At 62.2% G+C, this 55,759-nt stretch carries 60 protein-coding genes (2 of these 60 only partly in view); 19 read left to right on the top strand and 41 right to left on the bottom strand.

From position 1 onward, the window contains the following. The 8 genes from HH800_RS28245 to HH800_RS28210 form a co-directional block, all read right to left on the bottom strand. Positions 1-653 carry the 5' end (the start) of an excinuclease ABC subunit UvrA gene (locus HH800_RS28245; RefSeq protein ID WP_017980846.1) on the bottom strand. It extends 2,002 nt beyond the left edge of the window, so the window shows 653 of its 2,655 coding nt (coding positions 1-653); the start codon lies at positions 651-653; its stop codon lies beyond the left edge, outside the window. 22 nt (positions 654-675) lie between these two features. After that, a complete protein-coding gene (gene uvrB / locus HH800_RS28240) occupies positions 676-2,652 on the bottom strand; it encodes an excinuclease ABC subunit UvrB (RefSeq protein WP_017980845.1) in 1,977 nt (658 codons plus the stop codon). 62 nt (positions 2,653-2,714) lie between these two features. Next, complete coding sequence (locus tag HH800_RS28235; RefSeq protein ID WP_017980844.1) at positions 2,715-3,989, bottom strand: DUF3422 domain-containing protein; 1,275 nt, start codon at positions 3,987-3,989, stop codon at positions 2,715-2,717. Between the two features lie 44 nt (positions 3,990-4,033). Next, the gene (locus HH800_RS28230; protein ID WP_020486679.1) at positions 4,034-5,365 is read right to left on the bottom strand and encodes an NAD(P)/FAD-dependent oxidoreductase; all 1,332 of its coding nucleotides are present in this window, start codon (positions 5,363-5,365) and stop codon (positions 4,034-4,036) included. 20 nt (positions 5,366-5,385) lie between these two features. Beyond that, entirely contained in the window at positions 5,386-6,216 is an 831-nt protein-coding gene (fghA, locus tag HH800_RS28225; protein ID WP_017980842.1) for an S-formylglutathione hydrolase, read from the bottom strand. A gap of 147 nt (positions 6,217-6,363) precedes the next feature. Then, positions 6,364-6,762 carry a VOC family protein gene (locus HH800_RS28220; RefSeq protein ID WP_017980841.1) on the bottom strand — a complete coding sequence of 133 codons (399 nt, stop codon included), beginning with the start codon at positions 6,760-6,762 and terminating at the stop codon, positions 6,364-6,366. A 51-nt stretch (positions 6,763-6,813) separates the two neighbouring features. Beyond that, positions 6,814-7,923 carry an S-(hydroxymethyl)glutathione dehydrogenase/class III alcohol dehydrogenase gene (locus HH800_RS28215; RefSeq protein ID WP_017980840.1) on the bottom strand — a complete coding sequence of 370 codons (1,110 nt, stop codon included), beginning with the start codon at positions 7,921-7,923 and terminating at the stop codon, positions 6,814-6,816. Between the two features lie 344 nt (positions 7,924-8,267). Next, positions 8,268-9,479, bottom strand: coding sequence for a glutathione-independent formaldehyde dehydrogenase (locus HH800_RS28210; protein ID WP_020486678.1), 1,212 nt, complete (start codon positions 9,477-9,479; stop codon positions 8,268-8,270). A 402-nt stretch (positions 9,480-9,881) separates the two neighbouring features. Here HH800_RS28210 and HH800_RS28205 point away from each other — a divergent pair, with 402 nt between their 5' ends. Further along, positions 9,882-10,556 carry an SDR family NAD(P)-dependent oxidoreductase gene (locus tag HH800_RS28205; protein ID WP_024310570.1) on the top strand — a complete coding sequence of 225 codons (675 nt, stop codon included), beginning with the start codon at positions 9,882-9,884 and terminating at the stop codon, positions 10,554-10,556. A gap of 44 nt (positions 10,557-10,600) precedes the next feature. On the opposite strand, the gene HH800_RS28200 is transcribed toward HH800_RS28205, so the two are convergent. Both HH800_RS28200 and HH800_RS28195 read right to left on the bottom strand, forming a co-directional pair. Continuing rightward, entirely contained in the window at positions 10,601-11,521 is a 921-nt protein-coding gene (locus HH800_RS28200; protein ID WP_017980837.1) for a LysR family transcriptional regulator, read from the bottom strand. Positions 11,522-11,786: 265 nt separating this feature from the next. After that, positions 11,787-12,077, bottom strand: coding sequence for a metal/formaldehyde-sensitive transcriptional repressor (locus HH800_RS28195; protein ID WP_017980836.1), 291 nt, complete (start codon positions 12,075-12,077; stop codon positions 11,787-11,789). 318 nt (positions 12,078-12,395) lie between these two features. Between HH800_RS28195 and HH800_RS28190 the strand changes: the two genes are divergently transcribed. The 5 genes from HH800_RS28190 to HH800_RS28170 all read left to right on the top strand — a co-directional run bounded on the left by HH800_RS28190 (position 12,396) and on the right by HH800_RS28170 (position 16,292). Then, positions 12,396-13,814, top strand: coding sequence for a cytochrome ubiquinol oxidase subunit I (locus HH800_RS28190; protein WP_017980835.1), 1,419 nt, complete (start codon positions 12,396-12,398; stop codon positions 13,812-13,814). Further along, positions 13,811-14,821 (top strand): cytochrome d ubiquinol oxidase subunit II, encoded by a 1,011-nt coding sequence (gene cydB, locus HH800_RS28185; protein ID WP_017980834.1) that lies wholly within the window; start codon positions 13,811-13,813, stop codon positions 14,819-14,821. The genes HH800_RS28190 and cydB overlap by 4 nt, the downstream gene beginning before the upstream one ends. Next, positions 14,821-14,937 carry a DUF2474 domain-containing protein gene (locus tag HH800_RS28180; protein ID WP_017980833.1) on the top strand — a complete coding sequence of 39 codons (117 nt, stop codon included), beginning with the start codon at positions 14,821-14,823 and terminating at the stop codon, positions 14,935-14,937. Before cydB ends, HH800_RS28180 begins: the two co-directional genes overlap by 1 nt. Before the next feature lie 67 nt (positions 14,938-15,004). Then, a complete protein-coding gene (locus tag HH800_RS28175; protein WP_017980832.1) occupies positions 15,005-15,901 on the top strand; it encodes a bestrophin family protein in 897 nt (298 codons plus the stop codon). Between the two features lie 127 nt (positions 15,902-16,028). After that, entirely contained in the window at positions 16,029-16,292 is a 264-nt protein-coding gene (locus tag HH800_RS28170) for a DksA/TraR family C4-type zinc finger protein (RefSeq protein ID WP_024310576.1), read from the top strand. A gap of 593 nt (positions 16,293-16,885) precedes the next feature. Here HH800_RS28170 and HH800_RS28165 read toward each other — a convergent pair. The 3 genes from HH800_RS28165 to HH800_RS28155 are packed head-to-tail and all read right to left on the bottom strand — an operon-like array spanning position 16,886 to position 19,772. After that, on the bottom strand, positions 16,886-17,773 hold the full coding sequence (locus HH800_RS28165) for a hypothetical protein (protein WP_017980906.1): 888 nt from the start codon (positions 17,771-17,773) through the stop codon (positions 16,886-16,888). Further along, complete coding sequence (locus HH800_RS28160; RefSeq protein ID WP_029721116.1) at positions 17,770-19,194, bottom strand: relaxase/mobilization nuclease domain-containing protein; 1,425 nt, start codon at positions 19,192-19,194, stop codon at positions 17,770-17,772. Before HH800_RS28160 ends, HH800_RS28165 begins: the two co-directional genes overlap by 4 nt. Then, complete coding sequence (locus tag HH800_RS28155) at positions 19,191-19,772, bottom strand: hypothetical protein (RefSeq protein WP_017980904.1); 582 nt, start codon at positions 19,770-19,772, stop codon at positions 19,191-19,193. Before HH800_RS28155 ends, HH800_RS28160 begins: the two co-directional genes overlap by 4 nt. Positions 19,773-20,116: 344 nt before the next feature. Between HH800_RS28155 and HH800_RS28150 the strand changes: the two genes are divergently transcribed. Beyond that, the gene (locus HH800_RS28150) at positions 20,117-20,383 is read left to right on the top strand and encodes a hypothetical protein (RefSeq protein ID WP_017980903.1); all 267 of its coding nucleotides are present in this window, start codon (positions 20,117-20,119) and stop codon (positions 20,381-20,383) included. A 25-nt stretch (positions 20,384-20,408) separates the two neighbouring features. Then, entirely contained in the window at positions 20,409-20,597 is a 189-nt protein-coding gene (locus HH800_RS28145) for a hypothetical protein (protein WP_017980902.1), read from the top strand. A 62-nt stretch (positions 20,598-20,659) separates the two neighbouring features. Here HH800_RS28145 and HH800_RS28140 read toward each other — a convergent pair whose 3' ends face one another. The 4 genes from HH800_RS28140 to HH800_RS28125 form a co-directional block, all read right to left on the bottom strand. Continuing rightward, positions 20,660-21,013: a hypothetical protein gene (locus HH800_RS28140; protein ID WP_017980901.1), complete on the bottom strand. Its 354-nt coding sequence runs from the start codon at positions 21,011-21,013 to the stop codon at positions 20,660-20,662. Further along, positions 21,010-21,693, bottom strand: a complete 684-nt coding sequence (locus HH800_RS28135; protein ID WP_017980900.1) for a ParA family protein — start codon at positions 21,691-21,693, stop codon at positions 21,010-21,012. The genes HH800_RS28140 and HH800_RS28135 overlap by 4 nt, the downstream gene beginning before the upstream one ends. Before the next feature lie 241 nt (positions 21,694-21,934). Further along, positions 21,935-22,270 (bottom strand): single-stranded DNA-binding protein, encoded by a 336-nt coding sequence (locus HH800_RS28130; protein WP_017980899.1) that lies wholly within the window; start codon positions 22,268-22,270, stop codon positions 21,935-21,937. Positions 22,271-22,537: 267 nt separating this feature from the next. Then, on the bottom strand, positions 22,538-23,347 hold the full coding sequence (locus tag HH800_RS28125; protein ID WP_328805885.1) for a recombinase family protein: 810 nt from the start codon (positions 23,345-23,347) through the stop codon (positions 22,538-22,540). A gap of 167 nt (positions 23,348-23,514) precedes the next feature. Between HH800_RS28125 and HH800_RS28120 the strand changes: the two genes are divergently transcribed. From HH800_RS28120 to HH800_RS28095, 6 genes are all read left to right on the top strand, one after another. Beyond that, the gene (locus tag HH800_RS28120) at positions 23,515-23,904 is read left to right on the top strand and encodes a hypothetical protein (protein ID WP_017980896.1); all 390 of its coding nucleotides are present in this window, start codon (positions 23,515-23,517) and stop codon (positions 23,902-23,904) included. Positions 23,905-23,915: 11 nt separating this feature from the next. Further along, the gene (locus tag HH800_RS28115; RefSeq protein WP_017980895.1) at positions 23,916-24,179 is read left to right on the top strand and encodes a hypothetical protein; all 264 of its coding nucleotides are present in this window, start codon (positions 23,916-23,918) and stop codon (positions 24,177-24,179) included. Between the two features lie 235 nt (positions 24,180-24,414). Beyond that, positions 24,415-24,612, top strand: a complete 198-nt coding sequence (locus tag HH800_RS28110) for a hypothetical protein (protein ID WP_017980894.1) — start codon at positions 24,415-24,417, stop codon at positions 24,610-24,612. Beyond that, complete coding sequence (locus tag HH800_RS28105; protein ID WP_017980893.1) at positions 24,613-24,903, top strand: hypothetical protein; 291 nt, start codon at positions 24,613-24,615, stop codon at positions 24,901-24,903. Between the two features lie 104 nt (positions 24,904-25,007). Then, complete coding sequence (locus tag HH800_RS28100; protein WP_169863545.1) at positions 25,008-25,445, top strand: LexA family protein; 438 nt, start codon at positions 25,008-25,010, stop codon at positions 25,443-25,445. A 9-nt stretch (positions 25,446-25,454) separates the two neighbouring features. Then, positions 25,455-26,717 carry a Y-family DNA polymerase gene (locus tag HH800_RS28095; RefSeq protein ID WP_017980891.1) on the top strand — a complete coding sequence of 421 codons (1,263 nt, stop codon included), beginning with the start codon at positions 25,455-25,457 and terminating at the stop codon, positions 26,715-26,717. Between the two features lie 30 nt (positions 26,718-26,747). On the opposite strand, the gene HH800_RS28090 is transcribed toward HH800_RS28095, so the two are convergent. Next, the gene (locus HH800_RS28090) at positions 26,748-27,095 is read right to left on the bottom strand and encodes a DNA-binding protein (protein WP_235682164.1); all 348 of its coding nucleotides are present in this window, start codon (positions 27,093-27,095) and stop codon (positions 26,748-26,750) included. A 454-nt stretch (positions 27,096-27,549) separates the two neighbouring features. Between HH800_RS28090 and HH800_RS28085 the strand changes: the two genes are divergently transcribed. Continuing rightward, on the top strand, positions 27,550-27,891 hold the full coding sequence (locus HH800_RS28085; protein WP_017980888.1) for a hypothetical protein: 342 nt from the start codon (positions 27,550-27,552) through the stop codon (positions 27,889-27,891). Between the two features lie 13 nt (positions 27,892-27,904). Here the strand turns inward: HH800_RS28085 and HH800_RS28080 are convergent, their stop codons facing one another. The 16 genes from HH800_RS28080 to HH800_RS28010 all read right to left on the bottom strand — a co-directional run bounded on the left by HH800_RS28080 (position 27,905) and on the right by HH800_RS28010 (position 42,312). Next, positions 27,905-28,960, bottom strand: coding sequence for a Fic family protein (locus tag HH800_RS28080; protein ID WP_017980887.1), 1,056 nt, complete (start codon positions 28,958-28,960; stop codon positions 27,905-27,907). Next, on the bottom strand, positions 28,953-29,177 hold the full coding sequence (locus HH800_RS28075; protein ID WP_017980886.1) for an antitoxin VbhA family protein: 225 nt from the start codon (positions 29,175-29,177) through the stop codon (positions 28,953-28,955). Before HH800_RS28075 ends, HH800_RS28080 begins: the two co-directional genes overlap by 8 nt. Before the next feature lie 141 nt (positions 29,178-29,318). Then, on the bottom strand, positions 29,319-30,251 hold the full coding sequence (locus HH800_RS29280) for a hypothetical protein (RefSeq protein WP_017980885.1): 933 nt from the start codon (positions 30,249-30,251) through the stop codon (positions 29,319-29,321). 56 nt (positions 30,252-30,307) lie between these two features. Beyond that, positions 30,308-31,234, bottom strand: coding sequence for an ArdC family protein (locus HH800_RS28065; protein ID WP_017980884.1), 927 nt, complete (start codon positions 31,232-31,234; stop codon positions 30,308-30,310). A 494-nt stretch (positions 31,235-31,728) separates the two neighbouring features. Beyond that, entirely contained in the window at positions 31,729-31,989 is a 261-nt protein-coding gene (locus tag HH800_RS28060; RefSeq protein ID WP_017980882.1) for a hypothetical protein, read from the bottom strand. Positions 31,990-32,424: 435 nt separating this feature from the next. Beyond that, positions 32,425-33,456, bottom strand: coding sequence for an IS110 family transposase (locus HH800_RS28055; RefSeq protein ID WP_020818605.1), 1,032 nt, complete (start codon positions 33,454-33,456; stop codon positions 32,425-32,427). A gap of 98 nt (positions 33,457-33,554) precedes the next feature. Next, positions 33,555-33,809, bottom strand: a complete 255-nt coding sequence (locus HH800_RS28050) for a hypothetical protein (protein ID WP_017980881.1) — start codon at positions 33,807-33,809, stop codon at positions 33,555-33,557. 482 nt (positions 33,810-34,291) lie between these two features. Continuing rightward, positions 34,292-34,927 carry a DUF6884 domain-containing protein gene (locus HH800_RS28045; protein ID WP_017980880.1) on the bottom strand — a complete coding sequence of 212 codons (636 nt, stop codon included), beginning with the start codon at positions 34,925-34,927 and terminating at the stop codon, positions 34,292-34,294. Positions 34,928-34,982: 55 nt separating this feature from the next. Next, a complete protein-coding gene (locus HH800_RS28040) occupies positions 34,983-37,139 on the bottom strand; it encodes a ParB/RepB/Spo0J family partition protein (RefSeq protein ID WP_017980879.1) in 2,157 nt (718 codons plus the stop codon). Positions 37,140-37,475: 336 nt separating this feature from the next. Then, positions 37,476-37,685 (bottom strand): hypothetical protein, encoded by a 210-nt coding sequence (locus HH800_RS28035; protein ID WP_169863544.1) that lies wholly within the window; start codon positions 37,683-37,685, stop codon positions 37,476-37,478. 243 nt (positions 37,686-37,928) lie between these two features. After that, positions 37,929-39,371 (bottom strand): DUF4942 domain-containing protein, encoded by a 1,443-nt coding sequence (locus HH800_RS28030; protein ID WP_017980877.1) that lies wholly within the window; start codon positions 39,369-39,371, stop codon positions 37,929-37,931. Positions 39,372-39,421: 50 nt separating this feature from the next. Next, complete coding sequence (locus tag HH800_RS28025) at positions 39,422-39,697, bottom strand: hypothetical protein (protein WP_017980876.1); 276 nt, start codon at positions 39,695-39,697, stop codon at positions 39,422-39,424. Between the two features lie 59 nt (positions 39,698-39,756). Continuing rightward, entirely contained in the window at positions 39,757-40,131 is a 375-nt protein-coding gene (locus HH800_RS28020; protein ID WP_017980875.1) for a DUF3768 domain-containing protein, read from the bottom strand. A gap of 487 nt (positions 40,132-40,618) precedes the next feature. Beyond that, entirely contained in the window at positions 40,619-40,945 is a 327-nt protein-coding gene (locus HH800_RS29675; protein WP_223178489.1) for a Rap1a/Tai family immunity protein, read from the bottom strand. 75 nt (positions 40,946-41,020) lie between these two features. After that, complete coding sequence (locus HH800_RS28015; protein ID WP_235682163.1) at positions 41,021-41,425, bottom strand: PepSY domain-containing protein; 405 nt, start codon at positions 41,423-41,425, stop codon at positions 41,021-41,023. Then, positions 41,422-42,312, bottom strand: a complete 891-nt coding sequence (locus HH800_RS28010; RefSeq protein WP_042490969.1) for a DUF1259 domain-containing protein — start codon at positions 42,310-42,312, stop codon at positions 41,422-41,424. The genes HH800_RS28015 and HH800_RS28010 overlap by 4 nt, the downstream gene beginning before the upstream one ends. Before the next feature lie 168 nt (positions 42,313-42,480). Between HH800_RS28010 and HH800_RS28005 the strand changes: the two genes are divergently transcribed. The 4 genes from HH800_RS28005 to HH800_RS27990 all read left to right on the top strand — a co-directional run bounded on the left by HH800_RS28005 (position 42,481) and on the right by HH800_RS27990 (position 46,742). Beyond that, positions 42,481-43,431: a chromate resistance protein ChrB domain-containing protein gene (locus HH800_RS28005; protein ID WP_025160483.1), complete on the top strand. Its 951-nt coding sequence runs from the start codon at positions 42,481-42,483 to the stop codon at positions 43,429-43,431. A gap of 2 nt (positions 43,432-43,433) precedes the next feature. Beyond that, positions 43,434-44,831 carry a chromate efflux transporter gene (gene chrA / locus HH800_RS28000; RefSeq protein ID WP_017184237.1) on the top strand — a complete coding sequence of 466 codons (1,398 nt, stop codon included), beginning with the start codon at positions 43,434-43,436 and terminating at the stop codon, positions 44,829-44,831. 74 nt (positions 44,832-44,905) lie between these two features. Then, positions 44,906-45,574, top strand: coding sequence for a superoxide dismutase (locus HH800_RS27995; protein WP_017184236.1), 669 nt, complete (start codon positions 44,906-44,908; stop codon positions 45,572-45,574). A 178-nt stretch (positions 45,575-45,752) separates the two neighbouring features. Beyond that, entirely contained in the window at positions 45,753-46,742 is a 990-nt protein-coding gene (locus tag HH800_RS27990) for a Cj0069 family protein (RefSeq protein ID WP_062770847.1), read from the top strand. An 84-nt stretch (positions 46,743-46,826) separates the two neighbouring features. Here HH800_RS27990 and HH800_RS27985 read toward each other — a convergent pair whose 3' ends face one another. The 7 genes from HH800_RS27985 to HH800_RS27955 all read right to left on the bottom strand — a co-directional run. After that, on the bottom strand, positions 46,827-47,387 hold the full coding sequence (locus HH800_RS27985) for a recombinase family protein (RefSeq protein WP_017184234.1): 561 nt from the start codon (positions 47,385-47,387) through the stop codon (positions 46,827-46,829). Positions 47,388-47,700: 313 nt separating this feature from the next. Next, on the bottom strand, positions 47,701-48,465 hold the full coding sequence (locus HH800_RS27980) for an IS6-like element IS6100 family transposase (RefSeq protein ID WP_001389365.1): 765 nt from the start codon (positions 48,463-48,465) through the stop codon (positions 47,701-47,703). Positions 48,466-48,763: 298 nt separating this feature from the next. Next, a complete protein-coding gene (locus tag HH800_RS27975) occupies positions 48,764-50,476 on the bottom strand; it encodes an LVIVD repeat-containing protein (RefSeq protein WP_169863543.1) in 1,713 nt (570 codons plus the stop codon). 178 nt (positions 50,477-50,654) lie between these two features. Next, positions 50,655-51,461: an enoyl-CoA hydratase/isomerase family protein gene (locus HH800_RS27970; RefSeq protein ID WP_006949678.1), complete on the bottom strand. Its 807-nt coding sequence runs from the start codon at positions 51,459-51,461 to the stop codon at positions 50,655-50,657. Next, entirely contained in the window at positions 51,458-52,264 is an 807-nt protein-coding gene (locus HH800_RS27965) for an SDR family oxidoreductase (RefSeq protein ID WP_169863542.1), read from the bottom strand. The genes HH800_RS27970 and HH800_RS27965 overlap by 4 nt, the downstream gene beginning before the upstream one ends. Positions 52,265-52,312: 48 nt before the next feature. After that, a complete protein-coding gene (locus HH800_RS27960; RefSeq protein ID WP_010408992.1) occupies positions 52,313-53,776 on the bottom strand; it encodes a phosphotransferase in 1,464 nt (487 codons plus the stop codon). 362 nt (positions 53,777-54,138) lie between these two features. Continuing rightward, positions 54,139-55,759: the 3' portion of a TonB-dependent receptor gene (locus tag HH800_RS27955; RefSeq protein ID WP_169863541.1), read on the bottom strand. The gene runs 515 nt beyond the window's last position; the window shows 1,621 of its 2,136 coding nt (coding positions 516-2,136); its start codon lies off the right edge, out of view; its stop codon occupies positions 54,139-54,141.

Genomic DNA, 55,759 nt, shown 5'->3' with positions numbered 1-55,759 from the left:
GGAAGATCGCGCCATGGCGTGTCGACATCATAGCCGAGCGACACAAGGATATCGCGCAGGTTCTGGCCGTGCCACGCCGGCGGCCATGCCGCGATCGCCCGATCGCGAATGGTGAGACTGTCGTCGGGCACCATCGTCTCTTCGGTCGCGTCATAGACGCGCCCGATGCCGTGGCAGGTCGGGCAGGCCCCGGCCACGGTGTTGGGGGAGAAGTCCTCCGCATAGAGCATCGGCTGATTGCGCGGATATTCTCCGACGCGCGAATAGAGCATCCGCACCAGGCTGGAGAGCGTCGTCACGCTGCCAACCGAAGACCGCGCATTGGCCGAGCCGCGCTGCTGCTGCAACGCGACCGCGGGCGGCAACCCGTCGATGGCGTCAACCTCCGGCACGCCGGCCTGATCGATCAGGCGGCGGGCGTAGGGCGCGACCGATTCCAGATAGCGGCGCTGTGCCTCGGCATAGAGGGTGCCGAAGGCGAGGCTCGACTTGCCCGATCCCGATATGCCGGTGAACACCACGAAGGCATCGCGCGGAACGTCCACATCAACATTCTTGAGGTTGTTCTGCCGCGCGCCGCGCACTTGTACGAAGCCGGATCGCGGCGCGCGTTCCTTGCCGGGGGTGGTTTGAGGCTCCTGATCCTTGCTCATTCGGTCACTTTCACCCGGCGCGTCACAGATAAATGAACTGACGGTAGAGGCCGTCCAGCTCGCCCCGGATCGTCTCGGCCCGATCCTCTTGGCCGTGATCCACCGCCGCGAGCAGCGCCTGTTCCTTCTCCGTGATCCGGTCGCAAAGCTCGTACAGGTTCTCGCAGAAGGCTTCCGAATGGACCGACGGCTCTTGCCCGTAGGGCTGCGCCGACGCCAGGCCGCGAACCGACGAGAGCGGTGTGACGTCGTTCTCCTCGTTGAAGGCGATCTGGCGCTGTCGCCGGCTCTCGGTCTCATCGATCGCGGCCCGCATCGCCGGCGTCACCATATCGGCGTAGAGGACAGCGGTGCCGTTCACATTGCGCGCGACGCGGCCGATCATCTGGATCAGCGCCTGGGCCGAGCGCAGGAAGCCCGCGCGGTCTGCATCGAAGATCGCAATCAGCGACGCTTCTGGGATGTCGAGCCCTTCGCGCAGCAAACTGATCCCGATCAGCACGTCGAACTCGCCCACGCGCAGGCCCTCGATGATCGCGACCCTATCCTCGACCTTGATGTCAGAGTGCATGTAACGCGCGCGAATGCCTTCGCTTTCGAGGAAAGCGTGCAGCTCCTCGGTCGCAACCTTGGTCAGCGTCGTAACCAGCACGCGCTCATCGCGCTGCGTGCGCTGCGCGATCTCGCGTAGCAAATCGTCACGCGCGCCTTGGGACGGGCGGACTTCCACCTTCGGATCGAGCAGGCCGGTCGGCCGCACGATCTGTTCAACCACCCTGCCTTGCGAGGCCTTTACCTCATAAGCGCCGGGGGTGGCGGACACGAAGATCGTCTGCGGCTTGACCTGTTCGAACTCGTGGAAGCTCAGGGGGTGGCTGTCCTTCGAAGACGGCAGGCGGAAGCCATAATCGATCAGCGTATCCTTGCGGGCCTGGTCGCCCCGGAACATCGCCGAGATCTGTGGGATCATCACATGCGATTCGTCGACGAACAGCAGCCCGTCCTTGGGCAGATAGTCGAGCAGGGTTATGGGCGGGAGCGCAGGGTCACGACCGCTCAGATAGCAGGCGTAATTTTCCATGCCCGAGCAATATCCGACCTCGCGCAACATCTCGGCATCGTTGGTGATGCGATCATAGAGGCGCGCCGCTTCCGTCAGGCGGTTTTCGCTGGTCAGCCGTTCGACCTGCGTTTCCAACTCTTCGAGGATCGCCGTGGCGGCCTTGCGGGCCTGATCTGCGGTCGCCGCCAGAACAGTCTTGGGCGAGACAAGATAGTGATCGGCGCTTTCCATCGGCTTGCCGGTCGCCGCATCGAACCATTGGAGCGACGCGATCACGCCGTTTGCCAAACCGACGCGCAGCGCCTTATATTCCGAATCCGCCGGGTAAATCTCAACAGCGTCGCCATCAGCGCGATAAGTGCCGCGCTTCAGCTTATGCTCGGCCCGATCATATTGCAGGCGCGCCAGGCTGCGGAAAAGCTCTTCCTGTCCCAACCGCGCGCCCTCGGTCAGCGGAACCTGGAGCGCGCGATAATTGTCGGGATCGCCCATGCCGTAGATCGACGATACCGAGGCGACGACGATCGTATCGCGGCGCTCGATCAGCGATTTTGTCGTCGACAGGCGCAACCGTTCCAGATGCTCGTTGATCGAGGAATCCTTCGGAATGAACTCATCGCGGCCCGGCAGATACACTTCCGGTTGGAAATAGTCGTAATAGGAGACGAAATACTCCACGGCGTTTTCAGGGAAAAATCGCCGCATCTCGTCATAGAGCTGCGATGTCAGCGTCTTGTTGGGGGCAAGGATCAAGGTGGGGCGCTTCAGACGATGGATGATGTTCGCCATCGTGAAGGTCTTGCCCGAGCCCGTGATGCCCTTGAGGGTCTGGTGATGTGCCCCCTCTTCGACGCCGGCGATCAGGCGCGCGATCGCTTCGGGCTGATCGCCTGCCGGCGTGTATTGCGAGTGCAGTATGAAAACATCGGTCGACACTGGAAATCCTCCTGCCGGTTTCGCCCCCGGCGCGCGCTAGACGCACGGAGGCGATAAAGGGATCATATCTGCTTTTTTGCGGGCGGCGGTCCATGGTCGCTGTGCGCGTTCCTGATCTGTCGAACGGTCCACCAGACACCAAGGACGGCAAGGGGAACCAGAGCGGCGATCACCAGCTCGGGCGCCACCATGTCGTGAATCCCCGGTATGCCCTTGATGAGATAGGAGAGCAGGCCGATCACATAATAGGAGATCGCCGCGACAGACAGGCCTTCCACGGTCTGTTGAAGCTGCAATTGCAGCTTCGCCCGATTGTCCATCGAGGCCAGCAGATCGCTGTTCTGGCGTTCGAGTTGCACATCGATCCACGACCGCAGCAGCGTGGTCGCGCGCGCCAGCTTGTCGGAGAGATTGGCTTGCCGTTCCTCGATCACGCGACAGGTCCGCATGGCGGGCGCGATCCTGCGATGGAGGAAGTTGCGCCAGCGATAGCAGCCCGGGACGAAGGTTTCGCCGAGCGCTGCAAGCCGCTCCTCGACGATTTCATAATAGGCACGGCTCGCACCGAAGCGGTAGAGGCTGGACGCCGTGTCCGCCTCCAGCTCGGCCGAAAGGTCGGTCAGCCGGGAAAGTAGCCCCTCGCTGTCGCGGCGTGCAGATTTGCGCATCTCGTTGGTGATGGCGGCAAGGCGCTTCTCTATGCTGCGCAGATGCGGCCCCAGCGATTGGGTCAGTGGGATGCCGAGCAGGGCCAGCGTCCGATAGGTCTCGATTTCGAGGAGCCGCTGTGCCAGCGCGCCAAGCCGGATCGGCGTCAAACCGCGATCGAGGATGAGGATGCGGGTTAGCCCATCGGCGTCCTGACGGAAATCGGTGACGATATCGGCCATGCCATCCTCGACGAGCGAATGACACCGGCTGATCGGGTCGAAGCGATCGATATAGGTCGCGGTCTCTTCGGTCCACGTAACAACGTCCAGGCGGACGCCGCAAATGACCGGCCCGGGCGGCGTAAAGCCGTGCTTGAACGGATCTTCACCCGCCAGCTCCCCGGTGCCCGGATCGAGGGGCGCACTCCACAAGTAGGTCGAGAACTCGGTGTGCTTCTCACAGTGCAATTTACCCTGATCCCAGGTCAGGCCATGAAGAGGTGTGTCCTGATCCGGCAGCGGGGCGCCCATCCGGCTCGATATTTCCGCGAGGGTCGCCTTGTCCTTCGTCAGATTGCCCTCGTTCATGAAGGCGAGCTGCACCAGGGCACGCGGCGCATCTATCAGCAAATAAGGGCGCGCATGAACCTCGTCGATGGCAACCCGCCTATTCTCATAGGTGGGCATTCCATAGACAGTTGAACCGCTGTTCTCGGCGCTGCCCTCTTCACTCAATCGCCTTCCCTCCCCTTGTCATGGTCCTGCCCGGCATCGTGCTGAGCGAGATCGCTGTAAGTAATCAGACGCGAGCCACGATATCCTATGCCGTGGGTCCACATCCAGCTTAGTGCAACACTCATCCGATTTTGCGTCCCGATCAGGAAGTAGATGTGGATCAGTTTCCACATCCACCACGCCAGAACACCGCGCAATTTGAACCCGCCCATATCGACGACCGCAAGGCTGCGGCCGATCGTCGCCAGATTGCCTTGATGCCGGTAACGGAACGGTTCCGAAGCATTCTGCCCCTTAAAGCGCTGGCGGATCAGCCGGGCCACATATTGTCCGGCCTGCTTTGCAGCCGGCGCGAGACCGGGCACCGGCTTGCCGTCATACCCGTTCGAGGCTGCGGTATCGCCGATCACGAAAATGTCGGGGTGTCCTGGCACTGTCAGGTCCGGCCCGACGACCACGCGGCCCGCGCGATCGGCTTCAGCGTTCAGCCAGCGCGCGGCGGGCGAGGCCTGAACGCCTGCTGCCCACAAAATCGTTTCAGCGGGAATAGGCACACCGTCGACCACGACCCCATGCTCGGAACATTCCGTGACCGGCTTGCCGAGCTTGATTTCGACACCGAGCTTTTCAAGCGCCTGAGCGGTATAGGCCGACAGATCTTCCGGGAAGACCTGCAGGAGCCGCTGCCCGGCTTCGACCAGCACCACCCGCGTCGCGCGCGGATCGATCGACCGGAAATCGCGCACCAGTGTCAGACGGGCAAGCTCCGCGATCGTGCCGGCCAGTTCGACGCCGGTAGGCCCGCCGCCGATGATAACGAAGGTCTGCAAGGCCGCACGGCGCGCGGGATCGCTCTCGCGCTCGGCTTCTTCGAACGCGACGAGAAGGCGCCGGCGAATGGTGGTCGCATCTTCGAGCGATTTGAGGCCCGGAGCATAAGGCTCCCATTGGTCATGCCCGAAATAGGAATGCCGCGCGCCCGTCGCGATGACGAGTGTGTCATAGCCAAGCGTCGAGCCGTCTTCGAGAACGACGCGCCGGTTGCCCGTGTCCACGCCTTCGACCTCACCGAGCAGAGTCCGAACGTCCTTGCGCTTGGCGAAGAGCGAGCGGATCGGCCAGGCGATCTCCGATGGCGACAGCGACGCGCCCGCGACCTGATAGAGCAGCGGCTGAAAAAGATGGTGGTTGCGGCGATCGACAAGGGTGATGTCAACGCCGCTCCCCGCGAGCCGCTGGACGGTTTCGAGGCCGCCGAAGCCCGCGCCCACGACCACCACGCGATGGCGACCGGAGGCGGGGTCATTGCTGGACGCGATTTCGCGCATGGCCGAGGATGCCGCCGCGCTCATTGGAACAGCGCCTTGGCATGATGGCCGATATGCTCGCCGATGAAGCTAGCGATGAAATAATAGCTGTGATCGTAGCCGGGTCGCAGGTTGAGGATCAGCGGGTGCCCCGCAGCCTCGCAGGCCGCCTTCAGCAGATCCGGGCGCAGCTCGCGATCCAGAAACTCATCATCCATGCCCTGATCGACGAGCAACGGCAGGCGCTCGCTGGCGGACTTGATGAGTTCGATGGTGTCGTAATGCTTCCACCCGGCGCGATCGTCTCCGAGATAGGCCGTCAGAGCGCGCTCGCCCCAAGGCACCTGGCTCGGCGCGACGATCGGCGAAAAGGCCGATACGCTGCGATAGCGCCCCGGATTGCGCAGAGCGGCAACGAGTGCGCCGTGCCCGCCCATCGAATGACCGGCAATCGCCCGGCGATCATCGGCCGGAAATGTGGCTTCGATCAGCGCCGGCAATTCCTCGACGACATAATCGTACATGCGGTAGTGGGCAGCCCAAGGTTCCTCAGTCGCGTTGACGTAGAAGCCGGCGCCCTGTCCCAGATCATAGCTGGGATCGTCGGCCACGCCTTCGCCTCGCGGGCTCGTGTCCGGCGCGACGAGGATGATCCCGTGCTCGGCAGCGAAACGCTGCGCGACAGCCTTCGTAATGAAATTCTGTTCGGTGCAAGTCAGGCCGGACAGCCAATACAGCACCGGCACGCGACCGTCCTTCACCTGGGGAGGCAGATAGACGCCGACCTTCATCGGGCAACCCAGGCTGATCGAGTCATGCTGATAGACGTCCTGCCAACCGCCGAAGCTGGCGTGATGTTCGACACGTTCCATTTTTGTTTCCTTGCTTCGACGGTTGGTGGACGGTGTGGTGATAGGCGCCCTTTTCCTGGCTGTGGTGCGGGGGGAAGCGCCGGCGCCTGTTCCAGCGCCGGCGACAGCCAGTCATAGGGTTGCCGGTATCGCCCTCACCTTCCGGCTTTAGATGAAGGTGTACGAGCAGACCTTGTTGCCCGCCGGATCGCGCAGATAGGCCGCATAGGCACCCGGCAGGTGGCCCCGCGGGCCGGGCTGGCCCTCGTCGGTGCCACCAGCGGCGAGGCCGGCCGCGTGGAAAGCGTCCACTTCGGCGGGCGTCGCGGCGGCGAAGCCGACCGTCACGCCGTTGCTGGAGGGCGCTTCGCCATTGCCGGGACGGGCAATGATGAAAGCAGGCTTTTCGCGGCCGTAGAGCACCCAACCATTGCCGAAGGGGCCGAGGTTCTTGACGCCCAGGGCGCCCAGAGCGGCGTCGTAGAACGCTGCCGACTGCTCGACATCGGCCGCGCCGATGAAGACGTGCGAGAACACGCCGTTGCCGGAGATAACGGGATCAGCCATGATATTCTTCCTTGAGGTTAACTATTGAAATTGAAGGTTAGAGTTGAGGGATCAGTAGTGGATCACGGTGCGGATCGACTTGCCTTCGTGCATCAGATCGAAGGCTTCGTTGATCTCATCGAGACCCATGGTGTGGGTGACGAAGGGCGCCAGATCGATTTCACCCTTCATGGCGTCCTCGACCATGCCGGGAAGCTGGGTCCGTCCCTTGACACCGCCAAAGGCCGACCCCTTCCAGACCCGGCCCGTGACGAGCTGGAACGGACGGGTGGAGATTTCCTGGCCCGCGCCAGCGACGCCGATGACGATCGACTGGCCCCAGCCACGATGCGCGGATTCCAGCGCGGCCCGCATGACATGGACGTTACCGATGCACTCGAACGTGTGGTCGATGCCCCACCCGGTCATCTCGATCAGCACTTGCTGGATCGGCTTGTCATAGTCCTTGGGGTTGATGCAGTCGGTCGCGCCGAACTGACGCGCCAGCTCGAACTTCGTCGGGTTGGTGTCGATCGCGATGATGCGTCCTGCCTTGGCCTGACGCGCGCCCTGGATCGCGGCGAGACCGATGCCGCCCAGACCGAACACGGCAACCGAGTCACCCGGCTGCACCTTGGCGGTGTTGTGGACCGCGCCGATGCCGGTGGTGACGCCGCAGCCCAGAAGGCAGACATGCTCGGGGTTCGCTTCGGGGTTGATCTTGGCGAGCGAGACTTCGGCGACGACGGTGTATTCGCTGAACGTCGAGCAGCCCATATAGTGATAGAGGGGCTGGCCGTTGTAGGAGAAGCGCGTGGTGCCGTCGGGCATCAGGCCCTTGCCCTGCGTTTCGCGAACCGCGACGCACAGGTTGGTCTTGCCGGACAGGCAGAACTCGCACTTGCCGCACTCGGCGGTGTAGAGCGGAATGACGTGATCGCCCGGCTTGACGCTGGTGACGCCCTCGCCGACCTCGACGACGATGCCCGCGCCCTCATGGCCGAGAACGACCGGGAAAATGCCCTCCGGATCGTTGCCGGACAGCGTGAAAGCGTCGGTGTGGCATACCCCGGTATGCGTGACTTTGATGAGCACTTCACCTTTCTGGGGCGGTGCGACATCGATCTCGACGATTTCGAGCGGCTTGCCTGCCTCGAAGGCTACGGCGGCGCGAGATTTCATGTTTGGATCTCCCTCTTTTCTAGAACCGGACCGCCGGTTGCGAGTCCCCGTTTCGATATCTCGATTCGGAGCCAAGCATACTGGCTGGGAGTATGTATAAGATACTCCTAGCCAGTATGCAAGAGGGATAATGTCTGAGGGTGGTGAAAGCGCCCGACAGGGCGTTACGGCTTCGGAAAAGCGCAGCGCCATGGCTGATGCTGCGTTCCAGAAGGGGGCGGCTTGCCGATCCGGGGGGGTGTTAGATCGACAAGCCGGAAGGGGGTGTGCGTGCGGCAAGCAGTCCGCCCCCAACGGCTCAGAATGCCCCCCGACATGACCGGGGGGCATTCCGGGTTAGATGGTCAGGCCGCCACAGAGCCGTGCGGATCGATGACGTACTTGAACGCCGATCCGTCATCGAACTCCTTGTAGGCCGCCGGCGCGTCCTCCAGCTTGATGATCTTCGTGTTCATCATCGGAGTCAGATAGGGCATCCGATCGTTCAGGATGGCCCGCATGAGGGCGTGGTTGTAATTGGCCGTCGGCGACTGGCCTGCCGACATCCGCGGCGACTTGATCCAGCCACTGGCCCAATCGACTTCCATGCTGCCCTTCTTGTTGTCCCGATTCTTGGAGATCGGATTGGGGCAATATACGCCGACCGTGCTGGTCATCCCGCCGAAGCGGACATATTTCAGCAGGGCGTTGGTGACGGCGTTCTCGACGATCTGGTCGGACTCCGCCCCGAACCCGCGACAGTCGAGGCCCACATAGTCGATGACGCGATCGGCCTCGCGCTTGCCGGTGATCCGCTCCAGATGATCTTCGATCGGAATGCCGTCCGACAGGTTGATGGTCTCGACGCCGTGCGGCTTGAGCAGATCGAGCCGCTCCTGAATGAAGTCGGCGACGATGATGGCGCCGGCACCGAGGAGCTTCGCACAGGCGGCGCCCGCGCGGCCGACAGGCCCCGCGCCGAAGATCAGCACATTCTCGCCGACGATATAGGCCGGTTGCGCCGGCCAGTCGGGAGCGGCGAACCCGTGGAACGCGGTCGGCAACACGTCCGAAAGGAGCGTCAGATCACGGATCTTCGCCATGGCCGCGTCCTTGTCGGGGAAAGCCAGCAGATTGAAGTCTGCATAGGGCACGAACAGGTAATCCCCCTGCCCCCCGGTCCATCCACCCAGGTTAAAGCCATAGGCGCCGCAGTCGACTTCGGGGTTGGTGTGCTCGCACACGTCCGAGCGCATGTGCTTGCAGTTGTAGCAGCGTCCGCAGCCGACGTTAAAGGGAACGGACACGATATCGCCGACCTTGATATATTCGACGTCGGAGCCGACCTCGATCACCTCGCCGGTCATTTCGTGGCCCATCGTCATCCCCTTGGGGACTTCAAACGAACCTCGGTAGATGTGAAGGTCGCTGCCGCAGATGTTCGTGGTGACGATCTTGAGAATGGCGCCGTGGGGAGCTTTTTTGCCCTGTGGAGTAATCAGCTCCGGGAATTTGAAGGTGTTGACCTTCATTTCCATCGGTTTCTCGAAGGTTACGATCCGGTTGCCTGTAGCCATCAGATATCTCCTGCGTTTTTTCACGCCCCCCCAAGTATTGACGAGAGTAGGACTTGACACGGATCAACATGCCGCACCGAATTAATTCAGCGCAGCATAGTAGTGTCGTTGCCAGTCTCATCATTACCGTCTTGGCAGAATGGCGGCGCTTCTCCTTCGGAGCAAACTCGAAGATTCTATCCCAAGATCGGAAATTCCTATGACCAAGCTACAGGAGAATGACTGCCGCAATGCAACAAGATGATATATCATATTCCATTGCAGCAAGCATAATGTTTCTGGAAGACAAGGCGCAGTTGAAGTCTATCAGGGTGACGCCCTATGCGCCCGTTCTCTGGACTTGAGTTGTGTTGGCGCAATGGTGCCGGTCTCTCTATCATCCTCTGACAGAAAGGAGTTCTTATGAAACGCGCTATTGTAACAGGAGGATCGGGGCTAATCGGTCAGGCTATATGTTCCGCCTTATTGGATGAAGGTTGGGAGGTGGCATCCTTCGATTTGAAGGAAGGAGCGATCGGTCAACAGATCCATTGCGATCTTGCCAGCGAAGAGTCCGTAGCCGAGGCTTTTCGTGCCCTTGGCTGGGATCGACTGGACTTGCTCGTCAACAATGGTGGGCTTGTTTACGACACATTCATGCAGCTCGGTGACACCTCGCTCGACCAGTGGAACAGCACCATTGGCAGCCATCTGACCGGGGCCTTTCTGATGTCGCGAGCGGCATTGCCCCTGCTCACCGATGGCAGTTCGATTGTCATGATGGCTTCCACCCGCGCGTTGATGTCCCAAGGCATCGACTTTGCCTATGCCGCTGCGAAAGGTGGCATGGTGGCACTCGCGCAGGCGCTGGCGGTGCAACTTGGCGCCAAAATCCGGGTCAATACAATCGCACCTGGTTGGATCACCAATGACACGAATCTGCGCGCCGAGGACGAGGCGCAGCATCCGGTTGGCCGGGTCGGTCGCCCCCAGGACATTGCCGAGGCCGTGCTATATCTGGCGTCCGCCGGCTTTGTTACCGGGCAAACGCTTGTGGTCGACGGCGGGATGACCAAGAAAATGATCTACGTCGAATAGTGGGTCGCGCGACCGTTCATGCTGCGATAGCACGGCATGAACGGTCAGCCCCCTTCGGGTTGGAACTGGCGGTACAGGTCCAGAGCGGCCTCTATCGAGGCCATTGTCTCGGGTGCGCGGACTATTTCGAACAGCGCGGCTGTGGGTGTCGATTTCACCCCATTTCTGGGCATGGCCAATCCAACAGCGGCATCTGCGCCCTCACCTGCGACTTCAACCGCCCGAATGTCGGAAATCCGAGCAAAATAGGTTGCGAGAGATTGCGGAAGGACGGTGGCATATCGCCCACTTGCGATATGGGCAGCGAGAACATCGACATTGTTGGTCCTGATCGACTTTGCGGCACGGTGCCCGAGTCTAGAACGCGCGGCTTTGGGTAGCGCGCAGTCCAAGATGCACAAAGGCAGCTCGGCGACATGATCCCATGAAACCTGTCGCGGGAGCGGGTCGCCGGATGCCTGGAAAACGACGATCCGCTCCCGGTAGAGAAGGTGCGTGTCAAAGTCCTCCTCAGATATGTCTTCGAGATAGACCAGCGCCATGTCCATTTCATGCGTCAGCAAGGCTTTGGTCAGCGACGAGGTTTGCGCTGTGCAAATGCACTGTTCGAGGAGCGGCATCCTTTCAGCGAGGGCAAGGCTGAGGATCGATGCCATGATCGACGTGGCCGACAGCACGCCCAGGCGAATTTGACCTTCCAGCCCACGTTTCTGGGCCGAAAGGTCGCGCTCCAGCCCCTCGCAGTTGCTCTCGATCTTCTTCGCCCAGGCCAGCACAGTCTCACCTTCCGATGTGAGTCCGTCATAACGCCGGCCATGCCGCACGATCTCCACACCCAAGTCCTGTTCGAGCTGCTTGATGCCGGCGGAAAGCGTGGGCTGCGACACGTTGCAGCTCTTGGCTGCCCTACCGAAATGGCCTTCCTGATCGAGCGCAATCAGATATCCGAAATTCTTGACGATCATAACGTGTTCTCATCCAGTTGCGATTTTCCAGTGGAACCACAAATTGCAGTCCCGCAATCAAGTTATGATGCCGGTGGCACGCGAAGCTGAATGAAAATACCAAAGCATGGAACTGGAAAAATGTAGATACGCCGCTTAGGGCGATCTATGAAAATACCAACCCATAAGTCGTACCACGCGAAAATTGGGCGCACCGTCATTATATTGCCGATCGGTAAAAAATTGTTCTTATAAATCTATATACAGGTACTGCGGTTTCTAAGACCTACTTAAGATAGGTTCGCAATATCCGCATTATACCCTCCATGTCGTCGTCGAATGGGCTGGCTCCATTTTCCCCATGCGCGCCGTTGGCGGGGCCGAAGGTCTCACGGAGATGGCCTTCCATCACTTCTGCCATCAACCCGTTGGTGGCGCCCCGCATCGCCACAATCTGTTGGAGCAAAGGGGCGCAATCCGTTCCGGCCTCGATCGCGCGTTCAAGCGCTTCCGCCTGCCCCTTGATGCGACGCAGGCGTGTTATGGCCCGCTTCTTCTCTTCTGGTGAATGTGGCATCGCGCTTTCCTGACTGTTGATATGCACATACTATACAGGGGGGGAGTTTCAACCCTATCCTGTGCCTTGCGCCGCGCTGACACCTCAAATTTCGGCCGAAGCGAGCCTGAACCTTCCCCTACGCCTCCAGAAACATCGAACGCCAGACCTGGGTTCCTACCCCCTTGATACTGGTGGGGAGTATGATATATTGCCGGCCCGATCGGATCGCTGCACCAAAGGAAATGGCGCGCGTCCGGCCCCCAAGCCCTGTGTTCGAATCGCAAAGCCTCTGCAGAGGACAATCGGACGAACATCGGCGGGACAAAACAGGGAGGAATGTTGGTGATTGAGAATCTCGATCCGGTAATCCTGGCCCGGGCGCAATTCGCGTTCACGGTCTCATTCCACTTCATCTTCCCGGCCTTCTCCATCGGCACGGCAAGCTATCTCATGGTGCTTGAAGGGTTGTGGTTGAAGACCGGCAGCGGTGTGTATGCGAACCTCTATCGCTACTGGCTCAAGATCTTCGCCGTCGCGTTCGGCATGGGTGTGGTCTCGGGCGTGGTGATGTCCTACCAGTTCGGGACGAACTGGTCGGTATTTTCGGCCAAGGCCGGTCCGGTCATCGGCCCGCTCATGGCCTATGAGGTTCTGACCGCGTTCTTCCTTGAAGCCGGTTTCCTTGGCGTGATGCTGTTCGGCATCAACAAGGTAGGCAGGGGCCCGCATTTTTTCGCGACCTGCATGGTCGCCGTCGGGACGCTCATCTCGGCGACCTGGATCATTTCCGTGAATAGCTGGATGCAGACGCCGGCAGGCTATGCGATCAATGCCAAGGGCCAGTTCGTGCCCGCAGGTTCGTGGCTTCCGATCATCTTCAACGCGAGCTTTCCCTATCGCCTCGTCCATACCGTCATCGGCGCCTACCTGACCACGGCAATGGTCGTCGGGGCCGTAGGAGCATGGCACCTTCTGCGCGACCGCGCGAATCCCGGCGCGCGCAAGATGTTCTCCATGGCGATGTGGATGGCGGCGCTTGTGGCGCCGATCCAGATTCTCGCGGGCGATCAGCACGGCCTCAACACGCTTGAGCATCAGCCGACAAAAGTTCTCGCGATGGAAGGTCATTATGAGGCCAGCCCCGAGGGCGCTTCGCTCATCCTTTTCGGCCTCCCGAGCAACAAGGATGCGGTGGTCCACGGCAAGATCGAAATCCCCTATCTGGGATCGCTGATCCTCAAGCACGATCCCAAAGCGCCCCTCCCCGGCCTCAACGACTTCCCGCGCGATCGCTGGCCGCCCACGCCGATCGTCTTCTGGTCGTTTCGGATCATGGTGGCGATGGGCCTCGCCATGCTTGGGTTGGGCCTCTGGAGCCTGCTCGCCCGCTGGCGCGGCAAGCTCTATGACTGGCGCTGGCTGCACCGCGCCGCTCTCGCGCTTGGTCCGTCAGGCTTTGTCGCGGTCATAGCAGGATGGGTGACGACGGAAGTAGGCCGACAGCCCTTCACCGTATACGGCCTGCTGCGAACCGCGGAGTCCCACTCCCCCCTGGCCGCTCCGGCTGTCGCGGCGTCCCTCGTCGCTTTCATCCTCGTCTATTTCGGCGCGTTCGGGGCCGGCACCTATTATTTGCTCCGGATGATGGCAAAGCCGCCCGCAGCCGGTGAACCGGAACCGTCCAAGGTGCCGCAACGCGCGGCGGGCATCACGCCGGCAAGCGGCGTCGTGGCATCAACCGGACGGGAGGCATGAACGTGGAGCACCTCGATCTCACCATAATCTGGGCCGGTATCATCGGCTTTGCTGTCTTCGCCTATGTCGTGATGGACGGGTTCGATCTGGGGATCGGCATCCTCTTTCCGAACCTTTCGGTCGGAGGAGAGCGCGATCAGGCAATGAACTCGATCGCGCCGGTCTGGGATGGCAATGAAACATGGCTCGTGCTGGGCGGAGGCGGTCTCTTCGCGGCCTTTCCTCTTGCCTACGCCATCATCCTTCCCGCGACCTACCCGCTCATCATCGCGATGTTGCTCGGTCTCGTGTTTCGCGGGGTCGCATTCGAGTTTCGCTGGCGAGATCCGCGCCATCGTCCCTTCTGGGATGTCGCCTTCAGCTTTGGGTCCGTTCTCGCGGCGTTCTCGCAGGGGATCACGCTGGGCGCGATCCTGCAAGGCGTGCGGGTCGAGGCCGATGCCTATGCAGGGGGATGGCTGGATTGGTTGAGCGCGTTCAGCCTCTTGACCGGCGCGGCAGTCGTGATCGGATATGCGCTTCTAGGCGCGGCCTGGCTGGTCTGGAAAACCGAAGGGCCGGGCCAGGAACGCGCCCGTCGACTGGCATTTTGGCTCGGCGGGGCGACGCTACTCGCGCTTTTCGCCGTCAGTGCGGCGACGCCGTTCCTGACCTATGACTATTGGCGACGCTGGTTTGCGATGCCCGGCGTGCTTCTCACCGCGCAGGTTCCTCTGCTGGTGGCGATCTGCGCTGCAACCTTCTTCTGGAGCCTGAAGCGCGGCGCGGAGCGCCTGCCCTTCATTATGGCGCTTGGCCTGTTCTTTCTCGGTTTCGTTGGGCTGGGGATCAGTATCTACCCCTATGTTGTTCCCCGCGCCGTCACGATCTGGGATGCAGCCGCTCCCCCGCAAAGCCAGCTCTTCATGCTGGCGGGTGCGGCCGTCATCATTCCGATCATTCTCGGCTATACCGCGTGGGCCTATTGGGTGTTCCGCGGTAAGGTCGGCACGCATGGGTATCATTGATGGACGAGCCTAAACCTCTCGGTCGACGGCTCGCCTGGATGGTCTTAATCTGGGCGGCCAGCGTTTTGGCGCTGGGGGCTGTCGCGCAGGTCATTCGCTTCATCCTCAAACCCTGACGGCAGCTCGTTTCGACGAGCTGCCGATGGAAATGCTGGCAAACAGGCGAAGGACATTCCACGGAATATGATCGTTCGATCGCAACCGAGCTTCCAAGATATCATTTTCACCGTGCATGGCTCGATCCTGCCGCGCATCGCACGGAGGCTGGCGGCGATCGCGGTCGTCAGTGTGATCGCCATCCTGGCCGCCCAAGCCCATCCCGGCATTTTCGCGCGGATTTCGACGATCCCTTTCACCCTGATCGGTATCGCGCTCTCGATCTTCATGAGCTTCCGCAACAATGCCTGCTATGCGCGATGGTGGGAGGGGCGGCAGCTTTGGGGCGAGCTAATTATCTCGGCCCGTTCGTTCGCGCGCGAGACATCGCTTCTCCCTGACGAGGATCGGCGCGCGTTGCTCCATAGCATATGTGGCTTTGCCTGCGGCCTCACCGCACGCCTTCGCGGCGAGGATGAAATCGCCGCCATTGCGCCGTGGGTCGATATCGGCCCGGCGACAAAGAGCCCGAACGTCACGAACCTCGTGCTCGATCGTATGGGGCGCAGGCTGCTCGAGCTAAAGCAGACTGGCGTCATTACGCCGATTCACTATGCCGTCGTGGCAGAAGACATGCGATCCTTCGGCAAGGTTCAGGGCGCTTGTGAGCGGATATCCACGACGCCCGTGCCGTTCGCCTATTCTCTGCTGCTCCATCGCACCGCACTTATCTTTTGCGTGATGCTTCCCTTCGCGCTCGCAGGATCACTCGACTGGTGGACGCTCCTGCCGGTGCTCCTCACCGCCTATACCTTTTTCGGCCTCGATGCGCTGGGTCACGAGCTGGAAGACCCGTTCGGCGTCGAGCCAAACTGTCTGCCGCTGTATGCGATGAAGCGGACAATCGAGCGGGATATGTTGTCGCTGCTTGGCGAAGAGGATCTACCCCCGCCACTGGAACCCCATAAATCTGTCCTGAGCTAAATTTGCACACTCCTTGATACTGGTAGGGAGTACCCTATATTCGGGTGCTGTGCTGGATAGTCGCGTGCTTGGCCCATGCGCCCCCGACTATCTGACCCCCAAGGTCAAAATCGAGGAGCTTGTGGCGATGGCAAATGGATGGGCACCCGATAGTGCGGTGCAGGACCAGATTGATGCAACGATCATGGACGCGGTTTTCGCCGCCCGATCGCGTCTGCCTTCCGGCGAGGGTAGCACCGACTGCGAGGTGTGCGGCGACGAAATCCCGGCGAAACGCCGCACGGCCATACCCGGCGTAAGAACCTGTGTCGCCTGTCAAAGCGAACGCGATAAGCGCCCGACCTTCACCGGCATCAATCGCCGGGGCAGCAAGGACAGCCAGTTGCGCTAATTGCGCTAGGGGGCGGCCAACCACGTTATTCGAGCGCCGCTTTAGCGGCGCTTGGGATGAAGGGGGCGCCGCCCCCCTCTGGACAAGGGCTGGACCGTCTCCGCGCGGGCGCGCTCCGCTTGGCGATCGGGGCGGTCTCCCCACCCTTCCGCGCCTGCGGCTTGTGCAGGGCGGGCGATCCCCCTCCCCCCCGATCGGCCCCATTTGCCCATTCACCCCCCGCTCTCGGCGAGGGCCAGAAGTCGATGTGAGCCATCGCCTTCGGCTCTATTCCAGAAAGGGACAATAATGGGTGTTACGAGTTTTCCTGCCGGCCTGCCCAATGTCGGCTATTCCATGCAGGCAGCCGCGATAGCGAGCGCGCTTGTCGAACGTGAGAACGCTGCCGACAACCGAGCAAAGCTGCGAGAGTGGCTAGATAGGATTGAAGGCCCCTTCCAACCCCTGTGGATCGACTTGGACGAAGGCCGGCATTTTGCCGAATTTCTGACCAACATGGTACGTGTAGGATCAGGTCTTGAGCCAGGCTCGTGCGAAGATCGTGTGCCGTAGCCGAAGCTCGACCACTCAAGCTGACAACCGCGAGGAGGCCCCTAGCGCCGCCTGCTGTTATCGGCCTCGATCGCGCTCGACCGCTCGCCGGCGTTCGTCTCCCGCCCTCTTGGAAGCGACGGGCGCTCGCCCGCCTCGATCCGATCGCCCAACTCGCCATGCAGCGCCGCCAGCTCGGCCGAAAGCTGCGCCTCGCCGATCGTCCCTTCGCGCTCGCGCTCTGCCTTGGCGAAAAGGTCCAGCGTCGGGGCAAGCTCGGCCTCCGCGAACAGTGCGACGCTTGGGCCAGCGCGCCACACCCGCGCTAGATCCTCCGAACGCGCCTTGCGCGCTTGCGAGGACCGATCTTGCGCTACCGTGCCGTGCGGCAACGCCGGCAACGCATCGCCGCGGCCATCGATCTCCGCGCGGGTGAGTGCCGCGAGCTGATAGCGCAGCACCCGCGCCTCGGGCGTGTCGGTGGGCGATGGTTCATATTGGCGGCTCAAGACATCGACCAGCTCGGCCGTGCCGGCGCTCTTGATCGTGCGCCGCCATTCCACCAGGGCGCGGCCCTCTGCGACATGATCGGGGGGTTGAAGGAGCATGAAGCGTTCGAGCAACGGATCATCCGCCACCTCGACGGGCAGAGGCATCCGGTTGCCCATAGCTGCGGCATAGGCGAACGCGGCAACCTCGGCCGTCTTCGCAAAGCCCGCGCGGTTCACGTCGCGGTCCTCGATCAACCGCCCAAGGATCGTCTCCAACACCGGCACCAAGTCCGTAACGCCCGCCTGACCGGCGTCGATCGTGTCGAGCCGATGGAGAATGTCCTTGTGCGTCGCCTCAATCCGCGCGTTGCTCTTCGCGATCGTGTCGAGCTGGCCCTGCACCATCGTAAGGGCGTCCAGCACAGCCGCCATGATGACGTCGTTGCCTTCCGTGGTCATCGCCGTGGTCCATCCTTATCGCGTGCCCGATCGCGCTCGCGTTGCTCTCGATCCCGCTCCTGGGTCTGTCGCATGATGTCATCCGCCTTGCCAGGCTCCGGCGCCGGAGCCGACCGACTGGCCTCGTCCATCAGCGAGCGCAGACGATCCGATACACCAGAAGGACGCTCGGCATTTGCGCCGCTCTGCGGCTGCTCGCGCGCCGACAAGTCGCTCTTGCCCGCCTCGATCTGCTCGCGCATCGCCTTCGCCCGCGCGAGCGCAGCGGCAACCGGATCTAGCGCCGGGGTCACACCTCCGTCGCGACCAGGCTGAGATGGAGCATCGCGCTCGCCCCTCGCCAATCGATCCGCCCGCACCGAATTGGGTTCCGGCGCCGGCATGGAAGCGACGAATTTCTCAAGGCTCTTGGCGATCGCCTGATCGGCGAGCGAGGGGGACGATGACAGCTCCGCAATCGACCGCTCATAGGCCGTCAACACCGTCGCCCGCTGATTGGCAAGGACAGCGTTCACCGGATCGGGAATGCCTCGGTCGCGGAAGCTCCGCGCGCGTTCGGCACGGCTTTTGTCCACGCGCGGAACCTGCCCCTTCTCCCGCACTTTCTTCGCCGCGATCGGCTCATGCTTCGGGTCGATGCCCCGCGCTCTCGCAGGAGTGGCGTTCGCCTCAATACCTCGATCTCGCAGCTTCGCCGCAAACCGCTGCCGATAGCGAAAGAGGTCATCGCGGCTCGGATGGAAACGGCGGCCATCATGATCGCGGCGCGCGAAAGTGAGGTGAACGTGGGGATGGTCGCGATCGACATGGAGCGACGCCACCCATGATCGGTTCGCAAACTCTTCGCGTGCGAAGTCCAGCGCCGCCTCTCTCAACCGCTCGGGATCGGTGCCCGCAGGCATGGAAAGGATCATGGAAATGGACGTAGCGCCCTTGCGACGCGCATCATCTCCCATCTCCCATTCCTGCCAATCCTGGGCAAGAATTTGCATGTCCTTCCCGTCGTGGAGAATGTCGCCATCACTCGTATAGAGCGGCACTTGCTTCTCCGCTCCATGCCCAAGGCGGCTGATATAAGAAAAGTTTGCGAGGACGTGCCCACCGCCATGTTGACGTCCCGTGATACGGACCATCACCTCTGGCGATCGTCGCGCGGTGCGATCCATCGCCGCGATTGCACGCCCGCTGACGCCCGCATGTGAGCCTGTTCCAAAGGCGTGTTTCGTCTGCGAGCTGGGACGGAACGCCGTCCCCGAATGCGACGATTTCGGAACCATAGCGGCGAGCGCAAAGACAAGTATCGCGTCACCCGACTTCGCACTCTTGCCCTTTCCGCCACCTGATCCCATCCGATACTTCTTGGGAGGCGCATAGACGCCCGCCATGGAATCGAGCGTGCCGGGGGAGAGCCGGAAACTCACTTCCCGGCATCCTTAAATGCCCCGGTCCAATAGCCCACTTCGCCCCCAACATATGAGGACAGCTCTCGCCGCGTTGCGAACAGAAGGGCCTTCAGGTCCGCGCAGGTTTCCAGGAACGGTTCGGCGATCCGGGCCAGGTTAAGCGTGCTCTCCGGCTGATTGGCCGCGTTCATCGCATGGACGGCTTGGTTGATGTTTCGGCCTATCGCCAGCACCTGCTTACGTACCTTACCGATCTCTGTCTGTGTAACCGGCGCGAGACGAAGCATCCCAGCTTTGTCCCAAAGCTGCCATCGTAGCGCTCGCTTGATCCATTCATTGCGGGTGAGACGTAGCGGCGTACCAATCCTGTCAATTGCCTCGATCTCGCTGCGATGGAGGCGCACCGTCACGCGAACCTGATCGTCAGGATGTCCCCGTCCCTCCTCTACGCCGATTGGAAGATCATCGTTCTCGGGAGAAAGCGCTGCCCGCGAAAGGACGTTCGCGATCCACGCACTGCGGGTTTGCCCATTTGCGGAAGCGATGCGGTCGATCTCGGCGATCAGCTCTTCCTTCAAACGCAGACTTACCATCATCCCTACAGCCCCGTGCAGCGGCACCACATCAGCCAATGTATTACATTGGTGCCATGTGGCATATCCTGCCATACCTAAACCTTGCTTCTACCTACCCCTCGAACCTCCATTTCTCAAGCCCAAACCGATAAAGACGTGGAGGAGGAGGTGCCTGTTTTCGGCGCCCTTCCCTCCCCTCGCCACCTCGGCCCACGGCGAGGCTTCATCAATCAAGCTGTGCGCCTTTGGCGCGCGTCATTCGTTTAGTTTTTTGCGACCGAGAGCATAACACACATCTGGCTTTCTCAACCCTCATTCGGCATGATCCGGCCGTCAAATCCTGCCATCGCAATCGGAGTAACCTCATGGCTCGCACATCTTCCAAGCCCGATCTTGCCAGCATCAAGGAGCGTCGTGAAAAGCTCCAAGCCGAGTTGGCCGAACTAGATGCGCAGGAGAAGGCCGCTGAGGCTGCGGCTCGGGATGCTGGCAGGCCCACTCTCATTTCTGCCCTCGACAAGATCAAGATCGCAGCCATGGAAAAGGCGGAGGCAAAAGCCATTGCAACGGCAATCTCGCAGCATGGCGCTAAGGCCGTAGCCGCTCATCTGGCATCATTGACTGCGGCCTAAGATCCATCGGAAGGAACATTCGCGGATGAAGAATCGACGCAAGCCGAAACCCCTCTCCTTCGCCGATCATCTTGGCGATCTGCCCGCAATGCTCACTGACCCGGTGCCTTTTGGCGTCGCACGTCCGCTCCGATCGGACGTGAAGCTATCCGACCTCCTGACTGCGGGCGACATCACCGAAGTCACACCGATGGAATCCGACAGGACGACATGACCCGAGGTTTCGCGGGCATCATATCCGGTTGCGATGGTCTCTTTGTCCGACGATCGCAGCCGTCACCGTTCGCCCCGCCTATTCCCCTCCACGATGGCCCGGAAGTCCTCGATCGACTTCCAATAGGCTTGGTGGCCTTTCTCCTCGGTGTAGGCGATAAACCACTCGATCAGCTCCTCCGGTCCCTTCACATAGACCGTCGCCGTAGGCTGGGCGACGCGCTTCCGGCGAAGCACACCCCTGCCCTGACCGCGATCCGTAAATCCCACCCGCTCGGCTCGGTCCATCGCCTCGCGTTCCCTCATAGGGTCGTTGACGATCGGCCCCTTGGGCATCCCGCCAAGGTCCAGTTTGGCGGGTGCGGCACCCTCCTCCTTTGGTTTCTCGCCGCTCTTGCTGAAACCGAAGTCGGTCATGCGGGATACTCCTCTCGCAGCGCAGCCACGACGGATTGCGCCAACTCGCCAGCGTTCTTGATCGCGTTCTCGACCTGTTGCCCGGAGCCCTTATCCAGCTCGGATAGCAGCAACCCGAACTCGAAAATGTCGCGATAGGCTGCGCGCTCAACGAGCGACGTATCGAGTAATGGCAGCTCGGCCGCGTTGATAGCATCGACGATCCGCTTGGCCGTTTTGGTCGCGATGGCTGCGTTCGTTCGGCTCCTGACAAGGCGGAACGGGATGCTCCTTCGCAGCGCTTCCTCCTCCTCTTTGATCGCCCTGACGGCTTGCGCCGCCAGCTCCGCATCGATCGGAGAAAGATTGAACGGCACGAGGACCATGTGCGACCGCGCCAGCGCCCGCGAGGTCATCTGCGAAGCTGATCCCTCAAGGTCCACGATGACGAACTCGTCTTCGTTCGAAACGCGGTCGATGGTGCTAATCATTTCCGCCTGGGTCGGCCTTGGGATCACGCGATAGGGCAAATCCCTCCCCGCCCTCTCCCGCTTCTGTGCCCACTTTTCGATGATGGCGTTGGGATCAGCGTCAATAACGGTGACGCGCGCCCCGTTTGTCGCGAGCGTGTCAGCAAGGACAAGCGCGAGCGTCGTCTTGCCGGCACCGCCCTTCGGATTGCCTATCGAGATAACCGCCATCTTCGACCCTTCACTAATCGATCAATCCTAAAGCGATCCAATCGAAAGCCATTGGATTTCGACAGTGATTGCGAACGGCAATCTAAAGCCTGTCACAAGGCATGTCCATTGCCTTTCGCCAGCCTTGCGATTTACATTGGATAGCGCAAGCCACTCGCACGCCTTGCGATTGCCTTTCGATTGCTAAATGGAAATCCTTTTAGCAATCGAGCGGGGCGGGCTCTGCCGCCCCGCATCGACCTTAATCCTCGCCGTCATCCTCGGCAGGCTTGCCGTTATAGGCGAGGGTGGCGAAGGCGTCGGCGATCAGGTCCACGCCATAGACCGTCTCGCCCTGACGATCATACTGCGTCTGACGGACCCGGCCCGTGATGTGTACCAAGTCGCCGGAGCCCATCTTCTGAACGCGCTCGATGCCCTTGCCGAAGACGGTGACGCGGTTCCAGTGGGTATCGTCCTGCCACTCACCATTGACCTTGCGGCCATAGTTAGCGGCGACGTTGATATAAGCCACCTTGTCCAGAACCTCGATGCGACCGACGCGACCGATGATGCGAAATTCAGCGATGTTCCTCATAATGCCATTCCTTCATACGTCGTTGCTGACGCACTTTTCCGGGGCGGCACCCCTGACGCGGGCAAGCTGAAAAACGGAGGGTCCGCTTGCGGAAACCGTAGGCGCGCAGCGCCGGTTTTCTGCTTGGGGCGCAGACCGAACCCGCATTAGGCAGGGATAGACGCCCAGGTGCGTCAGACAGCAACGCCGTGAAGGAAGCTCGGCGCTGGAACTCGATCGCCACGCAGACAGGCAGACCCGTCGATTGGGTGGATTAGATGACGACCATCACGCCGCTTTCTTGGCCCTCTCGGTCTGACGGGGAGGGGAGGGGAGGGCTGCCAGCTCGCCTCCCTGTGCGGCCTTGTCCTTGTCGAGCCGTTTATAGATGGCCTGACGGCTTACGCCCAACAGCTTCGCGACAGCCGCTGCGCCCATGTTCGTCGGCTCGGCCATCAAGGTCTTGGCCTGCGTCCATTGCTCGTCGCCGATCAATGCGGGACGGCCGAGTTTCTTGCCTGCGCGGCGCGCCGACTGGAGGCCGGCATTCGTGCGCTCCCGGATCACGTCCCGCTCGAACTGAGCGAAGGCACCAACCATATGGAAGAAGAGACGCCCTGCCGGCGTCACCGTCTCGATCTGCTCTGTGAGCGATCGAAACCCTACGTCCAGCCCCGCAAGCAATTCCAGCTCACCAATCAGAGCGGGGAGGGACCGACCAAGGCGGTCCAGTCGCCACACCATGATCTCGTCACCGGCACGCACCTGGCGCAACATATCTCCGTATGCGGGTTTAAGGACCATCGACCCGCTGATGCCCTTGTCCTCAAAGATGGCCTCCGCACCCGCCGCGCGGAGCGCGTCGATCTGTAGGGCTAGGTTCTGTTCGCCAGTGCTGACACGGGCATATCCGAGTTTCATAATCGGCCCTTTGTGATATAGTCGCTTTGTTCTGATCGGCGTCGGAATCGCTGTCAACCAAATGTGCAATTTTTTGTATTTAGTTGACAGCCGCAAATTCGCCAGTTTTTGTGCGCTGCACAATCCCTGAAAATGCTGGAGATTCTTTTTAGCGCAGGGTTCGTGGTTGTCAGTCAACTAAACCACCGTTTTGTTGACATCATGTCGCCCTTGCAAGCAGCCGTCTTTGCCACCTTGAGGGAGGGCCATCCGGGAGACGCTCGGCTCTTCGGATTGAAAGAAGCCACAATGAGCATAGACTATCTAGGGTATGGTGCGGACGGCATGGTTTGGAGCAATATCCTATGGTGAGGGCGGACAAGACCAAAGCAGTCAGAATCATCGACCACTTCGTACTCGGCGGGTTCCTTGTCTGCGAGAATCCGTTCAGCGCCGCGCACCAGCTCCAGCTCCGCGTCCGTTTCAACGCCTTGGACAGCCGCGTATCTCAGGCGTGGTCGCGTACTGTTATGGCAATGCCTGGCGCCATTATAGCGGCATTGGCAGCGGGACCAATCTATCGGGGGGTGGGCCTTCCGCATGATGCGATTTTGCCGATGGTGCGGCTCGCGGCCTCTTTCCCATTTCTCGTCCTTGCCTTCGGCATCGCGATCGGCGTGCCGGCCTATTGGAAGCGCCGTGGTTTGCAGCAGGAAGCCGCCCGCCTAGAGATGCGGAAACGCTCTCGGAATTGAGAGGAAAGCACATGCCAAGCCTGCATCGTCCGATCGACGATCGCGATCTTTCCAATTACCCCCTCAAGCGGATCGTGATCGAGCTGCAGGCGCCCAAGACTGCAACGGTGAACGACATGCTGCAAGATCTGGATGAGATCGCGGACCGGCTCCGAAATGGGGAGACCGATTTCGCCGCGGAGGCGCTGTTCGGCTACCGGGTCGCTGTGGGGGAGGGCGTGGCGGCTCTCTTCCATGAAAGCGCGGGTAGCAGCGAAGCCGCATCGTCCTCTTGAGTATGCACAGCGCTCAATCCCGCTCCGACATCATTCTTCGCTACGCGCAGTCCATGACTGCTTGCTTCGGAGCCCGCGCCGGTGAGGTGGCGGCCTTACAGCGCGACCAAGCCCAGGCCATTGATCCTCAAGCTCAGCGAACATGGGCGGCGATCTGCGTTGCATTGGGGCAGGGTCCAATGCTCAGGGTTGCAGACTAGCTTACAATCAATCCGACGCCTGCTAGAAGGCGGCCATGCCCAAAGACCGGACCAAATGGCGCGCCGATCGCGGATCGCGCGCACTCAAGCGCATCGCTGAAATCGAGACCTCGATCACGGTGCTCACCGATGACGATCTGCTGGACCTCGCCGACATATTTTCGGGCGGCGATAGCGCGATCGGTGAGATCGCCGCCTTGGAAATGGCGAAGCGCAATATCAGCCTTGGATAAATGGTCGCCAACTTCAACAGGCTGGACGATCTCCGCCTAGCATCCATGAACGTGAAAGCGGAGTGTGGGAATTGCGGCCATGTCGGCATTGTCGATGGGCCGAAACTTTGGCGATGGTTCGCCATTCATCGTTGGGATGCGACGATGACCAAAGTCGCCGATCACATGCGTTGCAGCGTCTGCCGGCGTCACCCGACCATGCTGACGCCTACCGAAACGTCCCCGTCGATGGACTTCGGCCCGTGCAGCGAGGCCGAATGGAAAGCGGTCGTGGCGCGCCTGCGGAGGTAAAGGAAAGCGACGCGATTGTGGAAAAGCGACGAACCGCCAACAAGGCGTGTTCCCAATATGTTCCTATGCGCGTTATGAGGGAGCAAGAGACAGGGATTCTGAACATGATGCTGCCGACCGCGCAGCCGGTCCCGCTCGCCGATATGGCGCCGGGGCTCCGGCTTAGGCCGATCGGCGTTGCGGGAGCTGGCTTTCCAAGTCCCGCCCAGGATTGGGAAGAGGACGCCATCAACCTGGCCGAACTGCTGAGGCTCAACCGGGCCGGCAGTTTTGTCTTCCGTATCGACGGGTCCAGCATGGTCGATGCCGGCATCGCGGATCGCGACGTGGTTGTGGTCGATCGCGATGTGCCCCCGCGAAGCGGGGACATCGTGATTGCGATCGTCGCGGGCGGATTCGTCTGCCGCCAGCTCGTCTATCGAGGCCGCGTGCCGTATCTGGAGGCACGCAACAGCCGCCAGAGCTACCCGGAACAGATGGCGGACGATCAGACGGAGATATGGGGCGTGGTGCGCGCCGGTGTCCGCGACTACCAGCGGTAGGCGCGGCCGATGACCTACGCGATCGTCGATATCGCAAACTTCTACGTCAGCTCTGAAAGGGTATTCGATCCCAGGCTGCGCCGTGTGCCGGTCGTCGTCCTGTCCAACAACGACGGCTGCGCGATAGCGCGGAGCGAGGAGGCCAAGGCCCTCCATATCAAGATGGGCGAGCCGTTTTTCAAAATCCGCGACATCATCAAGCGACACGGAATCGAGGTCCGATCATCCAACTACGAACTCTATGCCGACATGAACCGTCGCTTCAACGCGGTGATCGCGGAGCATAGCGACATCGTGGAGATCTACTCGATCGACGAAAGCTTCTACCGTCTCCCCGTCCTGCCGAATGGGTTGGGTGACGTGGCTGCGGCGCACAGGTTGCGCGAGGCCATCGCCCGCACCACAGGGCTTCCCACCCGCATCGGGCTCGGCCCGACGCGGGCCTTGTCCAAGGTCGCGAACGCGCTCGCCAAGGCCACGGAAAAGGTGTGGGGCGGTGTCGTGGATCTCCATGACAAGGAGCTACGCGCGCGCCTCTTCGCCGAGTGGCCGGTCCATGAGGTCTGGGGCGTCGCAAAAGCGCTTTCCGTTCGCCTTCATCCCCTTGGGGTCCGCACAGCGGCCGATCTGGCGGCTCTTCCTCCGGCCGTCGCGCGCGATGTCGGCACGGTCGTTCTGGAACGCCTCGTGCGCGAACTGAACGGTATCGAGTGCGACGATTTCAAGCCCGAGCCGGAGGCGAGCAAGGCGACGGCCGTCACGCGCCAGTTTGGCGCGCCTGTCACCGATCTCGCCGAGCTGCGCGAGGCAATGGTGCGGCGCGCGGTGCGCGCGGCCGAGAAGATACGGCACCAGGCCCTCATGGCGACGCGCCTGATCGTATTCGCCCACGGCTCGCGCTACCGACCCAACCCGCCATCTGCGAGCCGTCAGACGCGCTTGTCGCCGCCCAGCAACGATCCGCGCATCATCGCCGGACTCGCCGGCAAGATGATGGAGGCAATGTATCAGCCGGGGGGTGTCTATACGAAGTGCGGCGTGCTGCTGGAGGAGCTGGTGCCGGAAGGCGCGGGGCAAGGCGATCTTTTCGCCGTCGCCGATCCTCGCGCGCCCGCCCTGCTTGCGGCGATGGATGGCCTCAATGATCGCTATGGGCGCGGCACGGTCCAGCTCGCTGCGCAAGGCTTTGGCGCGCGAGGATTCGATACCAAGCGCAGCCATAAGAGCCCGTCGTGGACGACGGACATCAATCAGATACCGATAGCGAGGTAACGTCGCGATGGGGATAAGCAAAATGGAGGATTAGGCTCCACTCGATTCCTGCTCTGGCTGATATTCCCCCAAAATGACTTCCTGTTCATCGGGCCTCTGCGGCTGCCGAACCATGATGATTTTCCCGTCCCGACAGGAAGGGATCGGCTGTTCCCGCTGCCGGACCCAGTTGGCCTGCTTTTCCTCTGCCAAGGCACATGCTTCGTCATAGGAGTCGGCGACGCCAAGGGCGGAGCTTCTGTCATGCGCTCCGCCATTGAGGCAACGCACGTCGATGCGACCGTCAGGGCGGGTCCGGCCAAAGGGATGGTCCCACCACGCATCCAGTTCTGCCTTGCTGCGCTGGTCGTTGGATGTCTCGTCAAAGCCCGCCCGCAAAGCCGGATCGAGCGGGATTCTGTTTGGCATCTTAGTCGCCTTTACGATGGTTCGACGTCGTTTTGTCTCGGTCCTGGTGGCCTGTCCTCTTCTACCCACGCGAAGCGAGTGAGGGGAGAGGGCAAAAGACTACCTGCGGAACAACGTGGAGGGAAGGCCGGGGATACCGCCCGATCGCCAAGGGAGGCAGCGGAACGCGGCCGAGACGGTCCAGCCCCTGCACAGAGGGAGCGACGACCCCTTGTTGCCGGCGACGCCAAAGCGGCGCTCGATCATCGCGGCTGAAGGCCGGACAGCTCGACCAGCGCGGGCCTGGTCGTAGCGTAGCGCAGCGAAGACCAAGCCCGCGCTCGCGGCACCGGCCACGGGGCCGATCTCGATCAGCGCCGCGATCCGCGCAGCGGATCTCGCGTCATTATGGACGCCCATAGCGGGCCTATGTAGAAATGCGGGAATGGCGATCGAACCGCTCTTCCCGCGCTGGGCGCGATCCATCGGCGCCCTCATCGGCTCCAACGCGCTCGCGCGCTCGCAATGCTGTGCCTGCGGGATTCAACAGCGTGTTGATCTGGAAGCCATGGCCGCGAAATTCGGCGGCACCGCAAGCCTAATCGGCCGTGTGGATCGGTGCAGCATCGTCGCTTGCTCCGGGAGCGTGTTCTATATGGCGGCCCGGACCTATGGCCGCGCATGGATCATGCTTGGACAGGCGAGCGAGTGCGAGGAACGGGCGCCAGCTCGCGACGCGCGCGCTCTCGTGCCGCTTGCACAAGCCGGTGCTGATCGGTCCCGGTAGCCGCCTTCAGAGGCTATCTCTCGATATCGTCTCGGCCGTTAGGCCGCATAGGGATGATCGACGGGGAAGGGGCGGAGCGTTGTTGGGCCAGCTCGCGGCCGATGCCGTCGGCGAGCGCAGCAAGGCGATCGAGAGCCGGGGCGCCGGGATCGTGCCGTATCGTGATGTAGCCGCTCTCGATCTGCCCTAGCCGCTCGGAGAGGGCCGCCATATTACCTTCCCGCGCGATCCACTCGCGCCGCTCTATGGCCTGCTGCTCGGTCGCCGCCGGGGCCTTCTGACGCAACACGGCAAGCCTCGCCTCCTCCGCGTTGCGCGCGGCCTGGTTCGCGGCGATCGGCGCGACCGCGCCGATCTCGCGCGCCGCGTCCAGCACCGTCATGCGCCGGTCGTAAGGCTCCTGATCGCGGCCCCGCTCCAAGGACTTGCGAATGATCTCCTGCAAGGGATCATGATGCCGGTAGGTGTGAAGCTGCTGAAGCATCAACACGCCCGCCCGATATTCCTCGGGCGTCTCCAAGCTCAACACCTTCTCTTCGGTGAGGTCGGGATAGCGGAGATTCATAACCGCCACGTCGCGCGCGACATAAAGGTCATCGCGCGACTTGGCGCTGACGTTGGTGGTGCCCCAATCCAGTTCGTGCCCGTTCTCGCGAGCGAGCTGTTCGGTGAAGCTGCGAAGGGTGCGGCTATTCCCTTCGCGGAAGGGGTGGAGATAATCGAGCCGCGCATAGGTCTGCGCCATGGCCTCGGACATCTCCAGCGTGTCGAGGCCGGATAGCGCCTTGCCGCCCTGCAGGGCGGCAAGCGTCGGGCCTAGATGCTGATCCGTCTCGGATCGCAGCGCATACGGCACAACGATGCGGGCGCTGCTCGCTTCTAGCGCGCGCTGCTTGAAGTGGCCCGGTGCATCGGGCCGAAACTCGCCGGGGCCGTGGTGCGGCAAATCCTGAAAGATGCGGCGATGAACCTCGCGCAGATGGTCAACGTCAAACTCGCCCCGAACCGGGTCCAGGGCGAGTTCAACAATGCGCGCATAAGTGCGCGCGGCTTCGTTTTGTTCAACCAAGGCGAGCGGTGTCGGATGCTCCAACCGCGCTGACAAACTCCTCCGTGGTCAGCTCGCCGGCGATGAAACGGGCGTTGATCCGCTCGATCTCATCGGTGAGGATTCCGCCCTCGTAGCGGACGCTGCCACGGGCGAAGCTGACCGCCTTTTCGCGGCGCGCCCGCTCGGCCGCGCTGATGGCGGGACGCGGTGCGGGGAAGGGCGTGTTCGCGTTCATGGCTCGATCCTTTCAACAATCGGGCTGGCACAACGGTCTAGCGGAAATGGGTGAAAAAGGCAAGAAAATCGGCCAATTTGGTCCCGATTTTCGCGGCTTAAGAGGCGACCAAATCGGGGGCGCCGAGCGGATTCGGCCTGCCTATTCGATAGGCTCCAAGTCGCGAATTTCGATAAACACCACCTTTTCGCTGCGTTCGCCTCTTACGGGATCGAGGAAGACATAGGTGTGATCGTCAAAGATCACGCTGCACAGGCGCCAAATGACGCCCTCGCGGCCGAGAACGCGCCGCTCGATGCTGCCATCGACCGACCGCATGGAGTCCTTGACCCGCACGCGCTGCCCGACGCGAAGCCAGTTCGCGGCCGAACGCAAAAGCTTCTCCTTCTCCATGGGCGATAGTGGCTGGCGATCGCCCGGAGGACCAAAGGTTGCAAGCGGATTGCCCTTGATCCGCTCCAGCTTCGCGGCGAGCGTTTCGCGGGGCGGCATCGTAAAGGCGGGACGGCGAGGAAGACGGTGATAGTGGGTGATCGACGGTCCATCGAATAGGTCGGGCTGTACCCCCATCGTCCGCTTGCGAGCCATGTCCTCCCGATATTGGCGACGCCAGATATCATCCTTCGTGGCCGGTGCCGGAGCGACCGCCTCGCGCTCGATCTCAACGATCTCGGCCGCTTCATCGGTGGAGAGTTCCGCCATTGCCGCGTCATCCTCGGCGCTGCCGCGCTCGGGGAGCCGGGTGAGACCCTGCGCGAGCATCACGGCATGAGCCGCGCGCGCGATCTCTTCGATCTCCGCTTCCCGGTGTTTCGATGGAAAACCCACGTCCATCGCAATCGACCAGGCAGAGGTCATGGTGCGATGGTGGGAGGTCAGCTCCTCCCCGGCGCGATTATGGCGGGTCGATGTGTATTCGCAGCGCCACTTGTCGGCTCCCGGCTCTCGGACATAGCGCCCGACGCGCGCGCCGATGGGCAAGGACCGGAGTGCTGGAAAGACGGCCTGCGCCCGCTCGACGGGCAAAAGGGCATCAAGCGCCGCGCGGAATTGCTGGAAGTCGAAGGCGCTCATCTGCCTGTCCTATGGTGACGGGGAGGAGGTGGGCGGCGCTGGGCCGCCCCCCTCGATCACGCTGCGGCGCGCTGGGCCTCGTCCGCGTCCATGGCGGCGAGGATGAAATTGCTGGCGGCCTGTGCTGCGGTCGCGGCCTGAAAGATCGCCCGTTTGTCGTGCCGAAGGGCGCTCAACCAATGGTCGATATAGGCGGCGTGGTCCTCCCGTTCGGTCGGCTCCATGCCAAGGGCGGCGCAAAGGAAGGCGGCCCCGATCTCGGCCACAAGTTCCTCCTTCGCCCTCGTCGCGATGCTTTCGCCATATTTATGCAGCGTCTCGCGGTCCAACCGGCTCTTGTGACCGCTGGCATGGATTCCCTCATGGGCAAGGGTCGCATAGAAAGCGTTGCCGCTGGTGAAACTCTCGTAAAGCGGCATTGTGATGCGATCGGCCTGCTCATTATAATAGGCCCCGCCCTCCTGCTCGGTGATCGCCACGCCATAGGCGGCGAAAGCCCGATCAAGGTCAGCGTCGCGCTCGTCCCGGTTCTGAATGACCGGCTCCGGGGTGGGATATTTGCCCTCGGGAAGCCCCTCGATCTGCTCGACGTTGAAAACGACATAGCGTTTCAGGAAGGGGATACGCCGCTCGCCTTCGCCATCGGCAGGGCTGTCCTCGCCGCCCTTCGGGGTGAGGCTTCCGGCATAGACAACCATCGAGCCGCGCTCGCCCTTGCGGACGTTCCCACCAAGCTCCAAAGCCTGCTTGAAGGTCATCCATGTGGGATTGCGGTAGCCGCGCCGCATCGCCTGCGACCAAAGCAACAGGATATTGATGCCCTGATAGGCTTCGCCCCCGTGACGCCGGGGCAAGGTCGCCGCTCCACTCGTCCACGACGGGGACCAAGGACGGCAACCGCTTTCCAGCAGGGAAATGATATGGTCCGTCACCTCCTGATAGATGTCCGCCCGCTGGGTGTTGCTGGGGGTGCTGCGCTTCATGGTGTTTCCCTTTCTGGAATAGAGCCGAAGGCGATGGCTCACATCGACTTCTGGCCCTCGCCGAGAGCGGGGGGTGAATGGGCAAATGGGGCCGATCGGGGGGGAGGGGGATCGCCCGCCCTGCACAAGCCGCAGGCGCGGAAGGGTGGGGAGACCGCCCCGGTCGCCAAGCGGAGCGCGTCACGCGCGGAGACGGTCCAGCCCTTGCACAGAGGGGGGCGGCGCCCCCTTCATGACGGCGGCGTCAAAGCGCCGCTGCGGAGGATCAGGCCGAAGGCCGGCAGCTCGATCGGCGCGGCCTGGTCGCAGCGAAGCGGAGACCAAGCCGACGCCCGCGGCCCCGCTCGGGAGCCGCCACTATCGGCGTCGAGATCCGCTGTGCGGATCTCGGGCATTGGATTTCACGCGAGGATCGTCACCTCTGGCCGAAACCGCTTTGCGGGTTCGGTCGCAGCGAAGCGGCGATAGAGCCGTGGCCGAAGGCCCGCGCCCGACTACTTCTTGGGATGCGATGTTTCGACAGGCGCGGCCGACGACGACCCTTGGTGCGGAGCAATTGCATGGCCGATGCCAACCAGCACCAAGATCACAGCACCGAAGCGAAGCGTCTTCTCAATGAAGCGCCGGCCCTGCATGTGGCCGTAGGAATTAAAGACCTCCACGCCATATTCATTCCGGCGATTGAAGGCAGCTCGCCGCGTGAACTTCCACAAGACGATGCCGGCCAGGATCAGCAGAACAGGGATGATCGTCACGACACGGCTCCTTCCGATGACTACCTATCATCATTTTGCGCTGACGATAAGGCAGCGCACCTTGATCGGCGCGCACCTGGTCGCGGTGCCGATCGAAGGGACGCGCCGTCGCGCGTTCACGGCATGGTGTCGGCTCGATGCCGATCAGCATGGCGGGCGGGTTTGCGGAACGAAGCAAAAAAACGTATGGCCCGCCCCGTTTGCAAGTAGGATTTTACGGTGTTCTGATCAGTCTGCGTCAACGTATGCGGTCTCACGGGAGCATCCCGTGGCCAAGATGGACATCCGCACGTCTGGAGCCACAATAAGGGAACCGGCAACAGGTGCCATTTTTTTGCCCGGGCTTTCCAGACGCCGATCGACTGTCAGGCCATCTTCACGATCCTTCCTGCAAACATCGTTGGGCTACGCGCGCAGAAGCACGCAGCCGATCCGTTATGCCGCTGCTGGATAGCCGCGTTCGAAGCTCACTTCTTTGCGAAGGGCTGCCCAAGCGATCCGCGCCAGTTTATTAGCCAATGCGACGACGATTGCGTTGCGATGAACTCCTCGCTCGATCATTCCTGTCAACCAACGTCCCAGCGGGGTTTCGCTGCGCGCCAGTGACGGTAATGCTGCCCGGGCGCCATGGATGAGCAAAGTGCGCAAATAGGTGTTGCCACGCTTGGAGATGCCGAGCAGCCGGGGCTTGCCGCCGGTAGTATGTTGCCTGGGTACCAAGCCGAGCCAAGCACCCAAGTCTCGCGCTTTGGCAAAGCTGCTGGCATCGCCCACGGCTGCAATCAAAGCGGTTGCGTTCAACGTGCCGATGCCGGGGATGGACGTGAGCCGCCGGGCAGCTGCATCATTGCGAGCCAGTTCGACAAACTCGCCGTTCAGTGCCTCGACCTTGGTATCAAGTTCGTGCCATTCGGCGCGCAGTTCACCCACCAGTTGCTTCAAGCGTGGTGATAGGGCCGTATCTTCGGCGGCCAGCATGGCATCAATGCCCAACTCCAGCTTGCGCCGGCCGGCCGGAAAAATGGTCCCCCGCTCCAGGAGGATCGCCCGCAGTTGGTTGATAAGGTTTGTGCGCTCGGCTACCAGGCGGGACCTGACGCGGTGGAGGGTCTGGATGTCCAACTGCTCCTGAGTCTTGAGTTCGACGAAGCGCATAGTCGGGCGCGAGGCGGCCTCGGCAATCCCCTCCGCATCACGATCATCATTCTTCTGCGCTTTGACATACGGGCGTACGTACTCCGGCGACATCAATCTGATTTCGTGCCCCTGCGCGGCGAAAAGGCGACCAAGGTTGTGGGCACCACAGCACGCCTCCATTGCAATCACGCAAGCCGGAAGCTTGGTCACGTAATCGATAAGTGTCTGTCGGCGCATCGACTTACGCACGATGACAGCGCCTGCTGCATCAACGCCTACGACACTGCAGGCATTCTTGCCCAAATCAACGCCAAGGATAACAATAGACATCGGTCCGCTCCTTTCCTTTTCAAGCACCGGCATCATACCTGATGCCGGGGAAAAGGGGCGGGCCATCCCATAAGGGAGGGCCGAAGCCCTCCCGCTGCTCATTTGATGAGCTTGGCGAGTATCGGACCCGCCAGAGACGCTAGGCTGATGACCCCGAGCATGATGCTGAGGATCGTAAGCTGCGTTTTCAGGCCGTCGATCTTGCTCTCCAGCGCCTTGTTCTGCGCTTCCAGCGCGGCGTTCGCTTCCTTGATCTTGAGCGCCATAAACTCCTCTAGCTGCTCGACGACCGCCGTAGCTTGGTCATCACCTACCTTGATTGATTTCAGAGCCTTAAACAATGTCACTTGCATCCTGTTCTCCTTATCGTTGACGAACAGGAGTGTCGGACCATGGGCGCGTAGCGGCCCCGGCGGTCAGGGACCGCGAAGCGGCCGCGACAGCGGGCAACGGGGGAACCGAAATCCGCAGGATTTTGGGGGGACCGTTGATCCTTGACGGTCGGGGCTGAAACCCATGGTAAAATGCCAACTGTCGTAGAGAAGGAATATTCCCACCACCGTCGCCACGCCCTGCCTTCACCGGCCGCAGGCCGGTCTGGACAGGAGCTGCTGCGCGGCACGCGCGGCGCCGATTGCCGCGCCGCACCGGGGCGGCCCCCTTCCCAAGGGATCGCGGCCCGAAGGGCGAAGCGCGCGAGCGATTCCGCGCGGCCCTGGCCGCGTGCGATCCCGGCGCTGCCGGAACGAAAGGGGCGGGAGACTTGGGTAAGCCTCCCGCCGCACCATGATTGACCGGGGTTGTTTTCGCCTTCCCCCCGGTCGACCTAACTCTATCACGCCTCTCGCGTGAGCCAAGCCAGTTGCTCGCCGATGCCCATGCCCTCCATCGGCACGCTCGCCCGCTGGGCGATGCTCGGCCAGAGGGGATCGCGGTAAGTCCGCCCTGCGAGGACGATCAGCGGAGCGCGGGCGTCCACAGCGCGGGCCAGCTCGTCCAACACACGGGCGCCCCATAGGCGGCGCGCGCCAGCCCCCATCGCGCCAAGGGTGACATCATACGGCTCGATGACGGCGCTGGGGGCGATCAGGCCATGCTTGGCCGAAAGGATCAGCCACGGGGCGCCGGTGCGCTCGACATGGGCGCGGGCCTTGCGGAACCAAGGGGAGGCGTAGAGGTCGCGCGCCTCAGCCGCGTGGTCCAGCTTCGCGGCGACGCAGGCGACCAGATAGACGGGGAGCGGGGCGGGCGCTGTCTCGAGAACGGTTTCCGGCTCAAGGGCGCTTTCCGGGTCCATGTCGCCGAGCCATGGCGACACGGCCCATTTCGTCATGTCGCTCATCCACTTGTTGCTGATCGGCTTGCGCTCGGTCGCGTGGCTGATGGTCGGGCCTCCGAATAGATCGGGCTGCTCGCCTATGACGTGAACGGGTGGGATATAGCGGGGTTCGCGAACGCAATGGCGGGCCATGGTGGTGCCTCCGTCATCGGGAATGAAGCGGGGGGCCTAAGCCCCCCGCCGTGGATCAAGCGGCTTCGTCGATCTGCTCGTGATCGTCGTCCTGATCCTCATCGTCCCCAAACTCGTCGCCCTCGTCGTCTTCCTGTTCCTCCTCCTCGACGGGCAGAGGGGGCACGTTGCCGCTCTCCATGAAGTCGGGAAGCCAGTTCACGGCCTCGGCAACATCATCGGGATGAAGGCCGAGCAACTTGGCGTCCTGATCGTCGCAATTCGCGATGCGGGCGCAGAAGGCGGCGGTTTCGTTCCCCTTCATGCCCTTGGCTCGATCCGCCAGCCCCCAAGTGTCGAGAAGGGCCAGACGGGCCTTGTTCGAGAAGGTGGAGAAAAACGCCTCATCCAGTTCGACGGCATCGCGCCAACGCCCGAAACCCGGCTCCGCCTCGATGCAATTGGCAAGCTCGCGGACCATGCGGGGGGTGCGGCCCTCGGCATAGACCGATGTGGTAGCCAAGAGCATGTGTCCGGCGATCATGGCCGTCACCTTGTTCTTCTCGCTCGCGGGCAACTGACGGAACAGAATGAAGCCTTCGATGGGATCGCGCGTCGAAACCCACGCGCTCGATGCCAAGCCCTCCTTGGTGGTCAGCCATGCGGCCCGTTCGGGGCGGCTCCCGACAAGATCGTGAATCTTGGTCGTACCGTCCTCGTCATGCGTCAGGTCGTTGATCCCCTGATGCTCGCCATGGAAATAGACCGTATTCCCATAACCCGGCGTCGGGGTGAGAATGGTGCGGGCTTGCGAGAACAGCATGAAGTCGAGCGCAAGCGACGAACCCGCGCAAGCCGACTGCATCAACTCGGCCCGGATCATGTCGCGCCGGATCAGCATCATCACCTGCATATTGTCCTTGGACAGCCCGAAGCGCGCCCGCTCGGCCTCTCCCGGTGTCGGCTCGGGCTTGGGTCCACGCTGCCCGGTCGCCCCCTTGGGCAATTCCGCGCCCTTGGCAGCTCGATCCGCGAACCAAAGCTCGACGTCGAAAGTGCCGTCATTCTCGATGGACGCCACGGCCACGACCGCGCCCTTGCTGGGCAGGATGACGGTGCGCTGCGCGTCCAGCTCCGCCATCTCGGCCGTCAGTTTCTCGAAAGCCTCCTCCTGACCGGGCAGCGGCTCGTCATCCTCACCGATCATCGCGGCAAGGCGCTTCTCCATCGACGCATAGGTTTTCGCGGTAGCCTTGGGCAACGCGCCCCGCTTCTGCTCCCGGATGCGAAGTTCATGGTCGGTCGAGAGATAGCCATATTGCTTGATCTGCGGCGGGGAAGCGGCCCACGAAAACTGCAGGTCGGCAAGGCCCCACTTCTCGCCGAGCATCCGGCCATTGCGGACGATGTTATGCTCGTACCGATCCTTGTCCTCCTCGACGCGCTGCTCTGCGAGGTCGCGAAGCACATCGGGATTCTGGACGATCCCCGCACCATCCTGCGAAAACAGGTCGGCCTCGAAATCCCCGCCCGCTGCGCGATAGGCATCGACGCCGACATAGCGCATGAGCTTCGTCAATTCGTGGTCGCCGGAGTTCATCGCCTTGCGAATGGCATTGGCGTTCTTCTCGTGAGGCCGGGTCGCCTGCTGCTCCAACTGGCGATAGACCGCGATCTGTAGCGAGCGATCCTCGGTCGCGGCATATGCCTGCGCCTCGGCGTCCCCGATCTCCCCGGCGCTGTAGAGGTCCATGATTTCCGGGTGAAGATTGGCGATCCGCATGATCCGCGCGGTTCGGGCCACATCATAGCCGAACATCGCCCCCAGCTCCTCTAGGGTTGCTTCGGGGCGCTCGGCCCGAATGGCGGCAAAACCCTTATAGACATCGGGTAGCGACATCGCCTCGCGCGCGCGGTTCTCGGCCATGCTGATTTCCGTGACCTTGCTCAAATCATCGACCTTCATGCACGGAAAGGTCATGCCCTTCCGGCTCGGATCGGCCTCGGCCAGCGCGGTGAGAAGACGGCGACGGCGATCCCCGGCCACCACCTCATACCCCCCGGCCTCGCGAGGGATAACCACCATCGGCTGAATGAGACCGACGGACAGCAGCGAAGCGGAAACCTCGGCATCGCTCGCGGCGCTGGATGGCTTCTTGCGGACATTGAGGTCGCTGCGATGAAGCTGATCGACCGTCAGATGCAGGATCGTGGGCTTGGAAGTCTTAACCATGGTGCTGTTCCTTTCTCTCAATGAAGCCGAAGGCGATGGCTCCATCGACTTCTGGCCCTCGCCGAGAGCGGGGGGTGAATGTGCAAACCGGGGCCGATCGGGGGGGAGGGGGATCGCCCGCCCTGCACAAGCCGCAGGCGCGGAAGGGTGGGGAGACCGCCCCGATCGCCAAGCGAGCGCGCGGCACGCGCGGGAGACGGTCCAGCCCTTGCACAGAGGGGGGCGGCGCCCCCTTCGATCCGCGCGCCGAGCGCGCGCCCGATCTATTCGACGGGGAGCGGAGAAGGGATCGGGACTATAAGCGCCGCAAGAGTCCGCCGCGCGGATCTTGCGCCATTAGCCGTGGAATGTGAGGGGCAGGGCCTTGCCCTGGGCGATCGTCACGGCAGCTTGATAGGCATCGAGCCGCCCCGCAAACTCGGCGCGCTCCTGCGGCGTCATATCGGCCGCGTTGGGGGCATCAATCAGGGCGTCGATCGCACCAGACAGCGCGGCACCTGGGCCGAGTTCCCCGGCGCAGTCCAGAATGAACAGCGCCCGAAGCATGAGGTCCAATGCCTCGCGCTGCGGGGCAGGCAGGACACGGCGCGCAACGATGGGTGGGACAGTCATGGCATATGGTCCCCATCAAAAAGAGGAGCATAGCGCAAGTTGGTCAGCCGATCAGTGAGGATCGTATCCATGCTGGATATTGAACGCGATAACCAGCAACGAATGAGGCCGGCGCTCCTCGGGGAGCGCCGGCCTTCGATTTTTTGCCGGAACCGCTGTCTATGCTCTGTCGCACCGTCACCCCGGCTTGCGGATTGCCAAAATGACGGTGTTGATGTTGGTTCCGGCGTGGGCGAACGATCCTTCGGGAAGGTCGTGCCACTTCTTCCAGCCCCAGGACGGCTTGCACTGATCGACGATCTTGTGGAGCGCGCGGTGCCGTGCATCCTCCCGAAACTCGGCGCGGGCGCTCATGACAGCGATCAGCACGCCCCCCGGCTTCAGGAAAGCGAAGGCATGGCGGACATGATCGCAATCACGCCCGCGATCAAAAGGCGGGTTCATGACGATGCGGTCATAGATCGGCCTCGGTTTGAGGCTGAGGAAATCTGCCTCGCGCACATCGCCGAAGCCGTGCAGGACGCGCAGCTCGTGCGCCATGCCCGGCTGTATCTCGATGCAGGCGACATTTCCGCCAGCCTCGCGCGCGGCCTTCGCCAGCATCCCGGTCCCGGCGCTGGGTTCCAGCACACCCATGCCCCGCCCGATCTCGGCGAGGCGGATAACCTGCGCCGCGACGGCATCGCTCGACATGAACGCGCCGAAATCCTTGGCGTGGGTCATGTGGAATTGCGGGGCATCGTCCGCCTCGGTGTTGTCGTAGGCATCGCCGATTGCTTCGCCATAATGCTCGGCGAGCAAGAGGTTCACCCGCTGCAAGAGGTCTTTGCGCTCGAACCACAGGTGCAGATTACCGTTCCCGAAGACGCGGACCCGGAAATAATCGCCCTCGATGACGAAGGGGGTCGCCTCGCGCGTATCGGTGATGCGGCGCGCGATGCTGGCGCTTTCAGGAACCGGCCCCAGCTCGTCCAGCTCGCGGAAAACCCGCTCGACATCGCGCAGAGTGTCCCGTCGATTATAGTCGGTCCAGTAGGACCGGCTGTCGCTCAAGGCGCGTTCAATGATGAGACGGCTGCCGATCTTGAAGCCATCATGCGAGCGAAAGCGCCGGTCCAGCGCCGAAAAGGTATTGGCGATGCCGCGCAGATAGAGGCCGCGCCGGTTCTCCCAAATATGGCCGAAGGTGTTGGCGCAATTCTCAGACGTGAAGGCGGGCGGCGTGTCGTTGATCCCCTTGTAGAACTCCTCTCGGGCCTGCCGGTCGAGAAGCTGGTCGAATCCCAGCGTTTCGAGAAGGTGCCGCCAGCATCGCCGATCCATGGCGACGGTGATTTTCGCGCGGAAATGGTCGCGTCCGCTGACGCTGCTGACCGCGCCAGTTTCCCGGTCGCGGGTGTTGTGCGGGGCGGCGCTATGGAACGCGCGCGTCAGGCCGCTATCGCTGTAGCGGTCATCCGCAGGAATGGGCAGGCTGATGCCCCCGGCGAAGCAAAGCCCATTGGCAGCATCGGTGAGAGCGTGGAAACTGTCGTAAGCCTCAAGCCATTTGGCAATCGCGGCGTCCCGGCCTGCGGTGATCTCGTCGATCTGGACGCGGTTCATCAATTCGTTGGTCATGCTTGATCCTTCGGGAACGGGGCGCGCAGGATCGGCCCGCGCGTGCTGGGTCAGTCGAAAATGGAAGCGCCGAAGCCGAAGCCTTCGGCCGCGTCCTCGATGGTGGTCACAAGGCCGTCGAAATCCTCTTCGGGGCCGAGCAGGTCCGCGATCTCGATCACGCGCGCGAGGTCCGCGCCGTGGTTGTCGGCGAGGTCGCGAAGATAGCCGTAGCGGTCGAACGCGCCGTCTTCCTCGTATCGTTCAAGGTCGATGGTCCGTTCGGCGTTAAGACGTAGGACGGTCGCGAGCGGAATGCCCTCGGGGCTGGTCAATGCCTGCGGCATGGGAGATTCCTTTCCTTTGGGAAAGGCGGGGCGGCGAGGGGGCCGCCCGCGCCGGTCTATCAGTATTCGTAGGCCCACATGATCGTCAGGACGCGGGCTGTGACTGCCGGGTCAGCCGGGTTCGCCGATCCCCACTCAAGAGAGGGGTCGTAATAGTCGATTTTGAAATAGCAGACGGCTTCCTGCCACTCGAACCGTCCGAAATCCCGCTCGGGGCTGTCAGGGCTGAAGGCGTCAAAATCGCGCACAGTCCGGAGCAGCTCGGCCCGCTTGCGCCATCCGCTCCACGTCGTCACGTCGCCGATGCCCCCGGCGATCCCCGCCGTCATGACGATGCGATCAAGGCCGGTCGGCTTCGTAATGTTAGCCCGCAACGTGTCGTTCAGCGCGGCGATGCGTTCGATATGCGCGGCGCGGTCGGGAGCGTTCTGCATGGTGTTTCCCTTTCTGGAATAGAGCCGAAGGCGATGGCTCACATCGACTTCTGGCCCTCGCCGAGAGCGGGGGGTGAATGGGCAAATGGGGCCGATCGGGGGGGAGGGGGATCGCCCGCCCTGCACAAGCCGCAGGCGCGGAAGGGTGGGGAGACCGCCCCGATCGCCAAGCGGAGCGCGTCACGCGCGGAGACGGTCCAGCCCTTGCACAGAGGGGGGCGGCGCCCCCTTCATCCTCAGCGCCGCCAAAGCGGTGCCGTCGGTATTGCGGCATTCTGCCGCGCAGCGTCACGGCCGCGGCCAACTTGGCGTCACCTCAAGGTTTGTGCGCCAGACAACGATTTGGCAGACATAATGCGAACATCGGCTAATTAGCGAGCTTGAGGCGCGACATGGGATCGTTGAGCTGGCGGAATTCACCGCCAGGCGGACGCTCCGCCTGCCCTCAAAGGCAGCCGCCGGGCAGGCTACGCCGCGGGGTACGATGCTACTGACATGGCCAAGCCTTCGCTAACGAGCGTTCAGCTCCGGCCACCATATGAACACTCATAAAATAGCTATTCTGCTCCGCCCAGCGTAAATATGCCGCGCGCAGCGCCGATCGGTCATAGCGTGGAGCGCGGCATTCCGCTTTTCGCGCGACGATCATCATGTCGAGCACGCCTTGGAGGTAAGCGCCGCATCGCGGCTCATTCGCTTGACAGCTTACGAACAACGCCGAGCCCGTCGCCGACGCGGGTTCGGTTTGGCCGATCGCACTATCAGGCAGGGCGGCCAAAGCGGCGCATAACAATATCCATCGCCTTGGCCGCATTTTCGTCTCCTATTCCGCAGTATCATTTCGGAAGGGGCGCACGGCCCTCGACGGCCGGCGCCCCGTGCTGATCCATCATTCGCGGCCGAGCACCTGGCCTTCGGGCGTGACGAACAGTTCGATCGTCTTTCCGTCGCTGTTCTTGCCCTTGATTTCATAGAGCGTGCTTCCGTCCGCCTTTCGGGTGACTTGCTCCGCTTTGCTTATTGACGCGAGTTGCGCGCGTGCCGCGTTCATCGCGGCCTCGGGCACCTGAGCAAGCGGGATGTCTCGTTCGCTGTGCTTGCCGATTATCCGGTTTTCGTTCGCCTCGTGGTTTTGCGCGATCGCCACGCCCGCGATCGCCAGCGCGGCCGCGCCCACGCTTGCGACAACAGTGAGAGTTCGTTTGCTAGCCATGTTCCATTCCACTTCCTGCATAAGGGCCGTGGGGTCGGGCGGGCGGCGGTTACGGCCCAATGAGCCGTCGTCCGAGTTCAACTCCTCTGATTGTTCATCCTGTCGAGCGCCGCGCGCAGCCCACGGGCGAGCTTGGCTGCGTCGTCGTTGGCCCAGAAGTGCATGAAGAACAGCCGCGGCTCGTCGTTTAGCATATGATTATGCAGCGCCGTGACCTCGATCCCGTTCGTCCGCAGCACGCGCAGGACCGGATCGACCTCGTTTGCGACAAGTACGAAATCGCCGGTGATGGCGGCTCGGCCGTCCCCGGTTGGCTGAAAGTTGATCGCGGTCGCCGTGCCCATCGTCGGCGGAGTCTCCATATCGCCGTCCATCAGCCGCTCGGCGCGCGGAAAGCTGTATTGGAGGATGCCACCGGCCGTCTTGCCCTCACCGCCCATCAACCGGTTGAGCGGGGCCACATCGAGGTCGAGCCGCGATGCGGCTGCGCTGGCCGAAGGCGATTGCGGCGCGGCGAGCGGGGTCCGACTGGCTGATAGCGCTTGCCGGAGCGCGGCCGCGAGCTTCACCGGGTCGCCGTGGCCGGCAATGTGCATGTACATGGTCGCAGGCGAAGAGCGGAGCAGGTGATTGTGGAGCGCGGTGATCGTAAAACCGCTTGCGAGCAGGCGGCTCAAAACGGGGTTCACCTCGTCGTGGGTCAGCACGAGATCGCCCATCACCATCGCCTCGTCGCCCATCGGCTGAAACGCCGCCCAAGAGCCGAGCGCGAGGGAGGGCTTGATCGTCACCCCATCCAGCGTGACGCTCAGGTCCGAACGCGGGAAGCTGTAGCGGTGAACGCCCCCCGGCTGTTCGGCCCCCGCTCGTCCTATCGCCCGGTCGACAGCCGACCAGTCCGGCGCTGCCCATGCCGGGCTTGCCAGCAGGAGGCTGGCGAATCCCAAGGCGATGGTCTTTTTCAGCATAATTGATCCTTCATCAGCGCACTCGACACGGAAAGCCTCACGTCATGCGAGCGCGCCGCCGGCGAGCCGCGACATTACGCTCCGGTTTCTTTCTTCGGGATAAGCAGTCCTATGCTCATGAGGCTTGTGATGCAACCCTTACACTTGTAGGCTAGTGACGATACAACTATGACAAACACACAAGCTTCCCCTTGGTTGCTCCTGATCCCGCAGCTTCCGGCTAAGCCTGCCTATTTGCGGGTGAAGGTCTGGCGGCGTTTGCAGGCGATCGGGGCCGCGCCGCTCAAGAACGCCGTCCATGCGCTCCCCAATCGCGAGGACACGCGCGCGCTGTTCGAAGAACTGCATCGCGAGATCACCGAAAATGGCGGCGAGGCGCTGATCCTCGAAGCGCGCCTTGTCGGCGGCATGGGCGATGCGGAGCTGCGCGGAGTGTTCGACGCTGCGCGTGACGCCGACTATGAGGAGTTGGCACGCGAGGCGCGCGCGCTGTGTGAGGGCGAGTATGTCGCGGCGGCGGATGTGGGCCGCCTGCGCAAACGCCTGAACGAGGTCGCCGCGATCGACTTTTTCGGTGCGCATGGTCGGCAGGCGGCACAGGCCGCCATCACCGAGGCGGACCGCCGCTCTCACCAACATCCCGATGTGAGCGGCCCCGGTGCGCCCGAGCTGACCCCGGCGGAGCTAAAGCGCCGCGTTTGGGTGACGCGCCGCCATGTCCATGTCGATCGCATCGCGTCCGCCTGGCTCATTCGCCGCTTCATCGACCCCGAGGCGAGCTTCAAGTTCGTCGAGGGCAAAGGATATGTGCCGGAGCCTGACGAACTGAGGTTCGACATGGCGGACGCTGAGTTCACCCACGAAGGCGACCGCTGCTCCTTCGAGACCTTGGTGTTCCTCACCGGTCTCGAGACCGACCCCGCGCTGCGGGCGCTCGGCGAAATTGTTCACGACCTTGATATTGCCGATGCTCGGTTCGAGCGCCCGGAAACTCCGGGAGTGAGCGCGCTTATCGCCGGCATCTGTGCCGGCACCGACGACGACGAGGAGCGGATCGCGCGCGGATCGACCGCGCTCGACGGATTCTATGCTCACTTCACCCGGCGAAAAGAGGACTAAAGATGGAGGCCAGCGCACGCGCTGAAATCGCAGTCGAGACGCTGCACGAGCACGGCATCAGCTTTGGCGAGGCGGTGCGCGTCTGGATCAGGGTCGCGCTGCTCAGCTTCGGCGGACCGGCGGGCCAGATAGCGGTGATGCATCGCATCCTGGTCGAGGAGAAGCGCTGGATCGGCGAGGAGCGGTTCCTCCACGCGCTCAACTATTGCATGCTGCTGCCCGGCCCTGAAGCGCAACAGCTAGCTGTCTATATTGGCTGGTTGCTCCATAAGACCAAGGGCGGCCTGGTCGCGGGCGCGCTATTCGTGCTGCCCGGCTTCCTCGCGATTTTAGGGCTCAGCTATGTCTATGTGCTGCTCGGCGAAGTGCCGCTGGTCGAGGGATTGTTCTTCGGATTGAAGGCCGCCGTGCTGGCGGTGGTGCTACAGGCGGTGGTCCGGGTGGGTTCGCGTGCCTTGAAGAACAACGTCATGCGCGGTTTTGCCGCGCTGGCGTTCGTCGCGATCTTCGTGCTCGACGTGCCCTTCCCGCTGATCGTGCTTGCCGCCGCGCTGATCGGCTTCTTCAGTGGCCGCGCTGGTTACGCCGCATTCAAGGGCGGCGGCGGACATGGTCCCGCCGGCGCTGAGATAATCCACGACCGCGACACCGCTCTTGGCGAGGGCCTTCCCGACCATGCCCGGCCGAACCTCTCTTGGTCGCTGCGCATCTCCGGCGTCCTGCTGCTGCTCTGGCTCGGGCCGGTCGCAGCGCTGCTGTTCGCGTTCGGCCCCGACGACGTGTTCAGCCGCATCGCCACCTTCTTCAGCCAGATGGCGGTGGTGACCTTCGGCGGCGCCTATGCGGTGCTCGCCTATGTCGCGCAGGAGGCAGTCGAGACCTATGGCTGGCTCCAGCCCGGCGAGATGCTCGACGGGCTCGGCATGGCCGAGACCACGCCCGGGCCGCTGATCATGGTGACGCAGTTCGTCGGCTTCCTCGCGGCCTTCCGCGAAGCGACCGGGCTGCCGCCGCTCGTCGCCGCGACCTTCGGCGCAATCCTCACCACCTGGGTTACCTTCCTGCCATGCTTCCTGTGGATCTTCGCCGGCGCGCCATTCATCGAGCGGCTGCGCGGCAACCGCGCATTGTCGGCCGCGCTTTCGGCGATCACCGCCGCAGTGGTCGGCGTGATCCTCAATCTGGCGGTCTGGTTTGGTATCCACACTCTGTTCGAGCAAGTCCGCGAAGTGCCGTTCGCAGCCGGCACCATCGATCTCCCAGTCCTAACGTCCGTCAACTGGCCGGCGCTGGCGCTCGCGGTGGGTGCGATACTCGCCATGTTCCGGTTCAAGGCCGGCATGCTGCCGGTGCTCGGCGTCTGCTCGGTCCTCGGGGCCGCATATGTAATGATCATCTGAAGGAGTGACGCGTGACGATCGACCATCTTTCCCGACGCAGTGCAATCGCAACTCTTGGCATCGGAGCCGCCGCCATGACTATCAACGAAGCCTCTGCGCAGACGCCGGCCGCAGCGCCGGCGGCTGTCCCCGCCTTTGCCGGAAATCATCAGGTCAAGCCGCTCAGGTTCAATCCCGCCAGGCTTCACGGCCTCTCCGAAAGGCTGATCACATCGCACCACGAGAACAATTATGCGGGCTCGGTCAAGGCCCTGAATATGATCGAGACACGACTTGCCGCCGCGCTCGCTGACACGGACCTGCCGCCGGTGGTCTATGGCGGATTGAAGCGCGAGGAGCTGCACCGCACCGGCTCGGTCGTGCTCCATGAGGTCTATTTCGACGGGCTCGGCGGCAACGGCCAGGCAGCCGGTTCCATCCGCGACGCGCTGGGCGCGGCGTTCGGCTCGTTCGACCGCTGGGAAGCCGACTTCCGCCGTACCGGGATGAGCCTTGCCGGCGGATCGGGCTGGTGCGTGCTCGTCTACAATCTCCACACGCGCTCGCTGCACAACCATTGGGCGTGGGATCATATGCACGGTGCGATTGCCGGCGTGCCGCTGCTCGCGCTCGATATGTACGAGCACAGTTTCCACATGGATTACGGCACCGCCGCCGCCAAATATGTCGACGCCTTCTTCCGCAACATCGACTGGGAAGTGGTCGACCGGCGCTATGCCGCGGCTTTGCGCGGCGGCGGCTGAACCCGACCGCCGTGGCTTAACACCCACTGCTGCGCGACACCTGAGTTCGCGACCACAAAGGGGACAGGTCCGATGGGGAGATGCAACAATGACATCCGGCCCGAACATCGCTCTTCTTTAGCGTGGGCAAGCAGCCGAGTGGACGCATCGCTTTCATGAAGCCCGGCAGTGGCCGATAATGCAGGCCTTGCGGGCGCTCGGGGCGACCGCAAGGCCTGTACTGTACAGGGACGAGGCGGTTCGCGAGATTCGGGACGAGCTGCTGTCGTGCGACGCAGTGCTGGTCTGGGTGAATCCGTTGGACATTTCAGGCGACCGCTCGCAGCTCGATCCAATGCTGCGCGAAGTCGCGGGGTGCGGCGTTGTCGTCAGCGCGCATCCTGACGTGATCGCCAAAATCGGCGTCAAGGAAGTGCTCTACACAACGCGATCCATGGAATGGGGCAGCGATGTCGATCGATACGTGGACGCTGAAGGCCTTCGCGCTCGTTTCCCCGAACATCTTGCCGCAGGCCCGCGCGTGCTGAAGCCGAACTACGGCAACGGCGGCAGGAATGTATGGCGTGTCCAACTAGACGAAGCGGGAAACGCTCCGGCTTTGAAAACGTCGGTGAAAGTTCAAGAGGCCCGCCAAGGAAGCAAATCGGAGCGCATCAGCCTAGCCGAGTGCTTGGAAAGGTGGGTGCCGTTTCTAAACGACGGCGGCGTGCTGATCGATCAGGCTTATCAGCCGCAGTCGTCCGAGGGCATGGTCCGCTGCTACGTGTGCGGGCACCGAGTGGTTGGCTTTGGGCACAACCTGATCACTGCGCTGATGACGCCAACGGCCATTGATACAACGTCGTCAACCCCACAGCCGATGGGCCGCGCTATGTTCGGACCGGAGGTGACGCGCTTCGCAGCCTTACGGAAAGCGATGGAGGATCGCTGGATTCCAGAGATGCAAAGGTTGCTGTCGATCGCCGACCACGATCTTCCGCTTCTTTGGGACGCCGACTTCCTATTTCGCCTTGGTGAAGCCATCAGCGATGGCTCCTATGCGCTTTGCGAGATCAATGCTAGTTCGGTTGCACCATTTCCGCCAAGCGCCGTCCAGCCAGTCGCCGCAGCGGCAATCGGTCGCGCTCTTGCCATTCGTTTGACGAAGGAGACCTCCAATCCTCATTGATATGATTCAAGCAATTCAAGAGACGTGACATTGGTCGTATCAATCAGACAAGCCTAAGGGTGAGCGAGGCTGGGTGAAACCGGCTCAGGTGGCAGCGCGGAGATACTGGTAGAGGGTTTCGCGACTGATCCCCAGGTCACGGGCGATGACGGCCTTGCGCTCGCCGTCATCAACACGGCGGTGCAGCTCGGCGACCATTTCGTCGGAGAGGGAACGTTTCCGCCCGCGATAAGCACCGCGTTGTCTGGCGACCGCAATGCCTTCGCGCTGCCGCTCCCGGATCAGGGCGCGCTCGAATTCGGCGAACGCACCCATGACCGAGAGCATCAGGTTGGCCATCGGAGAATCCTCGCCCGAGAAGGCCAGGCTTTCCTTCACGAACTCGATCCGGACGCCTCTTTTGGTGAGGGACTGAACCAGTTTGCGCAGATCGTCGAGATTACGCGCCAATCGATCCATGCTGTGGACCACGACGGTGTCACCCTCGCGGGCGAAGGCGAGCATGGCATCGAGTTCGGGGCGGTTGATGTCCTTGCCCGATGCCTTGTCGGTGAAAATCCGGTCGAGCGACTGCCCGTCCAACTGGCGATCGACATTCTGATCGAATGTGCTCACCCGGACGTAACCGATCCTCTGGCCTTTCATCGCCGCCTCCGGTCAAAATGTCAGGTTGAATTCTATGACACGGCGGAACATGCGTCAATAAATGCTTGCCATAACCCTATCCTGACAGAAACCGCCGCTGCATCCTGACGTCCGGTTAGGCTATACTCTAGATTGACGCTAGCCTGTCGCTCTCGACTCGGGATGGAGGCAGGATGGCGCGGCGGCGATTATTGACCGGAGAAGAAAGGCGTCGCCTGTTCGATATCCCCCATGACGAAACCGCGATCGTCGGCCACTAGGCTCTGTTGCAAAGATTGGCGGCAGTCAGAGGTAGGCTGTCGCTCTGCGCCGATCAGGCGGCTGCTGCGAAATGGTGGTTGAGCATGCCCATGGCCTCCGTCAGCGCCGAGGGCCCAATGCCAAAAGCTCTCTCCACAAGGCGCACCTCGCCCCTGATGCCGGGCTGCAGGCACCAGGGGCGAGCCTGTCCTTTGCGCAGGGCTCGCATGACTTCGAATCCCTTGATCGTGGCATAGGCCGTGGGGATCGATTTGAAACCGCGCACCGGCTTGATCAGTATCTTGAGCTTTCCGTGATCGGCCTCGATCACGTTATTGAGATACTTCACCTGCCGGTGGGCCGTCTCCCGGTCCAGCTTTCCTTCGCGCTTCAATTCGGTGATCGCTGCACCATAGCTCGGCGCTTTGTCGGTATTGAGCGTGGCAGGCTTTTCCCAGTGCTTCAGGCCTCGCAGGGCCTTGCCCAGGAACCGCTTCGCTGCCTTGGCGCTGCGGGTCGGCGACAGGTAGAAATCGATCGTGTCGCCCCGCTTGTCGACTGCCCGGTACAGGTAGGTCCACTTGCCCCGCACCTTGACGTAGGTTTCATCCAGGCGCCAGCTCGGATCAAAGCCACGCCGCCAGAACCAGCGCAGCCGCTTCTCCATCTCCGGGGCGTAGCACTGGACCCAGCGATAGATCGTCGTATGGTCGACCGAAATGCCGCGTTCCGCCAGCATTTCCTCAAGGTCGCGATAGCTGATCGGATAGCGACAATACCAGCGCACCGCCCACAGGATCACATCACCCTGGAAATGGCGCCACTTGAAATCCGTCATCGTTCCGTCCGTCCAATCTCCGCCAAGCATGCTCAAGCTTCACGATTTTTGCAACAGAGCCTTCGTAACGCATGTTCTTCTCCCTTGGAGCGACCCTTGGCTCATTGCCTGATCGGTCGCTCAAGTTGCTCGGTCCAGCAATGTGCGGCGGGAGGCGGAGAACGCGCCCAGCCATGATCGCGGCGAGCGCGAACAAGCCTCCCGCACTGTTTTGCGCCTCGCCGCGACGAAAGGGGCTCCGTCATCTACCCCCCGCCGACAGCCCTCAAGCCGAGCCGCCAGCGGCCGACACAGGTTATCACTTCACGGTCGGGAAGCCGAGGCGAGCGCGAAGGTCCGGATTCAGTTCGACAACGTGGAAACCGGTCGTGACGCAGGCGAACCAGATGTGCCCGGACTCGGGAACATAGCGTACATGCGACGCACACGCGTCGCTTACCTGGTCGTTCAACCCTATCCAGTTTAGCCCGTTGCCACTTAGCGGGGTATCGGGATTCGCACCCGGCTTATAGTAGCCGACTTCAACCGGCTTTGTAGGATCGCGCAAATCAACGATCCTCACTCCGCCAGCGAAGAAGGGGAACAGACCAAGCCTCGTGTTCCTTGCATCGTCGACATCGTTGTAATGCGAGGCAACCGCGCCGAGGCGCTCGGTGATGTCTGGGATTGGGATGAAGCTCGCATAGGGATCCTCCTTCCGAGGAGTAAATCGTATCGCGTCGCAGTTCTCCTTGATATTCATTTGCAGCTTGAACTCGCCGACGACCTTTGGATTCTTCTCGTCCGCGATATTGATGATCCGCGGCCATGTTCCAGGACAGGCGCCCAGTTCGGCCGCACCCACCAGGTGTGGAACTCCGTTGATCGACGCGGGCACGACAGAATGCCAACCGCCTTGCTTGGCTTCGCCGACGAGCCTCATCTTCGGTTGAGAGCGCCCATCGACGATGTCGCTGTTATCGAGAATGTAGACGCTGCCGTTCTCCACAGGCACGTCCCCGGTTTCGGAGGCGACGACAGCCGCGTAGATCCGCCGCTCATCACGGCTGATCGACACTTCATGTGGCGTGAACCCAGCCGTCAATCCATTGGGTCGCGTGGCGCCGAAGCGGCCGAGATAGCGGGGGCGCTTCATGTTGCTGATGTCGAGCACATGCACGCCACCCTTCCCCGAACCGAGTCCGGGCACGACTTCTGTACCGTAGACGCGACGACCGTTGGGAGAGATTGTCACATTGTGGATGTTGGCGGGCCACTTGAACTCGCTCTGCAATTTGGGATTCAGGCAGTTCGAGGCATCGTAGATGCTGAGCCAAGCTGCGTCCTCCTCGCCCCGGCCAGCAATTCCTCCCGAGTAGGCGCCGGCGACGAGAACTTTGCGACCTGGTGCCGCAATCGCGTGCATCGTCTCTACCGCATCGATCGAGCCCCGGTCCCGCAGCAAGCGCACGGGCTTTGGAGCCCGGGGGTCCCTTACGTCGATAACCGCGACGCCCGCTGGCTCGCGGAGGAACAAGGCAGATCGGCTGTTGGCGGTTGCCGGGCCTGTCTGCTTGAAGGTGGATACATAGGCACATTGATCGACCCATGAGAGCTGCAAATTGCCGCCGCGGTTCCAGATGTCCGTGCGACCGACGAGGCGAACGCCAGCATGATAAGGAAGTTTGGACCGGCCGCTCACCACGTCTTCGATCGTGGTTTGGCCCTGAAGCCCGGTTTCGGGGCGATCGCCGGGACCAATGACGACCTGGGAAGACGCCGGCCATCCGCTACACAGACAGGCTAGGCCGAGCGGGGCAACGACCGCGAGCCTCCGAATCTTGGTGGCTGTCACCGCAGTCAGGCGCGAAAGAGCCTCTGTGGTGCGGATCGTCGGTGAACGCCGCGATGCTCTATCGTGCGTCGCCGCCCCGATCTCGACCATGCCCGGCTTCATGACGCCGACCGGTTTGGCGGGCAAATCATCGGCAAGAACAACATTCCCATGCGCTTCGCTTAACATCCGCAACATCTTTCTCTCCTTTGCTTGGTGCGTCCTCAATCTTGCCACAACACATCGTGCGACACAGAGGAATTCGTAGCCCGTTGCGTTCGCCCGGGCGTCGCTGATATCGTCGAAATGAAGCCGGTCGCTGAGACGACGCTGCTTCCGGCCGCGCCTTCCGAAGATGTTGTCCCGGCTGCGGCGCTCACCGCTTGGTCCGCTTCACGAGCTCGGCCGCATAAGCTGGACGGCGCTTCTCGAAAAACGCGGCGACTCCCTCCTGAAACTCAGGCGCGCTGCCTGCAATGACCTGATTGCGGTCCTCCATCGCGATTGCCGCCTCGAGGCTCGGCGCATCAATTGACATCCGAAGGCATTCCTTCGTCAGCCTGAGACCGAGGGGTGACGTCGTCAGCATCGCGTCAAGGAGCGGCTCCGCGGCGACTTCCAAGTCCTCGTCAGCCACCACGCGGCTTACTAGACCCAGCTGCAAGGCTCGTTCGGCATGGATGAAATCCCCCGTCATCATCAGTTCGGCGGCGAGACTCGCCCCGACGAGACGGGGGAGGAAGTATGAAACGCCGATGTCGCATGCCGAAAGGCCGATCCGGACGAATGCCGCGTTCATCCGCGCACTGGCTCCGGCGATGCGGATGTCCGATGCGAGCGCCATGGCGAAGCCGCCGCCGCAGGCGGGACCATGGACCAGACTGACGATCGCTTGGGGGCAATACCGCATCTTCAGGACGATTTCCGAGACCCTCCGCTGGATTGCGAGGTGCGCGGTGGCGTCGAGATCGCCGCCGCCCGTCGCTCCGAGGTCGAGACCCGCGCAGAAGGCGCGTCCTGCCCCCCGCAGCAGCACCACACGGGTGTCGGTATCGCGGGACAGGCTGTCGAAGTACTCGTGTAGCGCCTCGACAAGCTCGGGACTGAGAGCATTCAGCCGATCGGGGCGGTTAAACGTCACCCAATCGACCGCGCCGCGCCGATCGATCTCAAGCGTCATCATCGACGGTCCGGAAGGGTAAGGGCGTCCGCCGAGGCGTCGCCGAGCAGGAGGCCACCATCGACCTCGAGCACCACCCCAGTGATGTAGCGGGCATTGTCGCTCGAAAGGAACAGCGCGGCATCCGCGATGTCGCGCTTTGTGCCGTAGTCCCGCAAGGCAAGACGGCTCTTCAACTTGGCGGTGGCCTCGTCCGACGGAGCAAGCCGGGCCATCCCCTCGGTGTCTCCGATCGGGCCAGGCGAGATGGCGTTGACGCGGATGCCGGCCGGGCCCCACTCCATCGCCAACGTCCCAGTGAGATTGTTGATGCCCGCCTTGGCCGCGCTCGCATGCGCCTGGAACATGACCGGGCGCTTGGCTTGGCCGGCCGTGATCGAGATCACAGACGCACCAGGCTTGCGAAGATGGTCGAACGAGGCTCGGAGCACGTTGAACGTGCCGAGCAGGTCAATCTCGACCACCGTACGGAAGGCGTTGGCCGACAGCCCGGTCGCGGGCGAAAGGAAATTGCCTGCGGCGCCAGAGATGACCACGCTGATCTCGCCCCACTTCTCGGTAGTTGCAGCGAACGCACGCGAAACGGCGTCGAAGTCGCGAACGTCGGCAACCACGCCGATGGCGTCGGCGCCCGTCGCCTTCACGCGCTCAGCCGCGACAGCAATCCGCTCCTCATTGCGGCTGATGACCGCGACGTTGGCGCCCATCTCGCCGAAGCGTTCGGCGATGCCGAGGTTGATGCCCGTGGATCCGCCAGCGACGAAAACGGTCTTGCCCTTGAAGGCGCCCTTACGAAACAGATCCATGATGTTTCCTTTTCGGCGTAGTTAGCCAGCTAGGGGCCGCGACCCCCGTCACATTGTAGAAAGCGAGCGTATGGCGCCGAAGGCATCCCAGTCGCGAACGGCGGCGCAGTTGCGCTGAACGAGGGTGGTCAGAAGCTCGACACCGCGTGCCGAGCGCTCGACGGTACGCGCGGCCGGCACGGTTGCAGCAAGCTGCGCCACGGCCTGAGCGCGGAACATCATTTCCGCCGATGCGAGATCGTAGGCCGGGGAAGCCTTGGCGAGTTCAGCTGCATGCTCCGCGATCCAGCGTCGATCGTGCTGGCGCCGCATGTCGACGGGCACGCTGCCCGTCAGGAAGTAGGCCAAATCGAACTGCGGGCTCCCGACCCCGGTCATCCCCCAATCGATGAGCCACGCCTTGATCCCGGACGGGCCCGCCTCGAACAAGATGTTGTCGACGCGCGGGTCGCCGTGCAGCACCGTCTTGGTGCCGACGGGCAGGTTCACCCAATCAAGATAAAGCTGCTCGAACCTGTCGATCAGCTCGTAATCGCAGGCGTCAACGGCGCTGCCGAGGAATTCCTTGAGCGCTGCGGCGCCTATCCGGTACGAATCATGAAACATTGCCGCACGGGGCTGGCGATCGAACAGCCAGTCACTCGGCTCCGTTCCGAGGAACTTGGCGTGGAGGTGTGACAGCGCCCGTACCACCGCGTCCGCTTCCTCGACCGAAGCGCCCCTGACCTGGTCGCCTGGCGTGGTTCGCGTCGAGAGATCTTCGAGGACGATGTTGGTGGCGCCCGTGTCGGGATTGGTCGCGGCGAAATATACCTTCGGCGCCGAGATGTCCGGATGGTCGCGCAGGAAGCTGTAGGTGTTGATCTCACGCTCATAGAAGCCCACCCGCTTGTTCGCAGCGTCGATCTCGGGGGTTGACCGGTTGAACTTGCAGAAAAGCGTGGTGGGATAGTTTTCGGGGTCGGCATTGTAATGCAGGACGACGCGAGCAGTCTCGCTCAGCGTGCCGTTGCCGATACGATCCACCGACTGGAGCACTCCAACGCGCGGGGTGCTCTTGTCGACAGAGGTTAAGATATCCTGGATCCAGTCGGTATCGATACTGCTCAGCGACGGCAGGATGGCGGGCTCGCGCGCCTCCCGCTCCGCACCGTCGCGACCCCACAGGCCGGGAATGTAGCCGGAATTCCAGCAGTGCGACAGGCGCCCTTCCTCCACCCGGAACACCTCAATGCCGCAGAGCTCCCGCTCACCCCCCTCCCGGATCGTCATGTTCCAGACTGAGCAGACATGATGCTCGTCGGCGACCAGCACCTCATGGGTGAAGAAGGGAAGCCTTGTCCGCTGCGCCGCGACGCGCGCGATCTGCTGATCGTGCGTGAGGCTCGTAACCTCATTAGCGTCGTGCCGGACGATAGGACTCGCACAGATTTCGCGGATCAGTTCCAGGTTCCCGTTGTTCCAGACTTCTTCCCAGTACAGGTTGATGAGTTCGATGCCCGAGCGATGCATATGAGGATCCTTGATGCTAAACTGAATATACTGGGACAGATACGGGTTGCGCGCGCCGCTTCACCGCGAAAAGGGGCGTCCGAGGTAATCTTCCAGGTCGCGCGCGTACCTGCGGGCGACGATGCAACCCTCGCCTTGAACGCCAGACGGCGATTCCGGCGGGGTCGCTTACTCATCTGGCCTCCTGTGCCGCCACCACCATGGCTGTCGTCAGGCCGGCGACCCACTCATCCCGCTGGTCAAATTTCCCGACCCACCTCTGTGGGTGTTTTACCATCAAACCCCGCGATCAAACATCTAACTGATTTGAGCTTGCAGGATCGCTCATCCGAACGACCCTGCCCGCATGGCGCTCGCTCGGATCAGAAGGAGCGGCTGAGGCGCGCGCCCCACGTCCTGGGGGCACCCCAGTGACCGATATATCCAAACCCGAAATTACCCGTAAGAGTCTTGTATGCCTTGTTGCCCAAATTGTTGACGAACAGCGACAGCGTGGTTTTCCTGTCCACATCGGAGATCGTCGCGTTTAGGTCAACCACGGTGTAAGGCCGTTGTCGGTCAAGGGCGTCGAGGTTGAAGTAGGAGAAGACGACGGTCGAATTGTGCCGCGCACTTGCGGTGAGTTCTAGCTCGTTCAACAGTTCTCCGCCAAGATCGAAACGCTTGGATGCACTCGCGTTAACGGTCCACTTCGGCGCGAAATTCAACGTCTTTCCAGCGAGATCGTAGGGGACGAGCGTCAGCGGCTCCGTCGAGGTGAACTCCGTGAACTCCGTGTGCACGTATGTGGGCGCAAGGGTGAAGGTGAGGTCGGGGACTGGGCTGTATCGGATCTCAAGTTCGGCGCCATACGCCTTCGCTTGCGCATTGTCCGTGAGGACGCCGTTCGGGGGAACCAACTTTTCGACCTGCAGGCCCGAATAGTCATAGTAGAAGGCCGCGAAGTTAGCAGTCAGTTTGCCGTTGAGCAGGCGGGACTTCACGCCAAGCTCGTAGGAATCGAGCGTCTCCGGTCCAAAAGCCGGCGCGGAGCCATCGCTTGCCGGCACGTTGCCGCCGCCGCCCTTGTAGCCGCGGCTCCACTGGATGTAGCTCTGGATTTCTGGCGTGAAATCATATTGAAGGGCAACCTTTGGGAGCAACTTGGTTTTTTTGATGGTGCCGCCCGCGACTGCTACCGTAGGGATGAGGGGTTCAAGGCCCGAAAGCGACTCATACTCATTCTTGTCGTAATTGAGGCGCATACCCACATTCAGCCTCAAGGCGTCCGTGAACGAATAGGTCGCGTCGAAGTATGCCGCAAAATTGTCCACTTTGGCTTGCTGGCCAAGATTTTGCGTCAGGACCGCCGCCGGATCCGGATTCTCGATGATGACATCTATAACACTCTTATATTCCTCGTGGTAATAGAAGGCCCCGAGGATGAAATTAAATTTATCGAAATTTCCGAACAGGTTGAACTCCTGGCTTATCGATTCGGATCGACGCGGATAAATCGCCGTATAGTAGTAGGGAAATGCGGTGCCATCGTTGTCGTTGGCGGTCCGCGTCTTCCCAAGGATATAGTTCGTCAGAGACTTGACGGTGATCGCATCGGACGCCTCCCACGTCACGCCTGCCTGGCCGATGAGCAGCTTGTTTACCGCACTGTGCGGGCGATTCGAGATCGCCTTCCAAGGCTCATTCGTCCAATCCACCCCTTCGACCCCGAGGCTGATCGGCCCAACCGAGCTCTGGTCGATCTTGGCCGCATTGTCCTCATCATAGCGGAGCGACAGGTCCACCGTCAGGCTAGACGTAGGTGTCAGGCGCAGCGCGACACGGCCATATTTGGCGTCCGTTCCGCCGCCAATACGCTCCACCACGTTAAGGGGCCTGAGGATGTTTTCGACCGGGCCATCCTGCTTCTCACGTCCGCCGCTGAGCCTGATCTGCACGCCATCGGAGAGTGGCCCTGAGACAAACCCGCTTATACCGACCTGA

It is taken from the genome of Sphingobium yanoikuyae (assembly GCF_013001025.1).
Taxonomy (GTDB): domain Bacteria; phylum Pseudomonadota; class Alphaproteobacteria; order Sphingomonadales; family Sphingomonadaceae; genus Sphingobium; species Sphingobium yanoikuyae_A.
This window is presented reverse-complemented; position numbering and strand designations above follow the sequence as displayed.

Coding starts and splice junctions, on each gene's coding strand:
- cydB (WP_017980834.1), top strand. CDS start 13,811: ATGAACGTGGAGCACCTCGATCTCACCATAATCTGGGCCGGTATCATC.
- HH800_RS27970 (WP_006949678.1), bottom strand. CDS start 51,461: ATGATGACGCTTGAGATCGATCGGCGCGGCGCGGTCGATTGGGTGACG.
- HH800_RS29280 (WP_017980885.1), bottom strand. CDS start 30,251: ATGAGCGCCTTCGACTTCCAGCAATTCCGCGCGGCGCTTGATGCCCTT.
- HH800_RS28155 (WP_017980904.1), bottom strand. CDS start 19,772: ATGATGGTAAGTCTGCGTTTGAAGGAAGAGCTGATCGCCGAGATCGAC.
- HH800_RS29675 (WP_223178489.1), bottom strand. CDS start 40,945: ATGCGGCCAAGGCGATGGATATTGTTATGCGCCGCTTTGGCCGCCCTG.
- HH800_RS28220 (WP_017980841.1), bottom strand. CDS start 6,762: ATGGCTGATCCCGTTATCTCCGGCAACGGCGTGTTCTCGCACGTCTTC.
- HH800_RS28025 (WP_017980876.1), bottom strand. CDS start 39,697: ATGCCGCAGGCATTGACCAGCCCCGAGGGCATTCCGCTCGCGACCGTC.
- HH800_RS28190 (WP_017980835.1), top strand. CDS start 12,396: ATGTTGGTGATTGAGAATCTCGATCCGGTAATCCTGGCCCGGGCGCAA.
- HH800_RS27980 (WP_001389365.1), bottom strand. CDS start 48,465: ATGACGGATTTCAAGTGGCGCCATTTCCAGGGTGATGTGATCCTGTGG.
- HH800_RS28100 (WP_169863545.1), top strand. CDS start 25,008: ATGATGCTGCCGACCGCGCAGCCGGTCCCGCTCGCCGATATGGCGCCG.
- HH800_RS28020 (WP_017980875.1), bottom strand. CDS start 40,131: ATGCAGAACGCTCCCGACCGCGCCGCGCATATCGAACGCATCGCCGCG.
- HH800_RS28095 (WP_017980891.1), top strand. CDS start 25,455: ATGACCTACGCGATCGTCGATATCGCAAACTTCTACGTCAGCTCTGAA.
- HH800_RS28055 (WP_020818605.1), bottom strand. CDS start 33,456: ATGTCTATTGTTATCCTTGGCGTTGATTTGGGCAAGAATGCCTGCAGT.
- HH800_RS28110 (WP_017980894.1), top strand. CDS start 24,415: ATGCCCAAAGACCGGACCAAATGGCGCGCCGATCGCGGATCGCGCGCA.
- HH800_RS28200 (WP_017980837.1), bottom strand. CDS start 11,521: ATGATCGTCAAGAATTTCGGATATCTGATTGCGCTCGATCAGGAAGGC.
- HH800_RS28150 (WP_017980903.1), top strand. CDS start 20,117: ATGGCTCGCACATCTTCCAAGCCCGATCTTGCCAGCATCAAGGAGCGT.
- HH800_RS28205 (WP_024310570.1), top strand. CDS start 9,882: ATGAAACGCGCTATTGTAACAGGAGGATCGGGGCTAATCGGTCAGGCT.
- HH800_RS28040 (WP_017980879.1), bottom strand. CDS start 37,139: ATGGTTAAGACTTCCAAGCCCACGATCCTGCATCTGACGGTCGATCAG.
- HH800_RS28045 (WP_017980880.1), bottom strand. CDS start 34,927: ATGGCCCGCCATTGCGTTCGCGAACCCCGCTATATCCCACCCGTTCAC.
- HH800_RS28105 (WP_017980893.1), top strand. CDS start 24,613: ATGGTCGCCAACTTCAACAGGCTGGACGATCTCCGCCTAGCATCCATG.
- HH800_RS27995 (WP_017184236.1), top strand. CDS start 44,906: ATGACTATCAACGAAGCCTCTGCGCAGACGCCGGCCGCAGCGCCGGCG.
- HH800_RS27960 (WP_010408992.1), bottom strand. CDS start 53,776: ATGCATCGCTCGGGCATCGAACTCATCAACCTGTACTGGGAAGAAGTC.
- fghA (WP_017980842.1), bottom strand. CDS start 6,216: ATGGAACGTGTCGAACATCACGCCAGCTTCGGCGGTTGGCAGGACGTC.
- HH800_RS28085 (WP_017980888.1), top strand. CDS start 27,550: ATGGCGATCGAACCGCTCTTCCCGCGCTGGGCGCGATCCATCGGCGCC.
- HH800_RS28235 (WP_017980844.1), bottom strand. CDS start 3,989: ATGCCCACCTATGAGAATAGGCGGGTTGCCATCGACGAGGTTCATGCG.
- HH800_RS28180 (WP_017980833.1), top strand. CDS start 14,821: ATGGACGAGCCTAAACCTCTCGGTCGACGGCTCGCCTGGATGGTCTTA.
- HH800_RS28065 (WP_017980884.1), bottom strand. CDS start 31,234: ATGAAGCGCAGCACCCCCAGCAACACCCAGCGGGCGGACATCTATCAG.
- HH800_RS28120 (WP_017980896.1), top strand. CDS start 23,515: ATGGTGAGGGCGGACAAGACCAAAGCAGTCAGAATCATCGACCACTTC.
- HH800_RS28075 (WP_017980886.1), bottom strand. CDS start 29,177: ATGAACGCGAACACGCCCTTCCCCGCACCGCGTCCCGCCATCAGCGCG.
- HH800_RS28050 (WP_017980881.1), bottom strand. CDS start 33,809: ATGCAAGTGACATTGTTTAAGGCTCTGAAATCAATCAAGGTAGGTGAT.
- HH800_RS28010 (WP_042490969.1), bottom strand. CDS start 42,312: ATGCTGAAAAAGACCATCGCCTTGGGATTCGCCAGCCTCCTGCTGGCA.
- HH800_RS28035 (WP_169863544.1), bottom strand. CDS start 37,685: ATGCTTCGGGCGCTGTTCATTCTGGACTGCGCCGGGGAACTCGGCCCA.
- HH800_RS27985 (WP_017184234.1), bottom strand. CDS start 47,387: ATGAAAGGCCAGAGGATCGGTTACGTCCGGGTGAGCACATTCGATCAG.
- HH800_RS28215 (WP_017980840.1), bottom strand. CDS start 7,923: ATGAAATCTCGCGCCGCCGTAGCCTTCGAGGCAGGCAAGCCGCTCGAA.
- HH800_RS28030 (WP_017980877.1), bottom strand. CDS start 39,371: ATGACCAACGAATTGATGAACCGCGTCCAGATCGACGAGATCACCGCA.
- HH800_RS28170 (WP_024310576.1), top strand. CDS start 16,029: ATGGCAAATGGATGGGCACCCGATAGTGCGGTGCAGGACCAGATTGAT.
- HH800_RS27975 (WP_169863543.1), bottom strand. CDS start 50,476: ATGTTGCGGATGTTAAGCGAAGCGCATGGGAATGTTGTTCTTGCCGAT.
- chrA (WP_017184237.1), top strand. CDS start 43,434: ATGGAGGCCAGCGCACGCGCTGAAATCGCAGTCGAGACGCTGCACGAG.
- HH800_RS27965 (WP_169863542.1), bottom strand. CDS start 52,264: ATGGATCTGTTTCGTAAGGGCGCCTTCAAGGGCAAGACCGTTTTCGTC.
- HH800_RS28145 (WP_017980902.1), top strand. CDS start 20,409: ATGAAGAATCGACGCAAGCCGAAACCCCTCTCCTTCGCCGATCATCTT.
- HH800_RS28175 (WP_017980832.1), top strand. CDS start 15,005: ATGATCGTTCGATCGCAACCGAGCTTCCAAGATATCATTTTCACCGTG.
- HH800_RS28130 (WP_017980899.1), bottom strand. CDS start 22,270: ATGAGGAACATCGCTGAATTTCGCATCATCGGTCGCGTCGGTCGCATC.
- HH800_RS28115 (WP_017980895.1), top strand. CDS start 23,916: ATGCCAAGCCTGCATCGTCCGATCGACGATCGCGATCTTTCCAATTAC.
- HH800_RS27990 (WP_062770847.1), top strand. CDS start 45,753: ATGCAGGCCTTGCGGGCGCTCGGGGCGACCGCAAGGCCTGTACTGTAC.
- HH800_RS28195 (WP_017980836.1), bottom strand. CDS start 12,077: ATGCCACATTCACCAGAAGAGAAGAAGCGGGCCATAACACGCCTGCGT.
- HH800_RS28140 (WP_017980901.1), bottom strand. CDS start 21,013: ATGACCGACTTCGGTTTCAGCAAGAGCGGCGAGAAACCAAAGGAGGAG.
- HH800_RS28005 (WP_025160483.1), top strand. CDS start 42,481: ATGACAAACACACAAGCTTCCCCTTGGTTGCTCCTGATCCCGCAGCTT.
- HH800_RS28135 (WP_017980900.1), bottom strand. CDS start 21,693: ATGGCGGTTATCTCGATAGGCAATCCGAAGGGCGGTGCCGGCAAGACG.
- HH800_RS28230 (WP_020486679.1), bottom strand. CDS start 5,365: ATGCGCGAAATCGCGTCCAGCAATGACCCCGCCTCCGGTCGCCATCGC.
- HH800_RS28165 (WP_017980906.1), bottom strand. CDS start 17,773: ATGACCACGGAAGGCAACGACGTCATCATGGCGGCTGTGCTGGACGCC.
- HH800_RS28210 (WP_020486678.1), bottom strand. CDS start 9,479: ATGGCTACAGGCAACCGGATCGTAACCTTCGAGAAACCGATGGAAATG.